Here is a 46,204-nt window from a genome sequence, read left to right on the forward strand (position 1 = left end):
GGCCGGGGCCGGTCGGGCCGGAGACGGGCAGCGCGTTGTGGTCGGTCGCCAGCATCGTCACCCGGTCGAGGAAGACGTCCGCCAGCGCGGTGCGTTCGGCGTCGTCGGGTGGGGTCGGCAGCACGACGAGATCCTCGCGGCGCCCCGGGGCGAGCGGGTGGAGCAGGTGCGGGCTCGTCTGCACGGTCGCGCCGGCGTTGGCGAGGACCCGGTCGACGAACCCCGCGGACGTCGCGTGCCGCACGTGCAGCGGCCCCTCGGCGTGGGTGACCAGCCAGTCGAAGTCCGGCTCGGTGTAGCAGTAGACGACGGCTCGCAAGCCCGCCGACCAGACGAGGTCCAGGTGGCGCTCGAAGTGCGGGTCGGCGGTGTAGAGCTTGCACACCGGCGGGAGCAGGTCGCGCACCTCGGGCAGATGCTTGTCGAACCAGGCCGCGAAGTCGTCGGTGTCGTCGATGTTGACCGACAGCAGCGGCGTGATCGCCGGCAGCACCGTCTGTCGGAGCTCGGCGACGATGCCGGGCAGGTCCAGGTGGCGCAGTGCCTGCCACTGCAGCGCGACGTTCTGGTGCGAGACGCCGCCGTGCCGGGCGACGTAGACGTCCACCTCGCGCAGCCCGACCTCCAGCAGCGGCAGGTGGGCGTCGGCGTCGTACACGGCGGGCAGCAGCCAGAAGCCGGAACCGTCCACGACCCGGTCGTTCGGGCCGGCCGGCGCCTGGGGATCCAGCGCACGCCCACCGCCGAGGCTGACCGATCGACGCTCCCCCGAGATCGGATCGAGCACGTCGGCGAACGTGGTGCGTACGGGCACGGGTGTGGGTGCGGATGGCGACATGGGCGACCTCCGGTGACGGGTGTGGGGCCTGGGGCCTGGGGCCTGGCACGACGGAGCCGAGTCCAGCAAATGCTGTTTGATATATCATACGTGAATTGCCCGATCCGGCTAACCGGCCCGCCCGTGTGCGCCGCCGGCCGATCACCGGCCGCACCGCCGCGGCTGGCGCTCTGCCGGGGCTTCCGCACCGTTGCGGCCGCCGCACCCACCGGGACCACCTCTGCCGCGACCACCACTGCCCGGGCTCCGGACTCCGGGCTACCCGAAGCTGCTCCCCCGACCATCGAGAGGCTGACGCACATGACACAGGTGACGGAAGGCCCGGCCGGCGCCGGCGCCGGCGACCTCGAGGCGACACTCGCCGACGCGCTGACCCGGCTCGACCGGCTGGAATCCCAGGACGCGATCCGCAAGGTCAAGGCCGACTACATGCAGTGGTGCGACGACAAGCGTGGCCGCGACCTCGCCGACCTCTGGTGGCCCGACGGCATCTGGGAAGGTGTCGGCCCGCTCGCCGAGGGCCGCTGGGTCGGCCACGAGGCCATCGCGGCGATGTTCGAGGCCAGCCCGAAACGCCTGAGCTTCACCGTGCACTACCTGACGAACGAGTCGATCACCGTCGACGGCGACCGCGCGGTCGGCCGCTGGAAGATCCTCGAGCCCGCCACCTTCGGCCCGGACGTCGCCTTCTGGCAGGGCGGCCGGTACGAGAACGACTTCGAGCGGCGCGACGGCGTGTGGAAGATGACCCACCTACGTCTGTGGCTGGACTTCCGCTCGCCCTACGAGACCAGCTGGGCGGCCGGCCCACTGATCCTGCCGAGTTGACGACCATGGCAACCACGGCGGCCGTCCGGATCGATCACATCGGGATCACGGTGCCCGACCTCGACGCGGCGAGCTCCCTGTTCATCCGCCTGCTCGGGGCCCGGCCCCTCTACCGGCGCATCTACCCCACCGACCCCGACGCGGCGGTGGAGGCGCGCACCCTCCTGCCCCGCCAGCTGGGCACCCATCCCGATGCCGGCTACCGGGTGGAACTGCTGCGGGTGGCCGGCACCGACCTCGAGCTGTTCGAGTGGCACGCGCCCGACCTGACGGGCGCGGTGCCCCGCGTCTGCGACCCGGGCGGTCACCACCTGGCGTTCGAGGTCGAGGACGTCGCCGCCACCGCCACCGCGTTCGCGGCTGAACCGGGAGTCAAAGTGCTCGGCGAACCGCAGACCCTGGGCGCGAACCACCCGCTCGCCGGCCGGGTATGGATCTACGTCGTGCTCCCCTGGGGCACCTTCCTCGAACTCGTGTCGCCGCACGGCGCTCCGCGGGCGTGATGGGAAAACGCGGCCGGACGGTTTTGCGAGTTCGGCTGCCGAGTGTAATTTCGACCCGTGGCCGGCCCGCGTGCTGTGTAGATCGCGTTGACTTCCGGGCGGGCCGACCCGTGACTGATCATTCACAGGTCGACGTGCTGTACGGCCGCCGCACCATCCAGGTGGATGCGGGCATAGCCACCCTGCTCGCCGCGTTGTGGGCTGCCGGGATCCACACGATGTACTCGTGTCAGGGCGGCCAGCTATCTGGTGGCGACGACGACCTGGCGTACATCGCGTTTCCGAACGACTGGGATTTCGAGTTGTTCACCGAGCTCGTCTTCGCCACCACGCGTGCAGCGTGGGAATGGGCGCCACGGACGGAGCCGGGGCCGTCTGCGGTGTACTTCCCGCCGTCCGACATCCCGCTGATCATCGCGATGTGCACCTGGCGGATTCGGTCGGCTCCTCCCACGACGTCATAGGGGCCGAGCCCGAGGCGATGATCGTCGCGCCGCGAAGCGACATCTGCGGACGGCGGACCACCCACAGCATGGCACCGATCGTAACGCGGGCGCGCCTGAGCCCTGTGGTCGGCAGCCTTGCGGTGGCACGGAACGGTGGAGGGCGGCCCTGCCGCGGGAACCGCTGCCAACCCCGCAGGGCGCGTGCGGGAACCGATCACGCCCTGCGGGGTTGGCCTGTCCGACAGCTGCCGGCACCTACCGGCGATCCGGTCAGGCGGCCCAGACGGTCTTGAGGTTGCAGAACTCGCGGATGCCGACGGCGCTGAGCTCCCGGCCGTAGCCGGAGCGGCGCACGCCACCGAAGGGCAGTTCGGGGTGGGAGGTGACCATGCCGTTGATGAAGACGGCGCCGGCGTCAAGGTCGGTGATGAACCGCTCCTGCTCGGCCGGGTCGGTCGTCCAGGCGTTGGAGCCGAGTCCGAAGGTCGTGGCGTTGGCGATCTCGACCGCGGTGTCGACGTCGGGCACCCGGTAGATGGTCGCCAGCGGCCCGAACGCCTCCTCGAGGTGCAGGCGCATGTCCGGGGTGATGTCGCCGACGACGGTCGGCGGGAAGAACCAGCCCGGCCCGGCCGGGGCCGTCCCCCCGCACAGCACGCTGGCGCCGTGCTTCACCGCGTCGGCGAGAAGCTCCTCGATGTCCTGGCGGCCGCCTTCGGTGGCGAGCGGCCCGACGTCGGTGCCGGGGTCCATCGGGTCGCCGACCTTCAGCGCCCGCATCCCGTCGACGAACAGCTGCGCGAACTGGTCGTAGACGTCCTCGTGCACGATGAAGCGCTTCGCCGCGATGCAGGACTGGCCGTTGTTCTGGCAGCGTGCGGTGACGGCGACGGACGCGGCGCGTTCGACGTCCGCTGACGGCATGACGACGAAGGCATCGCTGCCGCCGAGCTCCAGGACCGTCTTCTTGATCTCGTGCCCGCAGATCGACGCGACGGACTGGCCGGCGGGCTCACTGCCGGTGACGGTGGCGGCGGCGACCCGCGGGTCGCGCAGCACGCCTTCGACCTGACCGGCGCCGATCAGCAGGGTCTGGAACGCACCGGCGGGGAAGCCGGCCCGCAGGAACAGGTCCTCAAGGTAGAGCGCGCACTGTGGGACGTTCGACGCGTGCTTGAGCAGGCCGACGTTGCCGGCCATCAGCGCGGGCGCGGCGAAGCGGACGACCTGCCAGAGCGGGAAGTTCCACGGCATGACCGCCAGGACGACGCCAAGCGGCTGGTAACGACCGAACGCCCGCTTCGCGCCGACGACGCCGGGGTCGCTCAGCGGCTCGTCGGCGAGGAAGCCCTCGGCGTGCTCGGCGTAGAAGCGCATCCCCTTCGCGCACTTCGCCGCCTCGGCCTCGGCGGAGCGCAGGGTCTTGCCCATCTCGGTGGTCATCGTGACGGCGATGTCGTGCAGCTCGGCGTCGAGCAGGTCGGCGGCGCGGCGCAGCCACTCGGCCCGCTGCGCGAACGTCGTCCGGCGGTAGGTGGCGAAGGTGGCGCTGGCACGGGACAGACGCTCCTCGATCTGGGCAGCGTCGAGCGGCTCGAATGCGCGCACCACCGCACCGGTCGCCGGATTGACCGACCGAATCGCCATGTCACTCCTTCTGTTTCTGTGCTTCTGCTCTGCTTGTGGGTCCGCGGGTCACCACCACCGGTGATGTACACCGCACGTGCCGCCAGCGCTTTTCAGATGCCGATGACACTTTCACGCGTTGTGTGCTCAAGACACCCGGGGCCGCCCGCTGAAACATCGCCGCGAAAGCCGATGCGTGGCCTGGTTCTCCCAAAGCCCTGCCACGTGTCGAACACTAGCAGAGACGACGATTACCGGTATGGTTTCCGGGCCCCGGCGGGCTGGCCTCAAGGAGTACCCCGCGAGTGTCCGGAGAGCCGGTCGGAATGCCCATTCGGTGGGTGCGTCCCAGCTGCCGCCGAGCTGGTGAATCTCGCCGGCCGCAGCGTCGGGCCTGCCGCCGGCGGGCTGCGTGCCGGGGCGCCGTCCCGCTCCTGGCCCGCCGGTGGAGCCGGTGGAATGGACCGGGTGACAGCGCTGCCGACCGCCAGACGGCAGCCGCGGGCGTGCACGAGGCCGGCCACCGCCGCGTCGTTCTGCATGCTCACCGCCTTCACCAGCCCGTACGCCGCCGATCGGCGGCCGGACATCAACCGCTCTCCATCTGCCCGAGCCTGACTCGGAATAACCGGATAACCACTAAGGGTGTCCAGATCGTCAGCTGGCTGGCGGTGTTACGCCAGCATGCGGGCGGTGACGTCCCAGAGCTGCTTCGCTGCCCCCGGGTCCAGCGCGTAGGCGGCGACTCCCCCCGGGCTGCCCGGGGTGTGCGCGAGCGCCTCGTTGCAGTCCTCGAAGTAACGGCCGCCGACCCCGTCGAGCAGTGGCGAGGCCGCCACCAGCACCGACGTCGCGGCACCCTGCTCCACGGACTTCCACTGCTGCTCCGGCGCCCCGCTGCGGGCACGCAGCCGCTCCATCTCGGCGGTGTCGACATGACGTTGCAGGTTGGTCGAGATCGCGCCGGGCATCAGCGCGTTCACGGCGATCCCGTCCTCGGCCCAGCGCCGGGTCGCCTCCACCGCGAAGAGCACGTTCGCCGTCTTCGACTGGCCGTACGCCACCCATGGCTGGTAAGGGCGGCGTTCGAAGTGGATGTCGTCGAAGTCCACCGCCGCCCGCAGGTGCGCCGCCGAGCTGACCACCGCCACCCGCGCTCCCCCGGCCGCCGCGAGCGCGGGGCGCAGGCCGCTGGCGAGCGCGAAGTGGCCGACATGATTGGTGGCGAACTGCAGCTCCCAGCCCTGCGGGGTGTTCATCTGCGGGGTCGCCATGATCCCGGCGTTGTTGACCAGGATGTGCAACGGACCCACCCAGGCCGCGGCGAAGGCGGCGACGGAACCAAGATCAGCGAGGTCCAGTGCAGCAACGTGCACCGCGTTGTTGCCCGTGCTGGCGGCGATGTCGGCGGCGGCACGGCGACCCGCCCCGAGATCGCGCACCGCCAGGGTGACCTCGCTGCCCGCACCCGCGAGCGCACGGGCGGTCTCGATGCCAAGCCCGGACGAGGCGCCGGTCACCACGGACCGGCGACCACCGAGATCGACACCTGCCAACACCTGCGCTGCCGTCGATTCCGCGGTGAACGGAGTCGTGATCCGTTCCGTCACAGCCATCCCGTCACACTCCTGCATCCCGCCACACTCCTGTCTCCTGGGCGCCCGGCCACACCAGGTCCGTCCACCCAGACTGGTCTGCTGGGGAGCAAGGCGCCACAGTTCGCGCTCCCACACCGGGCTGCCAGCGCACCGAGGAGAAGAGGAAGTCGGAAGGCCCGACCGGCCCCGTCGTCCGTCTCCCCGACGCCGACATTGGACCCTTTCTAGGGACATTGTTCGCGCGGTTGAGTGAAACCGTCGGGACACACACCTGCTCGACCTTGCCGGCTGGCGTGGCCATAACCAGAAACAGCGCCAGCGCCCGCGGCCGGGTCAATTCTGCGAAAGCGAGTCTCTGGTGAGCATCTACGACGCGATCGGTGGCGCGACGGCTGTCGAGGCCGCAGTCGACCAGTTCTACGTTCGCGTGACGGCAGACCCCGTTCTCTCGCCCTACTTCGCCGGCCGTGACATTCCCAGCCTCAAGGCCCACCAGCGTGCGTTCATCGCCGCCGCGATCGGCGGCCCGGAGGTGTACAAGGGCCGGGCCATTCCCGCCGTCCACACCCCGCTCAAGATCAGCGACGCGCACTTCGACGCGGTGGTCGACCACCTGGTCGCGGCGCTGGCCGGGCTTGGTGTCCCGGCCGAGACCACCGGCAAGATCGGCGCGGCGCTCGCCCCGCTGCGCAAGGAGATCGTCAGCGTCTGATCCGCCCACGGGCCCGGCCACACCCAGCCGGAGCAGGACCCGGGGCGGCCGGCACCCGGCCCACCGTCGGCCCGGCCGCCCCGGCCGGCAGGGGATCAGGGCTCGCTCAGCACGAGCTTGCGCGCCTCACGGCGCAGGACCTTGCCGTAGGCGCTCTTGGGCAGCGCCTCCAGATAGATGATCTTCTTGGGCTTCTTGAAGCCGGCGATGTGGGTCGTGCTGTAGGTGATGAGCTCGCTTTCCGGCGGGGGCGGGGTGGTCACGGGCACCACCGCGGCCACGACGTTCTCGCCCCACGTCTCGTCCGGCACCCCGAAGACCACGACCTCGGCCACGCCCGGGTGCTGGACGAGCGCCTCCTCGACCTCCCGCGGGTAGATGTTCGCGCCGCCGGAGATGATGACGTCGGTGCTGCGGTCCAGCAGGAAGAGGTTGCCGTGCTCGTCGAAGCGGCCGATGTCCCCGGTGTGCAGCCAGCCGCCCCGCAGCGCACGCTCCGTCGCGGCCGGGTTGTTCCAGTAGCCCCGCATCACGACGTCGCCGCGCACGCAGACCTCGCCCTCGGCACCGGCGGGCACCGGCCGGTCGTCACCGTCGAGGATGCGGACCTCGATCCCGGGATGGGCCACCCCCGCCGAGTCGAGCGGCGTCCCCGGCGATGTCGCATGGTTCAGGTAGGTCACCGTCATCGGCGACTCGCCCTGCCCGTAGATCTGGACGAACACCGGGCCGAACCGGTCGATCATCGCCCGGGAGTGCTCGACGTGGATCGGCGCCCCGCCGTAGACGGCGCAGCGCAGCGAGCTGGTGTCCGTCGGCGCTACGCCGAGCATGCGGACGATCATCGTCGGCACGAGGAACGCGAGCACCGAGACACGCTCACGGGCGACCAGGTCGAGCACCTCGGACGGATCGAAGCCGCCACCGGCGTGGATGATGTTGTCGGCACCGCGGGCGATCGAGCCCAGCGCGTACAGGCCGCTGCCGTGCGAGAGCGGCGCCACGTGCAGCACGACGTCGTCCTGGGTGTAGGCGCACACGTCGGCGAGCAGGGTCCACGTCATGGTGAGCAGGTTGCGGTGGCTGAGCTGGGCGCCCTTGGGCCGGCCGGTCGTCCCCGAGGTGTAGAAGAGCCAGGCCAGGTCGTCCGCGTCGACCTCGGCGGGCTCGAGATCCGCGGCTCCCTCGGCGAGGAGCTGTGCGAAGGCGTCCTTCTCCCCACCGGTCGGATCCACCGGCGCAGCCGGGTCCACTGGTGCTGCCGGGTCCACCACGACGGTGTGCACACCGGTCAGATCCAGTCCTGCGACCAGCCGCGCCGCGGATGTGGAGTGCACCAGCGCCCGGGCGCCGCTGTCACCGAGGATCACGGCGACCTCCGGCCCGGCCAGCTTGGCGTTCATCGGGACGGCGACCAGCCCGGCATACCAGGCGCCGAACAGCGCCACCAGGTACTGCTGGCAGTTGGGCATGAACAGTGCCACCCGGTCACCCGGGACCAGACCGCGACGCAGCAGCGCGGAGCCGAACAGCGCCGCGGCGTCGCGCAGCTGCCGATAGGACGTCCGGCCGTCGGCGTAGCGCATCGCGCACCGGTCCGGAAACCGCTGGGCCGACGTCGTCAACAGGCTCGCGACATTGACCATGGTCAACCTCCGTCTGACTGAGCGGACTGGGTGGGCTGAGCTGGCTGAGTGGGCTGAGCTGGCTGAGCGGGCAGATCGACGTTCGGTGCGGCGGCATGCGGTGCGGCGGCATGCGGTGCGGCGGCATGCGGTGAAGCGGTGCCGGGAGCGGTGGCCGGGGCGGCGCCCGGTTCGAGGTTGTCGAGGACTTCGCGGGTGTGGGCGCCCAGGCGCGGCGCCGGGCCCGCGACCCGGCCCGGAGTCCGGGAGAACCAGGCCGGCGAGCCGGGAAAGCGCACCGGGCCGAGGTCGCCGTCGACCGTCTCGAAGAATCCGACCGCGTCGAGGTGCGGATTGTCGTAAAGCTCGTCGAGGGAGCGCACTGGCGCGGCCGGGACGTCCAGTGACCGCAGCAGGTCGAGCCAGTACTGGGTGGTGTGCTCGCGGAAGGTCTCGCCCAGCAGCGCGTAGACGTTGTCGATCTGGCGGGCCCGCTGTTCCAGCGTGGCCAGATGCTCACCGGCCCAGGGCGGTTTCACCGCGTTGACGAAGGCGGCCCACTGCTTGTCGTTGTAGACCAGCACGGAGATGTAGCCGTCGCTGGTCCGGTGCGGCCGGCGGTTCGGTGCCACCGCCCTCGGGTACACCGCCGGGCCGAGCGCAGGACTGAACATCGCGCCGTTCGCGTGCTCGACGAGCATGAACGAGGCCATCGTCTCGAACATCGCGACCTCGACCTCCTGCCCCACGCCGGTGCGGGCCCGGTGGAACAGCGCCATCATCGTGGCCCACAGCGCGGTCAGCCCGGCCACCTTGTCGGCCATGATGGTGCCGACGTAGCTGGCCTCCCCGGTCAGCTGCTCCTGCGCGAACGGAATTCCGCACTCCGCCTGGATCGTGTCGTCATAGGCGGTCAGGTTCGCGTCCGGCCCGCGGCGGCCGTAACCGTAGCAGTTGGTGTACACGATCGACGGATTGATCGCGGCGACGCTCTCGTAGCCGAAGCCGAGTTTCGCGACCGCCTTCGCCCGCATCGAGTGGATGAAGACATCCGCGCCGCGGACGAGCTCGCGCAGCGCGTCACCGCCTTCGGGGCTGCGCAGATCCAGCACGACGCTGCGCTTGCCGCGGTTCACGTTGACGAAGACGCCGGCCATGCCGGGTTCCGGGCCGACGGAGATGAACCGGGTGTTGTCACCCGCCGGCGGCTCGATCTTGATGACGTCCGCACCCATGTCGGCCATGATCTGCGTGCAGTACGGACCCATCACCATGGCGGTGAGGTCGATGACGCGGATTCCGGCCAACGGCCCTGTCCGTCCCGAACCCGAGTGCCGCGGGCCACCGTCGGCGCCCTCCGAGCAGCTACGAGCCTTCACGTATCGACCACCCCTATCGTTCCTGCGGCCCGCGCCACCATCGTTCCGCCGCGCCATCCATCTGCCCCAACCGCCCCAACCATCCCGCATGGCACGCCCAACGGCCGGCCCGAACGGGCGGCCCGGGGCGTGCGACGGCCCGGCCGGCACGCGGCACCGTCGCCTGGCGGGGTGCGCGGCGGATCGTCACAACGGGTGGTCACGGCGGGTAGTCACGGTGGGTGGTCGCGGCGGTCGGTCACGGCCATGATCCCAGCGTCCGCCGCACCCGGGGCACTTGTTTCCCGAAGACGGCGCCCGTCGAGACTAGAGGATGAATCCTTGCAAGGATAGTGCTATCAAGAGTTCGTGAGCACCACTGGTGGCGAGCCCCGCCCGATCGCCCGCGTCCTCGACGACGCCCTCGCGAACCGCCCGGACACCGTCGCGGTCGAGGCCGTCTCCGGTTCCTGGACCTACGCCGAGCTCGACGACCAGGCCCGCCGCGCGGCCGGCGCGCTGTGGTCTCTCGGTGTGCGTCCTGGAGACCGGGTCGCGGCCTGTCTGCCCAACGACCTCGACATCGTCGCGGCGTTCCACGGCGCCCAGCGCATCGGCGCCGTCTGGGCCGGCATCGGCGAGGCCCTCACCGTCGCCGAACAGCGGGACCTGCGCGACATCTGCGACCCGAAGGTCGTCCTCGCCGGCCCACGGTGCCTGCTGACGTCGCCCGTTGATCGCCCCGAGGGCGGCGGCGACGGTCCCCACGACGACGCCGACAGTCACCGGGGCGGCGGCAGCGACCTCGTGGGCCTCGACCGGTGGCGCGCGCTGCTGGCCGAGGCCACCGACGAGACGGCCCCGCCACCCGGTCTCGGCCTCGACATCGACGCCCCCGCCGGCATCGCCTTCACCAGCGGGACGTCGGGACGTCCCAAGGCCGTCGTGCACAGCCAGCGCAACCTGCTGCTGCCCGGCGCCGTCCTCGTCGCCACCCGCGGCTGGGGCCCCGAGCTGCGCAAGGGTGACAGCTTCCCGCTGACGATCCTCAACCTCATGGTGCTGTCGACCCTGCTCACCGCGCAGGCCGGCGGCTGCGCGGTCATCATGAACCGCCGCGACGTCGCCGGCGTCATCGAATGGATCTCCAGCCGCCGCGTCACCGTCTGGAACGGCGCACCGGCCCAGCTCTACGACCTCGCCGGCCGGCCGGACGCCGACCTGAGCTCCCTGCGCGAGGTGTGGAGCGGCGGCAGCGACACCCCCGACTCACTGCGCACCGCGTTCGCCGAGACGCACGGACTGGTCCCCCGGGTCACCTACGGGCTGACCGAGGCGCCGACGGTCGTCTCGATCGACCCGGCCGACGGCGAGTGGCGTCCGGGCACCAGCGGACGGGTACTGCCGAGCTACGGCGTCGCCGCCTACGACGACGACGGCAACCGGCTGCCCCCCGGCGAGCTCGGGGAGCTGAAGCTCGCCGGCGCGACGTCCGGGCCGTGGGCCGGCGTGTGGCGGCCGCTGCTCGGCTACTGGGAATCCGGCCGGATCCGCCCACCGGAGCCTGGCCCGGTCGCGACCGGTGACGTCGGGACGGTCGACGCCGACGGCTGGCTGTCCGTGCTGGACCGCAAGAAGCTGGTCATCATCCGCGGCGGGGCGAACATCTACCCGCTGGAGATCGAGCGGGTCATCGCCACCCACCCGGACGTCGCCCGGGTCGCGGTGTGCCCCGTCCCCGACGACCGTCTCGGCCAGCGGGTCGCCGCGGTCGTCGAAAGCGCCGGACCCACCCTCGACATGGACGCGCTCGCCGAGCTGTGCCGCCGCGAGCTCTCGCCGTACAAGGTGCCCGAGTTCTGGACGCAGGTCGACGCGCTGCCGGTCAACGCCATGGGCAAGGTCCAGCGCACCGGCCTCACCGACCTCGTCGACACCGGCCGATGACCGCGCGGATGACCGCGCAGATGGACTCAACGAGGCACGCGGCCTGCCGCTGGGCGGCCCGATGCTGGTGAGCCAGGACGACGCCTGGGAGTTCGTGGCCGGGGCGCACACCGGGATCCTGACCACGCTGCGTTCCGACGGCGCACCGGTCTCGCTGCCGATGTGGTTCGTCGTCGTGGACCGCGCCGTGTACCTTTCGACGCCGCACCGGGCGGCCAAGCTGGCCCGGATCCGCCGGGAGCCGCGGGCGGCGTTCCTGGTCGAGTCCGGCCGGGCCTGGGTCGACCTGCGTGCCGTCCATCTCAGCGGACGGATCCGGGTGGTGGATGACGAAGAGACACGCACCCGGGTCCGCGGCATGCTCGACAGCAAGTACGCCGCCTACCGGGTGCCGCCCGAGCGGTTACCCGCCGCGGCCCGCGCCGCCTACGCCGACCGGGTCGTCCTGCGCCTGGACCCGCAGGGACGACTGTTGCGCTGGGACAACTCCCGGATCCGGCTGGCCCCGCCCGCTGGCCCCGACACCCAGCCCACCGGCACCATCGACCTGGCAGACACCGACCTGGCAGACACCGCCAACGAAGGGACGTCCTCATGACGCCGGCCGCCGAGACCGCGAACGCCGCGCACGAGGGGCCGGCCGTGGCTGCCACGGCTGCCACGGCTGCCACGGTCGCGGGTGCCACGGCCCGGATGTTCGGCCTCGACGGCCGGGTCGCCATCGTGACCGGCGCCTCCTCCGGTCTCGGTGTCGCCGTCGCGCGGGCGCTGGCCGCGTTCGGTGCCCGGGTCGCGGTCGTCGCCCGGCGGCTCGACAAGCTGACCGAGCTCGCGAAGGAGATCGACGGGCTGCCGGTCGCCTGCGACCTCTCCGACCTCACCGCCGTCCGCACCGTCGTGCCGGCAGTCGTCGAGGGCCTCGGAGCACCGGAGATCCTCGTCAACGGCGCCGGCAGCATGTTCACCTACGAGCGGGCCGAATCCGAGCCGGTCGAGGCGTCCCGCCGCACGATCGACCTCAACCTGCTCGCCCCGTTCCTGCTCGCCCAGGACGTCTTCCCACACATGGTCGCCGCCGGCCGCGGCACCATCATCAACATCTCGTCGATCAGCGGGAAGGTCGGCATCCCCGGCATCCCGCAGGCGTCCTACGCGGCCAGCAAGGCCGGTCTGTCCGGGCTGACGTCCGAGCTCGCGGTGCAGTGGGCGCGGCACTCGATCCGGGTCAACACGGTCGCCCCCGGCTTCTTCCGCAGCGAGATCACCGGCCCGCTCTACTCCAGCGAGAAGTCGATCGAGTACCTGCGCCGCAACACCCCGCTGCCGAAGGAGGGAACCGCCGAGGACATCGTCGGCGCCGTCCTGTGGCTCGCCGGCGACGCCGGCAGCTACGTCACCGGCCAGACCATCGTCGTGGACGGCGGCTGGACCGCCCGCTGAGGCCAGGGCCGGTCGCCATCCGGACCATCGAGCCACACATCGGCCGGGTGCATCGCAAGCTCGGCGTGTCCCGCCGTGACCTCATCCGGCACCCACCGCCCGCTCCGTCGAGCGAGCCGGAGGCCTGAAGCGTCAGGCGGCTCCTTTCGCCTGCGGATGTTCCGGATGAACCTCGACAATGCGCACGACGGCGTCAGGCCGCGTCGCGCGGCACAGGCGTACGTCCGTCCCGCTGGCATGCACGCGCACGCGCAGGCGTCTGGATTCAGGAGTCAGGAGGGATCTGGAGCCCAGCTGGAAAATGGTTTCATCCAGGCGAGGTGAGATCCGATCACCGTGAGGGATGCCGCGAATTCGGCGGCCAGCCCGGTGAGCATCGCCTCGAGAGCAGGAGTTCCCACTTCTTCGACGCTCGGATTCGGTATCCAGTCCGTCCTCGACAGACAGTGGATCTCCACAAGGTCTCCCCCGGGGATGAACTCCAGGGTTCGCTCGAGCCCCTGGGAGTACAGGTCGATCTCCGTGCGCCTCCGGAGCCTGACACCTGCCAGGAGCTCAGGCAGCTGCTCCATGAAGACCGAGAGGTCGTAGGCGACGTCCACCAGCCACTCGGGACAGCCGAAACCGTGGATGCGAAAACGACAGTCAGTCTCGCCGAGCAGGTGGCAGGCAGTCATGACCAGGCTGTCATAGTCATCGTCGACCTCCGGGGAAATCGACGCCGCGCCGGCCGCGAGCGGAGAGGTCGGCCTTTCCAGGGAACAACCGAATGCCATCGACGAGACCTCCTGTGCGGGGTGGACACGCTAGCCGGGTCGACGCCGACAAGGAAATTCCCGTGCAGGCCCGGGCCGCATGGTTTACGGGCCCGCACGAGAGGTGAGAATCAGCGCCTCACGAGAGCGAAGACTCCCCAGCCGAGATACTCACGTGTGCATCGCGCGTAGCGGGCGGGCTCCGTGGTGAGCTCTTCCCTGACCTCGGGCACCAGTTCGTCGTCCGGGTTCCGGTCGAGCCAGCGGCGCAGGTTCAGCCACTGGGCCGCGGCGTACCGGTCCCAGCTGTCCTGATCGGCCAGTGTCATCTCCACAAGGTCGTACCCGAGTTCCCGGAAATGCACGATCAGGTCCGGCAGGCGCAGGAAGTCGGCGATGCCGGTGGCGTGGCAGGCCTTGGCGGTCTCCTCGTCGGGAGGGGTCCGCCGCCAGTACGGCTCGCCGATCAGCATCAGGCCTCCGGGGCGGAGGCTGCGGCTGAGCAGCTCGGCCGTCCCGGCGACGCCGTTCCCGATCCACGTGGCGCCGACACAGGCGGCCAGGTCGACCGGCTCGTCCGCGACATGGCCGCGCGCATCCCCGTGGACGAACTCGACCCGGTCGGCGACGCCGAGCTCGGCGGCGCGGGCCCGGGCCTGCTCGGTGAAGGTTGTGCTGATGTCCACGCCGGTGCCCGTGATCCCGTGGTCACGCGCCCAGGTGCACAGCAGCTCGCCGGAGCCACTGGCCAGATCGAGCACCCGTGTCCCGGGAGCGAGGTGCAGCGATTCGCCCAGGGCCGCGAGCTTGGCCGCGGTCAGCGGATTGTGGATCCGGTGGCTGCTTTCACGGATGGTGAAGATACGAGGAAGGTCCATGACCGAATTCCCTTCTGTCATGCCTTGGGATGTGAGACGCGGTTGGTGACGCCCCGCATGGGCGCGACGCGGTCCTGGCAGCGGGCGTTCGGCGTCCTTCGGCTCGACGACGGTGGCGGAGAGGACGGCCGCAGGGGCCAGCCGGACAGGTAGCCAGCGAGCCGGACAGCCAACCGGTTTCCGGCGACCGCCGGAGGGATGACAGCCAGCAGGACGGTCCCGGTCGCAGCCACGACGGCGCGCAGGCCGCGATCGGCCCGCACGAGGTGGCTGGAAGACGGTCCGTCGGCCTGCGGCCGGGCGAAAGAACTCTCACGTTCCGCGTTCCAAGTCGTAGCCGGCTGAAAACGTGACCCGTGCAGGAGAACGGAGAGCGCCAGGTCGGCGCGCAGAAGGTTGATGAAGCACTGTGGAGACCCTTGAAAGGGGCCCAGCCGGACAGCATGCCTGCCGGGACTACTCCCAGCTGCGAGAATGACAGGCGAAGGTCAGGGCAGGGCCCGGGAAGCGAGGATGATCCGGGCACAGCGCAATGCGGTGGTCTCCACGACAGTCATCAACTCACCTCCGTCGATCTCCGCGTTCACACATTCCGTCGCCGCGGCACAACGTTACCACCGGCGGGTGGACGGCCACGCTGTCGACGCTGCCCGACCACCAGGCCGGAGACTGGTTCCGGCGCATTTCCTGCAGACGCGACCCTCTCGACGCGACCCTCCGTGGGGCAGCTGCTGCCGGCATTCCTGAACGCCGCACAGGCCAGCCCGACGCCGGCGCCTCCTCATCGCTGGCCGCGAGGGATTCGACGAGACCGCCCTACCCATGGCTGCGGTGCGACCGCACAGCCCGCGGCCAGTTGGGTCGACTCGGGTCGCCGCCTGCGGCGCGGAGGCTGTTGGCGTCCTCCGCGGTACTCCCTGTGGTCTCCACGCGCAGCGCCCGTTCCGGCAGGCTTCGACCATCGATAATCGAACATGTGTTCGCGATCCGCCGGGCACACGGGTTCGGTTCGGGCGAGGTGAGCACGCCATGCCAGCACCCACACGTGCGAGCGAAGCATCTGGCGCATCCCGGGTGCGGGACGCGGTCGCGGCCTTCGACGACCAGGTTCGCGACCTGCTGTCCCGGATCGGTGTTCAGGCCGCGGCGCTGGCCGCGGCCCACGCCGCAATGCTGCGGCTGCTCGCCGAGTACGCCGGGCTGCGACCGTCGGCCGAGGCCGACCCGCTGTTCTCGTTCGACATGTTCGCCCCGGCGGAGCTCGCCGGCGTGCTGCGGGTATCCGCCGCCACCGCTGGTGGGCAGATGGGTTTCGCCTTCTCCGCGGTGCGGCGGCTCCCCCGAGCGATGCAGGCCCTGGAGGACGGCATCCTCGACCTGCAACGTCTGCGGTCGTTGGAGACCGCCGTCAGCCCCCTCACCGACGAGCAGGCCAGCCAGGTCGAGGAGCAGGTCCTGGCCGGCGGGCCGCGACGCAACCGGGGCGCGTTCGGTGCCGCCTGCCGTCGCGCCGTGCTCAACGTCGACCCCGGCGGCGCCGCCGAGCGTGCCGCGGAACGCCGCAAGGGCCATCACGTCCGGCTCCACCCCGGCGACGACGCCACCAGCACCCTGTCCGCGCTACTGCCCGCGGAGGACGCCGCGGCCTGCGACAACCAGCTCAACCAGATCGCCGATGAGATCATCCGTACCCGCGATGCGGACGACCAGCGCACCCGCGACCAGATCCGCGCAGACACCCTCGTCGACCGCATCACCGGCCGCACACCGCTGCGCTCGCTGCCCTGCGACGTCCAGGTCATCGTTCCGATCACAGCCCTGCTCGGGCTGGGCGAGGAGCCCGGTGAGATCCCGGGCTTCGGTCCCATACCTGCCGACATCGCCCGGGACCTGGCGATGCGCCCGACCTCCACCTGGCGGCGCATGCTCGTTGATCCGCAGGGGGCGCTGATCGAGGTCGCCGACCGGCGCCACCCCAGCCCCGCCCAGGTCCGGCATGTACGTGCCCGCAACCGCATCTGCGTCCACCCCGGCTGCACCCGCCGCGCCACCCGCACCGACACCGACCACACCACGCCCTACGCCGCCGGCGGGCCCACGATCGTCGACAACCTCGGGCCGCTCTGCCTCAAGCACCACCGCCTGCGCCATCACCCCGACCGTCCCTGGATCGTCCGCCAGCCACGCCCCGGCACGTTCACCTGGACGAGCCCACTCGGCACCAGGTTCACCGTCCACCCGCACGACTACATCTCAGGCGAGGAACACCTCCCGGCCGGCTGAGACCCCCCTCCGCAGGCCGCGCGACAGCCCGGACCTTGACATCAGAAACTAGACCCGCGAGTCTAGTAAAAACGTTCCGGAAGGGAGAGGGCCCAGGGTGAGTGCGGCAGTCGAGCGTCTGACAGGGCTGGTCCAGTCGGAGGAGCGCTTCGCGATCCCGTACGCGGATCTCCGCGAGACGCAGGTCGAGGCGATGAACGAGCTGTTCCAGGAACGCCGGGAGCGGATCCGGTTACTCGCGTTCCGCGCGAGGGAGGCGGGCATCAGCGAGATCCGCTCCCGGGCGGACGCGGTCGGGCTGCTGTTCCCGCACACCGCGTACAAGAGCTACCCGGAGAGCTTCCTGAGCGAGCGGAGGTGGGATCGGCTGGGCAGGTGGCTCGGCACCGTGTCAGCACACCCGCTCACGCCGATCGACACCTCGGACGTCGTCGACATGGACGACTGGATCGCCCGTTACGAGGCGGTGGGGCACTACATCTCATGTTCGAGCGGAACGACCGGCAAGTCCGCGATGATGATCGCCTCTGAGCAGGACATGGCGTGGTCGCGCCTGGACACGGTCGGCGTCTTCGCGTGGGGATCCGGAGTGCGACCCGAGCGTGACCGCAGGATGATCGGCATCGCGCCCACCGCCGCCGTCGCCAAGAACCTCAACGCGCGCGACGCCCAGCAGGCCGCGTTCGGTGACCCGCGCCTCGAACCGTTCACGCTGCCCATGCCACCGATCACGATCGGCCAGATGACGAAGATGGTCGTCCTGCGCAAGGCGATCGCGGACGGCACCGCCCGACCGGACGAGATCGCCGACTTCGAGGCGACCTCGCGGGAGCGCGAGCAGACACTCCAGACCGCCTACGTCAAGGCCGCCGAGCACGTCGTCGCATCCCGCGCAGACAAGCTGTACCTCGCCGGCATGTGGAACGCGCTGTACCTCGTAGCCGGAATGGTGCGCGAGATGGGCTACAGCGGCTCGGACTTCAACCCGGACAACTGCATCTACGTCGGCGGCGGTCTCAAGCGGGCCAAGCTCCCACCGGACTACCAGGAGTACGTCTACGAGACCTTCAACATCCCCGCCGGCCGCAGGTTCCAGATGTACGGCATGCAGGAGCTGAACTCGGGCATGCCGCGCTGCGCCGCCGGTGGCCGCTACCACGTGCCGCCGTGGGTCGTGCCGTTCGTGCTCGACTCCGATGGCGACGTTCTGCTTCCGCACGAATCGGGCGAGGTGCAGGGCCGCGCGGCGTTCTTCGACCTGTCGCTCGACGGCCGGTGGGGCGGCGTGGTGACCGGTGACCGGATCTCGCTGGACCTCGACCCGTGTGCCTGCGGCAACGCGAGCCCCAGCGTGCGGGACGACATCACCCGCTACGCCGACCTCGAAGGCGACGACAAGATCGGCTGCGCCGGCACCGTCGACGCCTACGTCCGGGGGCTGTCATGACGACCACCGAAACCGGCCCGGCAACCGCAACAAAGGCCACCGAGGTCATCCGGGTCGATCACTTCGTGCGGGGGCGGGTGGTCCCCGGTGGCGCGGTGCACTACCGGTCCCGTGACCTCGGCGTCGAGTTCGCGACGCCCGAGATCGTGCTCGACGACCTGGTGACGCCGCGCCGGGAGCTGCCACCGCTGCTCGACGTGCCGATCGAGGAGATCATCGACTTCCTCGTCGCCTGCGGTGAGCGGCTGGTACTGGAGGAGAACGCCCACCTGCAGCGGGCCGCGGATCTCATCGCCGCCACCAACCCGCTGCCGCGCCGGGTGATCGAGAACCTGTTCCGCTCCGCACGCCTGCGGCTGACGAAGCGGGCGCTGTGGTCCAGCATCGAGACCAACTTCGCCAACCCGGCGGCGCTCGACGGCTGGGTCGAGCGGACCGACCACCACGGCCAGCACGGCGCGCTACGTGCCTTCCCACCCCGGATGATCCACATGCTGGCCGGCAACTCGCCGACCGGCTGCATCTCCTCGATCGCGCAGGGCGCGCTCGTCAAGGCGGTCAACGTCTTCAAGATGCCCTCGAGCGACCCGTTCACCTGCGTCGCGATGCTGCGGACGATGGCCGAGGTCGACCCCGACCATCCGGTCGTGCGGTCGATGTCCGCGGTGTACTGGCGTGGCGGCGACGAGCGGATCGAGCGGACGCTCTACCGGCCGCAGTTCTTCGACCGGATCGTCGCCTGGGGCGGCGGCGACGCCATCAACAACGTGATCAAGTATCTGGGGCCGGGGCTGCAGCTGGTCTCGTTCGACCCGAAGACGTCGATCTCGATCCTCGGGCCGGAGACCTTCACCTCCGACGCCGTCATCGACGCGGTCGCCGAGGCGGCCGCGGTCGATGTGTCGGTCTTCAACCAGGAGGCCTGCCTGGCCAGCCGCTTCATCTTCGTCGCGGGTGAGCGCTCCGGCATCGAGACGTTCTGCGCACGACTGCAGTCGCGCCTCGGGGTGGACCGCGAGACCGCGTCAGAGACGGCGCATCCGCTGCCTGGCGACCTGCGCGACGAGATCCAGATGCTTCAGGTGCTCGACGACGAGGTCAAGGTGTGGGGGCGCCCCGACGGCCGCGGCCTGGTGGTGCTGACCTCCGACCCGGTGGAGTTCCACCCGAGCAACAAGACGGTCAACGTCGTGCACCTGGACTCGATCGACCAGGCCGTCCGGTTCGTGAACGTCGCGACCCAGACCATCGGTATGTATCCGCCGGAGCTCAAACGGGCGATGCGCGACCGGCTCGCCAGCGCGGGAGCCCAGCGGGTGGTGCGCATCGGCGGCGCCGCGAAGCACGTGGAGGGCGGCCCGCACGACGCGATGTTCCCCCTCCAGCGCTTCGTGCACTGGATGTCGGACGAGGACGCCTGAGAGGCAGGAAACCAGACAGACCAGCAGACATACCAGCAGGGCGGACACCTAACCGGATGCCTGACATATCGGTTTGCCTCTAGGCTTGCTTGCGCGAAGGTCGGCGGTCCAGCTGGTCGGTGGTCCACCAGCGCCGGCCATGAAGGTGAGCGATCCTCGTGGGTTCCAGCCAGGCCGCCCCGGTCCAGCCTGTCTCCGACGCCTCCGTCCGGGCGATTGTGCTGGCGCTCGCCGGTGCCGGCGTCGTCGTCACGATCATGGGCACGGTCATCGTGCCTCTTATCCCGACGCTGCCGGCGCTGTTGCACACCTCGTCAGCGGCGGACGCCTCCTGGGCGATCACCGCGACGCTGCTGGCCGGGGCGGTCGCCATGCCGGTGGCGGGGCGGCTCGGTGACCTGCACGGAAAGCGGCGGGTGCTCATCGCCTGCACCTGGGTGATGGTCGTCGGCTCCTCGATCTGCGCACTCACCAGCGCGCTGGTACCGGTGACCGCCGGGCGGGCGTTGCAGGGCGTGGGGATGGCGGCGGTCCCGCTCGGCATCAGCATCATGCGTGACGTTCTGCCGCCAGCCCGGCTGCCGGGCGCGATCGCCCTCATGAGCTCGTCCTTCGGGGTCGGCGGCGCGCTCGGCCTGCCGATCTCCTCGCTGATCGCGCAGGCCGCCGACTGGCATGTGCTGTTCTGGCTGTGCGCCGGCTCCGGGGCGGTGTTCGCCGTGCTGGTACGGGTCGCGGTTCCCGAGTCGCCGGTGCGGGCGGTCGGGCGGTTCGACATCGTCGGCGCGCTCGGCCTCACCGCGGGGCTGCTCGCCATGCTGTTGGCCATCACCAAGGGCAGCAGCTGGGGCTGGGGCAGCGTGACGACGCTGTCCCTGCTCGGCACGGCCGTCGTCGTGCTCGTCCTGTGGGGCGCCTTCGAGATCCGAGTAGCCGCGCCGCTGGTCGATCTGCGGGCAAGTGCCCAGCGGCCGGTCCTGCTGACCAACCTGTGCGCGCTGATCGTCGGCTTCGCGATGTACATCATCACCCTGGTCGCGCCCCAGGTGCTGCAGCTGCCCGGGGGGACCGGCTATGGCCTCGGACAGTCGATGCTGGCCGCCGGCCTGTGGATGGCGCCTGGAGGGCTGGCGATGATGGCCATCGCACCGCTGACCGCGCGGCTCACCGCCGCGCGCGGACCGAAGGTGACCCTGCTCCTCGGCACGGGGGTGATGGCCGCCGCACATGTCGGCGGCCTCGGGCTGCTCGGCTCCCCCGTCGGAGTGACGGTGTTCAGTCTGGTGAACAGCTGCGGCGTCTCGTTCGCCTACGCGGCCATGCCGGCGCTGATCATGGGTGCTGTACCCCCCTCGCAAAGCGCGTCCGCCAACGCGCTGAACAGCCTGTCACGCGCGATCGGGATGTCGACGGCGAGTGCCGTCGTCGCGGTCGTTCTCGCCCACCTGACAGTCCCCCTCGGCACCGCCACCGCACCGTCGCTGACCGGGATCAGGGTGTGCCTGGCCCTGGGGGCCGTGATCGCCGTTGTCGCCGGTCTGGTCGCTCTCACACTCCCCACGGGCGCCGGCCAGCGCTCCCTCCGGACTGGTTCCGCGGGGCCATCGGGACCTGCGGCATCCACCGGGTCTGGCGGGTCCGTTGGACGGCCCACGGCCACCGACGACCCCAGCCCCACCTCCGTGACCGCCTAGCTGGCGTTGAGAGGCGGGGCTGGGGCGCAGGCCTGGGTCAGGTGTTGCGGCCGCCGTTCACACCGAAGACCTGGCCGGTGATGTAGCCGGCCTCCTCACGAACGAGGAACGCACACGCCGCCGCGACGTCCTCCGGCTGGCCGATCCGGCCGACCGGGGTCTTCGCGGTCTGCTGCTCGACGTTCATCACGCCGTTCTTCTCCGCGTCGCGCAGCATCGGGGTGTCGATGAAGCCCGGCGGGATCGTGTTGACGGTGATGCCCCGCGGGCCGAACTCGAGCGCGAGGACCTTCGTCAGGCCCACCACCCCCGACTTCGCCGAGACGTAGGCGCCCAGCCTCGGGGAGCCGCTGTGGACGCTGGACGAAGAGATGTTCACGATGCGCCCCCAGCCCTCCTCCAGCATGGCGGGGAGCACCGCCTGGCAGCAGTGGAAGACGCTGTCCAGGTTGATGGAGATCGACCGGCTCCAGGTCTCGAAGCTGAGGTCGAGGAAGGGGCTGGCCGGTGTCATACCGGCGTTGTTCACCAGGATCGTCGGCCGGCCGAGTTCGTCACGCGTCCGCTCGACCCCGGTGTCGATGGCGGCCCGGTCCGTGACGTCGACGGGGTAGCCGCGGGCCCGGCCACCGGCGGCCTCGATCGAGGCCGCCGCGGCCGCGGCGGCCTCGCCGTCGATGTCGAAGATCGCGATGCTCGCCCCGTCCCGGGCGAGCCGGCGGGCGATCGCCAGCCCGATCCCCGAGGCGCCGCCCGTGACGATGGCCGTGCGCGCGCGCGCCGTGTCCACGTTCGCCGTGTCCACGTTCACTGTGTCCACGTTCACTGGATCGGCTCGTCGCCGGCGAGGGTCGTCCGGTACATCCGGCGGGGCACGTCCGGATCGAACGGGCGAACGCGGTGGACCAGACCGCGGTTGTCCCAGATCACCATGTCGCCCTGCTTCCAGGTGTGCTGGAGCACCCGGTCCGGTGTGGTGGCGCGCCGCTCCAGCTCGTCAAGCAGCGCCCGGCCCTGCGCCTCGTCCATGCCGGCGATATGGGACGTCGTCGACCCGAACACCAGGGAGCGGCGCCCGGACTCGTGCCGCCACACCAGCGGGTGCTCCTTCGCCGGGCGTTTCGCCCAGTCGGCCCGCTGCTCCGGGGTCGGATTCGGGTAGGCCGGCCGCAGGATCGCCTCCAGCGTGTGAATGACACGCAGCCGGCCGAACTCCTCCTTCTCCTGGGCGGAAAGGCTGTCGTAGGCGGCGTAGGTGCTGGCGAACTCCGTCTCACCGCCGCTGTCGGTGACCACGCCGCCGCTCATCACCGAAGCCTTCGGCGGATTGCCCGGATCGAGCGCCCCGTCGATGTGCCAGGCGGTGTTCCCGCGGAAATAGTCCGACCGCGGGTTCGCCGGATCCCAGTTGATCTCCATGATCTCCGGGAAGTCCAGCGGCGGCGTCTTCGGAAAAGACAGCAGCTCGCCGAGCCGCCGGCAGAACGCGACCTGGGTGGCATAGTCGAGATTCAGCTCGCGGAAGAGCAGAACGCCATGCTCCTCCAACGCCTCCAGGCATGCCTGGGGCAGGTCCTCGTCGTGCAGCAGGCGATCCGCGTCGGCGTCCAGGACCTCCGCCCCGACGTACTCCCCCAGCTTCTCGGTGACCAGAGCAGCCATCGTCACGGCTCCTTTCTCAGAACACTCCCGAATCCAGAGAACTCCCGCGCTTCTAAAGAACTCCCACGCTTTCCAGGCGGTCCGCGGCCAGCTTGCGCAGGTCGGCGGTCTTCACCTTCGCGGTGCCCGTGAGGGTGATGTCGGCCTCGTCGAAGAAAAGGACCTGGCGCGGGACCTTGTAACTCGCCAGCCGCTCCCGCAGGAACCCGCGGATCTCCTCCGCGCTGACATCCGCGCCGTCGTGGAGAACGACGCAGGCGACCACCATCTCGCCGAGGGTCTCGTGCGGCACGCCGACGGTGAGGCCGACCTTCACCCCGGGACAGGATTTCAGTGCCTCGTCGACCTCACGGGGCGAGACGTTGGCACCGCCGGTCTTGATGATGTCGTTCAGCCGGCCCTTCCAGAAAAGCAGGCCGTCATCGTCGAGATAGCCGCCGTCGCCGGTCCGGAAGTAGCCTTCGGCGTCGAGGGTCTCGTCCAGCGGGATGCCGAGGTAGCCGAGCATGAGCGTCGGGCCCTTGACGCAGATCTCGCCCTGCTCGCCGCGCGGCAGCACCTGGCCCGTCAGCGGGTCGACGATCTTGACGGTCACCCCGGGCAGGGCCGGGCCGCTGCTGTCCCGGTGCGTCTCGGGCGGGGTGTTCGCCGGGAAGCAGGTGGTGAGCGTGAAGGTCTCGGTGTTGCCGTAGGCGTGGCCCGGCTCGTGCCAGTTCGCCGACACGGTGGGGTGGCGGGCGAGCGCGGTGGCGGCGTCGACGAACCGCATGGCGCTGAGGTCGACGTCCTTCCAGTTGGGCGCCGATTCCAGCTGCGCCCACTGGTGCGGCCAGGCGAACGGGAAGTTGACCCGCTCCGCCTGCATGAGCTCCAGCGACTCCTCGGGGACCATCGTCGCCTGCAGGACGACCGACCCACCGGTGGAGAAGGTGGAGCCCAGGACCATGCCGAAGTTGCCCGACCAGAAGAAGCCGTTGGCGGCCCAGCTGCGGAGGTCGTCCGACGGCTCGAACCGGTACATGCGCCGGAACCGCCACAGCTGGATGGCGATGCCCCGGTGCGAGTTCAGGATGCCCTTCGGCTTGCTGGTGGTGCCGGAGGAGAAGAACAGCGCCGCCAGATCGCTGGGTGCCACCGACGCCGCGGTCGCCTCCACCAGCTCCCGCGGCTCGTCACGCCCGTGGGCCAGGAAGTCCGCCCAGGACTCGATCGCGCCACCCGCGCCATCCACCGCACCCGGTGCACCCGTCCCGCCGGCTGCGCCCGGCCCACCGATCACGGCGAGGCGGCGCAGGAACGGGAAGCGGGCGGACTGGAGCTCGCCGGGGAGGGCCTTGCCGATCTCCGGCTCGAGCTCCGTCAGCACGGCCGCGAAGTCCTTCTTCACCACCATCTGCTCGAACAGCAGCACCGACGTCCCGGAGACCTGCAGCAGGTGCTCGAGCTCGGCCGCCGTCGAGAAGGTGCTGAGCACGACGGCGACCCCGCCGGCGAGGGTGACCCCGAAGACCGCCGAGATCCATTCCGGGCGGTTCGTCATGAGGACGCCGACCCGGGAGTCCTTGCCGGCGCCGACGGCGCGCAGGGCGCTGGCGACCTCGACCGCGCGGTCCCACAGCTGGGTGTAGGTCCAGCGCTCGACACCGTCGGCCGTGCGCCACACCAGGGCCTCGCGGTCACCGTAGGTCGCGGTGACCTCCCGGAGGAAGCCGGGCAGGGTCAGCGACCCCAGGCCCGGCTCCTCGGCCAGCGGCGGACCCGAAACGACGGACGGTAACCAGGTGGAGTCGTTCGCGTTCACCGTGGTCATTCGGCTCAGTCCCCGGTGACTTCGCGCTCGGCGGCGTACGGGAGCTCGACCTCCGCAGTGCAGTCCACGAGCAGGACGCCCTCCTGGTTGGTCAGGCGCAGCCGCACCTGGACCAGCGGGACACCCCAGACGGAGCCCTCCTCCTTGCCGACGACCTCGGCGTCGAAGTAGGTGACGTCCCCTTCGAACGCCGGCCCGCGGAAGCTCGCCCTGGTGTGGCGGACCATGCCCTCGTGGCCGGCCCAGTAGGCGAGGTAGTCGGTGCACCAGGCGCCCATCGTGGCGCCGTAGCCGTAGGCGCGGGCCATGCCGACGTCGCTGGCGCGGTCGGCGTCGATGTGGCCGCGCGACGGGCCGACGTAGAGGCCGTCCCGCAGCCGCGGGTCGATCTTGGCGCCTTCCTCGTCGAAGCCGAAGCCCTCGGTCCAGCCCGGGTCCTGGTAGACCCAGGGGTCCTCGATGCCGGGCGGCGCGACCCAGCCGAAGGTGCCCCAGATGTTGAACAGGAACGCCCGGTACTCGGTGGTGAAGCTGGCGATGCTGTGCGGGCCGATGACGCGGCGCGGCAGCACATCGCCGATCTTCACCTCCTCGAACGCCGGGGACACACCGTCCCGGTTCGACAGCAGCCAGGAGTGACGCAGCTTGTCGATCTCGGCGAGCTCGGTCTGCGTCCAGCGCTTGATCTCGCCGAGCTGGCTCTCGTACATGCCACGCTTCTCCGCCTCGGCGGCGAGGTAGCGGATGGCGGTCGAGCGCTCGCGGGCGACCAGGTCACCGACCTGGTTGTGGTGCACGGTGTCGCCGCGGGAGAACATCGTCGGCCCGGCGAACTTGGTCTCGGCGACCTTGTAGTCGTGGAACCGGCGCTTCTGGTAGAGCTTGTCGCCGACCCGCACCCGGGTGCCGTAGAACCACCACTCCTCGCCGCCGAAGATCAGGTGGCTGCCGGGGATGTAGCCCACGCAGGCCGGGGCCGCGCCGTGGCCGTAGTCGAGCCCGACGGCGATCGACTGCGGCGCGATGATCCCACCGAACTTGGTCTTCTTCGCGAACTGCTCATCCCAGTGCACCGGGTTGGGGTAGTCCATCGCCATCACCCAGCGGCGGATGTCGCTCGCCTGGCACGGCTCCCACAGCTGCCCGCCGCCGATGGGCTTGCCCACCCGGTGCTCGACGTCGGTGAGGTCCAGTTCGAGGGCCTCGGGGTTCTCCAATGCCTCGCTCATGCTCTGCGTGCTCCCCTGCTACCGGTTGACGTCGACGACGATGCGGCCGCGGACCTTGCCGTCGAGCAGCTGGTCGGCGGCGGCGATGACGTCACCCAGCGCGATCTCCTCGGCGATCAGCTCCAGCGCCTTCGGGTCCAGGTCCGCCGCGAGCCGCGACCAGGCGGCCAGGCGCGGAGTGGACGGCGCCATCACACTGTCGATCCCGAGCAACGACACCCCGCGCAGGATGAACGGCGCGACCGAGGCGGGGAAGTCCATGCCCTGGGCGTTGCCGCAGGCGGCGATGGCACCGCCGTAGCGGGTCTGCGCGGTGGCGTTGGCCAGGGTCTGGCTGCCGACGGTGTCGACGACGCCGGCCCAGCGCTCCCTCTGCATCGGCTTGCCCTTCTCGGACAGCTCCGCGCGGTCCAGCACCGTGACCGCACCGAGCTCGGCGAGGTAGTCGGCCTCCGAGGCCTTCCCCGTCGCCGCCGCGACCTTGAACCCCGCCTTGGTGAGCAGGGCCACCGCGACGCTGCCGACGCCGCCGGTCGCGCCGGTCACCAGCACCTCGCCCTGCTCGGGACGGACGCCGAACCTCAGCAGGGCGTCCACGCAGAGACTCGCGGTGTAGCCGGCGGTGCCGATCGCCATCGACTGGCGGGGGGTGAACGCGGACGGCAGCGGCACCAGCCAGTCGCCCTTGAGGCGGGCGCGCTGGGCGAGGCCGCCCCAGTGCGTCTCGCCGACGCCCCAGCCGTTGTGCACGACCCGGTCGCCGGGCTTCCAGGCCGGATGCGAGCTGTCGGTGACGACGCCGACCAGGTCGATGCCGGGCACCATCGGGAACTTCCGCACCACGGGCAGCTTGCCGGTGATGGCCAGGCCGTCCTTGTAGTTCAGCGTCGAGTACTCGACCTCGACGGTGACGTCGCCTTCCGGAAGCGCCGCCTCGTCCAGGCTGGTGACGCTGACGGACTGACCGGACTCACCCTTTTCGATGAGGATCGCAGAGAACATCGGAGAACCCAAGCCCTTTCTCACAGGTTAGCCTTCTCCGCCGCACCGCCCACGGACCACGGTCAGCGATGCCGCGGTTCCGGGTCGACGACGGAAAAGGCTGAGCGTTTGCGTGACCCCCGCGACGGGGGCACGTTTCAGTGCCGCACCACACCATCGGCGCCGTGCCGCGGGTCTTCCCACGGCACGGCGCGCGTTGTCCGGCCCTGCCCGTCCCTCACGCTCACAAGAGACGAAGCGAAAGGAGCGGCAGGGCGCCTACTGATAGCCGACGATTGCCTTGGTCTCGAGGTATTCGTCGAAGGCGAGCGGGCCCCATTCACGGCCGTTTCCGCTCTTCTTCACGCCGCCGAAGGGGGCACCGAAGTCGAATCCGTCGTTGATCACGACCCAGCCGACCTGAAGCCTGCGGGCCACGGCACGGGCCTGGTCGAGGTCCGCCCCGGCGACGGCGCCGCCGAGGCCGTACTCGGAGTCGTTGGCKATCTCGACCGCGTTGTCGACGTCCGTGTATCCGAGGATCGTCAGCACCGGCCCGAAGATCTCCTCGCGGGCGATGGTCATGTCGTTGTCGACGTTGGCGAAGACGGTGGGCCGGACGTAGAAGCCCTTCGCCAGGCCGTCCGGGCGCCCGGTGCCGCCGGCGACGAGCGTCGCGCCCTCGTCGATGCCCTTCTGGATCAGTGCCTGGATCTTGTCGAACTGGGCGCCCGAGACCACCGGGCCGATGGCGACGTCGGTGGTGGGGTCACCGACCGTGGTCGCCTCGGCAGCCGCGCGCGCGATCGCGACGGCCTCGTCCATCCGGGACGCCGGCACCAGCATCCGCGTCGCCGCGCTGCAGGTCTGACCGGAGTTGAGCATCACGCCGGCCACGCCCTTGCCGACGTTCTCGGCGAAGGCGTCGTCGTCCAGGACGATGTTGGGGCCCTTGCCGCCGAGCTCCTGGGTGACCCGCTTGACCGTGGGGGCGGCGTTGCGGGCGATCTCGATCCCGGCGCGGGTGGAGCCGGTGAAGGAGATCATGGCGACGTCCGGGTGGACCGACAGCGGAACTCCCACACCGAGGCCGTCGCCCTGCACGAGGTTGAACACCCCGGCCGGGACGCCCGCGGCGTCGAGGATCTCGGCGAGGATCTGCGCGGTGAACGGCGAGTTCTCCGACGGCTTGAGCACGGTGGTGCAACCCGTGGCCAGCGCCGGGATGAGCTTCACCAGGATCTGGTTCACCGGCCAGTTCCACGGCGTGATCAGGCCACAGACCCCGATCGGCACCCGTGCGATCAACGAGGGGCCGCGGACCTCCTCGAACTCGAACGTCTTCAGGGCCTCGATCGCGGTGGTGAGGTGGCCGGCACCGAGACCCATCTGGAAGCCGCCGGCGAGCGCGGCCGGTGCTCCGATCTCCTCCGTCAGCGCCGCGGCGAGATCCGGGATGCGCTTCTGGTAGATGTCGAGAATGTTTTCCAGCAGGGCGATCCGCTCTTCGCTGGTGGTCGCCGACCAGCCCGGGAACGCGGCCTTCGCGGCGGCGACGGCACGGTCGACGTCCGCGGCGGAACCCGCGGCCACCTTTCCGGCGACCTCTTCGGTGGCGGGATTCACCACGTCGAAGGTTCCGGACTGGGCCGGGTCAACCCATTCCCCGCCGATGTAGAACTTCAGTGCTTCACGCATAACCGGACGAACCCCTCTCCTGAGCCTGAAGTATGCGAACGGCCATCATAGGGATGATGTGTGACGCCCGTCACTGGGTGCCTTCCGCATACCAGGTGCGGAACTCGTCGTAGCTCGGCATTTCCTCCGAGTTCGCCTTCGGATCGACGGCGACGTGGATGACGGCCGTCTTTCCGCTGGCGTAAGCGCGCTTGATGGCGGGCGCGATGTCCTCGTCGCGCTCGACGTACTCGCCGTAGCACCCGAAGCCCTCGGCGACCTTGTCCAGGCGGGTGTTCGTGCTCCAGTGGGTGCCTGTCTCCAGCGAGCCCTGGCCGAAGGTCCGCTTGTAGACGCCGACCTCCAGGCCCCAGGCGTAGTCGACGGCGACGACGCAGACCAGCGGCAGGTTGAGCCGGGCGGCGGTCTCCAGCTCGGCGATGTGGAACTGGAAGGAGGAGTCGCCGGTGATCAGCATCATCGGCCGCTTGCCGCCGGCCGCGACGCCGGCGCCGACGGCGTAGGGCAGGCCGGTGCCCAGGTGGCCGAAGTTCTGGTTCCACATCACGTCGTTCGGCTTGGCCTGCGAGTAGGTCCAGCCGAAGATCGTGGTCGCGCCGCCGTCACGGACCATGATGCCGTCCGACGGGAACGCCTTGGTCGCCTCGACGATCAGGCGGGCCGGGTGCACCGGGGACAGGCCCGACGGCGCGGTCTGGGCCAGCTCCGCGAGCCGGTCGGCGTCCTGCTTGATCCACTCCGCGAGTTCCGGCGTGGCGGTGCGCGGGGTGTCCTTCAGCGCCTCGACCAGCTGCGGGACGATCGCGCGCAGGTCACCGACCAGTGGGACGTCGATCGGGCGGTTGACGCCGATGGCCTCGGGGTCCTGCTCGATGAGGATCCAGGTGCGGTTCGCCTCGTTCGCGAGCCAGTGCCGGCCCCGCCCGTAGTGGACGGGCTCGCCGAGCTCGGTGCCGATCGCCACCACCAGGTCGGACTTCACCACCGCGTCGACCGCCGACGGCGAGAAGCCGTAGGGGAAGGTGCGGTCCTCCAGGCCCCTGATGTACGAGGTGCCGCCGGAGGTCTGGATGGCGGGGGCGGCCATCAGATCCGCCAGCGCCTTCACCGACTCTCCGGCCCGCGCCGTGTGCACACCGTGGCCGACCAGCAGGATCGGCTGGCTGGCGGCGCGGATGGCCGCGGCGGCGGCGTCGATCCGGTCCTGGCCGGCGGTCTGGTTGACCAGGCGGTAGGCCGAAGGAGGCAGCGGCGCGGGAACATCGAGCTCCTCCAGGATGACGTGGGAGGGGTATTCGATGTAGACCGGGCCCGGAGTGCCTGACAGGGCCTTGCGCAGGCCCTCCCGGATCACCTCGTCGGTCTGGTCGGCGTACTCGATGCTGGCGTTGTACTTCACCGACGGATCGAACAGCTCGGCCTGCTTCACGAACTGGATGCGGCCGCGGCGGACCCGCTGCTCGGTGATCCGGGCCCGCTGCCCACCGAGGAAGATGACCGGCGAGTTCTCGACCTTGGCGCACATCATCGCGCCGGCGAGGTTCGCCACACCCGGGCCGAGGGTCCCGATACACACCGAGGCCTTGCCGGTCATCCGCGAGACCGCCTCCGCCATGAAACCGGCGGACTCCTCGTGATGCGGCGCGACCACGTTCCAGCCGCGCTCCTCGGCGAGGTGGAACATGTGCACGAAGTTCGGGTCGGGAATGCCGAAGATGGTGTTGATACCCTCGGCCTCGAAAAGGTCGAGAATGCGCTCGTAGACTTTCACACCCATTGGTAGTCAGGGGGCCGGGCCGGTCGTCGACGACCGGCCCGGGATCCCCTTCCCCCTTTCAGTAAGTCCGTCTTGCAGTCAGTCCGTGGGCGCGGTTGCGGTCGCCATCGCGAAGCTCCGCACGATGTGGTCGACGTGGGCGGACGGGACGACCGGGAGGACCCAGGGGTCGCTGCTGTCCCGGATCTCCTCGATCCGCTCGGCGACCTGGTCGATCGTCCAGGACGGCTGGTACACCCCGGGGGTCTCCGCGACGAACGCGCGGGCGATCCGTCCCGCGATCGCCACCAGCAGCTCGGCGGTGATCGAGCAGGACTCGTGCGCGAGCCACCCCACCACCGGGGCGACGAGCTCCGGGCCCATGGGCGGGTAGGCCGAGGTGTCGATGCCCTCGGCCATCCGCGTCAGCGCGCCGGGGACGATGGCGTTGCAGGTGATGCCGTGCTCGGCGCCCTCTAGCGCGGCGACGTTCGTCAGCCCAATGATGCCGGCCTTGGCGGTCCCGTAGTTGGCCACCGCCTTGTTGCCGTACAGCCCCCCGATGGACGAGGTCAGCACGATCCGGCCGTAGCCGGCCTCGGCCATCACCGGGAAGGCGGCCCGGACCACGTGGAAGGCACCACGCAGATGGACGTCGAGCACCGCGTCGAAGTCCTCGTACGTCATCTCCGTCAGCGGCGCGTAGCGCACGTTGCCGGCGTTGTGGATCAGGATGTCGATCCGGCCGTAGTGCTCGAGCGCCGTCTGGATGATCGCCTGGCCGCCCTCGGCGGTCGCGACCGAGTCCAGCGAGGCGACCGCCTCGCCGCCGGCGGCGATGATCTCCTTGACGACCTCGTCGGCGGGCCCGTTGTCGGCCCCGTCGCCGCGCATGGTTCCGCCCAGGTCGTTGACGACGACCTTGGCCCCCCTGGACCCGAGCAGCAGCGCATAGGCCCGGCCCAGGCCCCGGCCGGCGCCGGTGATCACCGCGACCCGACCGTCAAAGCGCAGTTCCGACATCAGTGCTCCTTCCTGACGCGCATGGCGAGTGCTGGCCCGGTCACTTGTCGAGGACGAGGCCTTCGAGCTCACCGGTGTCGCGCCAGGCCTTGAACAGGTCCTCCAGCACGTAGAAGCCGGGCCAGTAGGGGTCGCCCAGATGCGAGCGGCGCTTCTTCTCGCCCTCGCTGTTGTAGTAGCCGGGCGTGCATTCCCGCTCGAAGTTGCTGTTGTCGATCGCGCCGGCCCGGATGGTCGAGACCCAGGCGTCCTGCGCCTCGAGGGTCGGTTCCACCGAGGTGGCGCCGCGCTCGAGCGCGGTGGAGATGACGTACGCGATGTGGTCGGCCTGCTGCACGAACATCTGCGTCGTGCTGGCGGTGACGCCGCCCTGGACGAACCCGGTGAAGAACTGGTTCGGGAACCCGTGGGTCATGATGCCGTGCAGCGTGCGGTAGCCCTCGCCCCAGTTGTCGTAGAGCGAGAGGCCGTCCCGGCCGGCGTACGGCGCGATGCCGAACCGGCGGTCGAGGTCGGTGGTGATCTCGAAGCCGCTGGCGAAGACGATGAGGTCGACCTCGTACTCGACGCCGTGCGCGACGAAGCCCTTCTCGGTGATCCGCTCGACGCCCTTCGTGTCGGCGACGTCGATCAGGGTGACGTTCGGGCGGTTGAACGTCGGCAGGTACTGGTCGTTGAAGCAGGGCCGCTTGCACAGGAAGCGGTAGTACGGCTTGAGGATCTCGGCCGTCGCCGGGTCCTCGACGATCTCGTCGATGCGCGCGCGCAGCCGCTCCATGACCTGGTAGTCGACGGTCTCCCGCAGCTCCACGAACTTCGCGGGATCGGCGAGCGCCGCCCAGCCGCTGGTGGCGTCCAGATGCGCGGCCAGGTTGCGGCTGATCTCGGTCCAGCCGTCGCAGACGAGGTCCGGCTGGCCCGGCCCGAAGGCCTCGAACGCGGCGGTGTGGAAGTTGCGCTGGCGCTCGGCCTGCCAGCCGGGCTGCAGCGACGCGGCCCACTCCGGGTCGGTCGGCACGTCACCGCGCTCGTCGATGGACGACGCCGTGCGCTGCAGGACGTACAGGTGCTCCGCCGCCTTCGCGATGTGCGGGATGACCTGCACACCGCTGGCGCCGGTGCCGACGACCGCGACCTTCTTGCCGGCGAGCCTGTCCAGCCCGCCGCTGAGGGTGCCACCGGAGTACTCGTAGTCCCAGCGGGCGGTGTGGATGGTGTGCCCGGTGAACGTCTCCAGCCCGGGGATGCCCGGCAGCTTCGGCTTGTTGAACGGCCCCTGGCACATGACGACGAAACGCGCCAGGATCTCGTCGTCCCGGTTGGTGCCGATCCGCCAGCGCCGGATCTCCGAGTCCCATTCCAGGGAGCGGACCAGGGTGTGGAAGATGGCCTTGTCGTAGAGGCCGAAATGCTTTCCGATGCGCTGGCAGTGCTCGTAGGCCTCGTCACCGAAGGCGTACTTCTGCTTCGGCATGTAGCCGGTCTCTTCGAGCAGCGGCAGGTAGCAGTAGCTGTCGGTATCACACTGGATGCCCGGGTAGCGGTTCCAGTACCAGGCCCCGCCGAAGTCACCGGCGTGCTCGATGATCCGGACGTCCTCGACGCCGGCCTGCCTGATCCGGGCCGCGGCGATGAGGCCGGCGAAGCCACCGCCGAGGACGGCGACCTCGATCTCCTCGGTGATCGGCAGCCGCGGCACGACCGGCATGTACGGGTCCGCGGTGTGGAACTCCTCTAAACCGCCCTCGGCGACCAGGTACTGGTGCTGGCCATCGGTCCGCAGCCGCCTGTCCCGCTCGTGAAGGTATTTCGTTCTGAGGGCTTCCTGGTCGATCTCGGGCGTCTCGGTGGGAGCGCACTGGGACATGCGAGGTCCTCGGTTCGTGATATCGGTGACGCGGTGAGGTGGCTTTGACGGCGCGGTTCTGGACGAGGTTCTAGGTGAGCGGGCGCGGTTCGCCGGTGCCCATGTAGCGGGCCAGGTTGTGGTGCAGGTTCACCACGGTGCGCTCGCGGTACGGGTTCGGCTTCGGCCCGGTGAAACCGGCGGTCTTCATGCCCCGCTGGATCGCGGCCATGTTGGAGAAGTCCTGTGGAAGGACGGTGCGCCAGCCCGGGTCGTCCGGCGGGGTGAACTCCCACTCGGTCGCCGGTTCCTCGCCCTCGGGGAACAGCTCGTAGACGGCCGCCTCGAAGATGCACTTGTCCGGGTCGTAGCCGTAGGGCCGGGCGCTGTAGCAGAGCATGTTGTTCAGCGCGTGGCCGATCTGGAAGTTCGGGAAGATCTGCCAGGCCGTCCCGCTGGCGCCCACCGCGGCCGGTTCGACGGTCGGCCACACCACGCCGCGGGCGGCGTCCTCGGCCCGGGCGGTGGCCAGCCAGTGCTGGAGCACCTCGGCCGGCGGGGTGCCCTCCGGCAGGTCGTCGGCCAGCCGGTTCGCGACGTCGACGAGGGTCTTCGTCGTGTTGGTGTTGGCGTTCTCCCAGGTGAAGTTCTGCAGCTCGGCGGTGGACAGCCGCGCGTCGGCACCGCTGCCCACCCGCAGCTTCGCCTGGTTCTCGTCCATGTTCTTGGGCGCGTCGTACCCGATGTTGCTGTGGATGCCCTGGGCCCGGGACCAGCCGAGGAAGGCACCGAAGCTCATGAACTCCGGGTGCGTGTACGGCACGTGGTAGGTCTCCATGAAGGCCTCGAGGGCGACCTTCCAGTTGCAGTCGAAGACGAGCCACCTGCGCCACCGGAACCGCATGTTCTGCAGCTGGAACGGGTCGAGCAGGGTGGCCGCGGGCTCCAGGTACTCCCGCAGCGGGCCGGCCTCGGGATCCAGGTTGATCCACAGCCAGCCGCCCCAGGTGTCGACCTTCACCTCGGGCAGCCGGGTGTTCGCCTCGGTCAGGCCGCACTTCCAGTCGTCGCGCTCGGCGATGAACGTGTTCTCGCCGTCCAGGTTGTACCGCCATCCGTGGAACCCGCAGACCCACTGCCGCTTGCGGCCGCGGGCGTCGTGGGCACCCGGCGCGACGTCCACCAGCGGCCGGCCCCGGTGCGAGCAGACGTTGTGGTAAGCGCGGATCCGGTCCGGCGCCGTACGCACGATGATGATCGAGTCGTCGAGGATCTCGTAGGTGAGGAAGTCGCCGACCTTGGGGATCTCCTCGACCCGGCCGGCCTGCTGCCACACCTTGCGCCACAGTCTGTCGCGCTCGGCGCGGGCGTACTCCGGTGAGAGGTACGCCTCCACACCGATGGTGAGCGGCTCCGAGAACCGCTCGGCCGCCGGCGCCGGGGGCACCGCTGCGCCCGGTTCCTGGATGTTCTCGACGGTTTCCGTCATGACATTTCTCCAACCCGCGTGAGGAGATAGTCGGTTTACCAAAGGGGTGATCGTCGGTTGCCGGTACTACGGGCGCGTGATGGCGGCGCGGAAGTTCTCGTCCTTGAGGAAGAGGGACGTGTTGTCGGCCCCGAGATGGGTCCACTTCAGGTTGAGGCCGCCGTCCACCAGAATCGTCTGGCCGGTGATGTAGCTCGAAAGCTCGGAGAGCAGGAACAGGATCGCCGAGGCCTGCTCCTCGGGCCGCGCGCGCCGGCCCATCGCGATGGCCCGGAGGTCACGCTCCGGGTCCTCGTCGACGTAGGTGCCCGAGGCCGGGGTCGCGGTCACGCCGGGGGCGATCGCGTTGACCCGGATGTTCTCGGCGGCCAGTTCCACGGCCAGGGTGCGGGTCGCGGCGACCAGTGCCGCCTTCGCGGTGCCGTAGGCGATGTGCAGCGGCGCGGAGTTCATCCCGCTGATCGAGGAGAGCGACACGATCGAGCCGGGGCGGCCCGCCGAGCGCAGCCGGGCGGCGACCGCCTGGCTCATGAAGAACATCGTCTCCAGGTTCCAGGCGAACAGATCCCGCCAGTCCGCGCGGGTAACCCGGGTCGCGGGCATCCAGGTCGCGGGCCCCGCGCCGCCGGCGATGTTGACCAGGCCGTACAGGTCACCGCTGGCCTGCTCGGCCGCCGCGAGGGCGGTGGCGATGCCCTCGTCGGTGGCGGCGTCGGCGGCGACGGGGATGACCGCGAGGCCCTCGTCCGCGAGCGGGGCGACATGGGTGTCGAGGTTTTCCTGGGAGCGGCTGACCGCGACCACGGTCGCCCCGGCGGTGGCGATCAGCCGGGCCACCGAGGTGCCGATGCCGCCGCCGCCCGCGCCGGAGACGATGACGACGCGGCCGTCCAGGCCGAAGAAGTCCTTGTCCGTCATGGCGCCGGTCAGCCCGCGTGGGTGAGGGCCAGCACGCTGCCCTCGGCGTCGGCGGAGACGTACAGCGTGCCGTCGGGCCCGGCGTCGATGCCCGCGAACGGGCCCTGCGGGCCGGAGAACGGCTGCATACCGCGCAGCGGCTTGGGGATCACGCCGGCCGGGGCGCCGAGCGGCAGGTTGCCGGCGATCGTCTGCCGGTCGTTGCCACTGAGGTCGGTGCTGATGAGCTCCTTGCTGCCCGCGTCGACGATGTAGAGCCGGCCACCGCGCACCAGGATGCCCTGCGGGTCGGACAGGTTGTCGACCACCGGTTCGACCTTGGAACCGCTGATCGCGACGACCCGGCCCGCGCCCGACTCCGAGACGAGCAGCGTGCCGTCGGGGGCGAAGGCCACGCCGAGCGGCTTGGACAGGCCGGAGGCCGCGACCTCCTTCTGGCCGCCGGAGCGGACGAGCAGCACCTCGCCGGTGCCGAAGTCGGCGGTGGCGATGACCCCGGTCGCGGCGACGGCGACGCCGTAGACCTGGTCGAGGCCCTCGGCGAGGATCTCCGACTCCTGGCTGGCCGGGCGCCAGCGCACCACCGTGCCGCTGGCGGTGCCGACGATGAACTCGCCCCCGCCGACCGCCTGGACGCTGCGCGCGAAGCCCGGGTAGTTCGGCGTGAACAGCATGCCGAGCGTCTGCAGTCCGCCGCCGCGGGGCAGCAGGTAGAAGAAGGTGCCGTCGGCGACGTAGAGGTTGCCCTCGGCGTCGACGGTCAGGTCCAGCGGCCAGGTCAGCCCGCCGGGCAGCGTCGTGCGGGTCTCGCCACCGCCGAGGATCTCCGTGATCTCACCGGTGAATCTCGAGACGAACAGCCGGTCCCCGACGAAGGTGCAGTTGTCCAGGCCCGGCTCCAGCTGGGCCAGCACGGTGCGGTCGCCGTTGCGCGGGTTGATCCGCAGCACCTGGCCGCTGTGGACCTGGGTGGAGACGATGAAGCCCTCGGCGTCGAACTTGACCGAGTCGGGGACGCCGAGGTCGCCGGCGACCCGCTCCGGCTCGCCGCCGTCGGGGTGGATCCGCCAGATGTCGTTGGTGCCCATCACCGGGTAGTACAGGAGGCCGTCCGGGCCGACCTCCATCGCGTTGGGCATCGCCAGGTCCTCGGCCAGGATCCGGGGCGCGCCGCCGGCCAGGTCGAGCTCCATGAGACGTCCGCCGATGCGGCACTCGTTGATGAACAGCCGGCCCTGATGGACCGTGATGCCGTTCGCACTGGGCAGGTCGTCGCGCAGTACCCGGCTCCGGCCGTCGGCGCCGCGGACGCTGACCCGCCCGTCCATGACCTCGGTGGCGTAGAGGTTGCCGTCCGGGCCGAAGGCGAGGTCGTCCGGGGCGATGATGTCGCCGCCCTTGGCGCTGATGGTCTCCAGCGCTCCGGTCTCGACGTCGAGGGCACTGATCTGGCTACCGGTCACCTGCGCCACGTAGACCCGGCCGTCGGGGCCGGTGCGCAGTCCGTTGGCGCCGAACAGCCGGCTCGGCGGAGTGAGCCGTTCGAAGCTCCACCCGTCGGCGAGGCTGATGGACGTGGAACTGGTGTAGCGCGCGCCTGATAACGACATTTGTGACGTACTCCCGGAAACCTCGTTGTCTGGGTGAGCACTTGCTTCGGGTTGCTGGTCTCGTCGCCTGCTGGTCTCGTCGCGTCGCCGGCGGGTCAGGCCGGGGTGAACTCCAGCTGCAGATGGGTCAGGCCGCGCAGGATGAACGTCGGTAGGTAGCGGTAGTTGCGCGCGTCGGCCGGGCCGTGCACGCGCTCGGAGATCTTGATGTCGCTGGTGCGGTCGAGCAGCCGCTCGATGCCGGCCCGTGCCTCGGCCCGGGCCAGCGGCGCGCCGGGGCAGGAGTGGATGCCACGCCCGAAGGCGATGTGCTGACGGGCGTTCGACCGGGAGACGTCGAAGGTGTCGGGGTCGGCGAACCGCTGCGGATCGCGGTTCGCGGCGCCGTTGACCACCATGACCGTGGTTCCCGCCGGGAGGTCGACGCCGCCGACGGTGACCGGGACGCGGGAGAGCCGGAAGTCGCCCTTGACCGGGCTCTCCAGCCGCAGCGTCTCCTCGATGAAGTTCGGGATGCGGTCACGCTCGCGGCGCAGCAGCGCCTGCAGTTCGGGCCGCTCGGCCATCACCTTCAGCGCGGTGCTGACCAGCCGGACGGTCGTCTCCTGCCCGGCGGAGAAGAGATTGGCGGCGACCCGCACGACGTCGATCACCTCGGGGACCGTGCCGTCCGGGAACGTCGCGGTCGCCAGCCCCGTCAGGACGTCGTCGCGCGGGTCGCGGCGGCGGTCCTCGATGTAGGTGCTGAAGCGGTCGTAGAGGAACTGCAGCGGCGAGTGCGTCATGTGGTCGTCGCCGGTGGCGCCGACGCCACCGGTCTGCGGCCGGCGCTGCAGCCGGTCCATGAACTCCTCCTGGTCCTCCTCCGGCACGCCGAGCAGGTCCGCGATGACCAGCAGCGCGAACGGGCCGGCGAAACCGGTGATGAACTCGCCCTCGCCGGGCGGGAGGTAGGTGTCGAGCAGACGGTCCGCGAGCCGCCAGATGAACTCCTCGTTCTCCTTCAGCCGCTTCGGCGTGATCAGCCGCATGAGCAGCGCACGGTGGTCGGTGTGCACCGGCGGGTCGAAGGTCGGCAGCTGGTCGCTCATCGGGAGCTCGGCGCGGTGCCGCTCGATCAGCTCGGAGATGTCGTCGCCCACCAGCGGAACGGGGAAGCCCGGGAACGGGCCGGTCACCGAGATGCAGGACGAGAAGTGCTCGGAGTCGTGGAAGACCGAGACCGCCTCGTCGTAGCCGGTGACCATGACGACGCCGTGATGCGGCTCCTTGCGGACCGGGCACTCGTTACGCAGCGCGTGAAAGTACGGGTACGGGTCCTCGACGAGCTCGTCGCCCCGGAAGAAGTCGATGGCCTCGATGTCTTTCACCGTCTGCACCGCATCCCTTCGACACCGCCTGGCGGTGTGTCCTGCTGGCCGTGTCCTGCTGGTCGTGTCCTGCTGGTCGTGAAGGTGGGTCCTGCTGGTCGGGGAAGTGGGCGACCCCGGCGGTCGTTTTCTGGTCTGCTGTTGTCGGCGCACCGATGCCGGTGTGCTGGTCAGACTCGGGGCGGGCGCCCGGTGACAGGTGCCCGGCACCCCGGATCATCGCCCGGCGACCACCACGCCTCACCACGGTCCGCCCTGGGGCGTAGGGGATGTCGCATCGTGATCGGCCAGCCGTACGAACTAGGCCGTCACGATACGGACCGGCGGTCCACATCGGCAAGAGGTCGGCGGGAAGATCGTCCTCGTCAACCATGGAGAAGGGGGTGCAGGGTGACCGGACCGGAGCGAGCCGATGCTGCCCGTAACCGGGCCGCGATCCTGGCGGCGGCCGCGGAGCTGTTCGACCGCGACGGCGTCGAGGAGGTGTCGATGAACGACATCGCCCGCCACGCCGGGGTCGGCAAGGGAACGATCTTCCGGCGGTTCGGCGACCGCACGGCCCTGATCGAGGCGGTGCTGCTGCCCCGCGCCGCCGCGATGCGCCGGCTCGTCCACCACGGCCCGCCACCGGTGGGGCCCGGCGGTGAGCCGCTGGAGGCGCTGCACGCCCTGCTCGACACGCTGTTCGACTTCGTGTGGGCCAACCGCACCCTGATCCGCGCCCTCGAGCACCGGGTGCCGCACTCGTACTACGCGCATTCGTCGAGCCGGTACTGGCTGGACGAGCTTGCGCGGCGGCTCACGATCACGCACCCGCACGACGACACCGAGTACCTGACCCACATCCTGTCCACCGCGTTGCGGGCCGACGTCGTGGACTACCTGGTGTCCGTGCGCGGTATGGCCCTCGACCAGGTCCGCGCCGGGCTGCATCGGCTCGCCTTCCCCAGCGTTGCGCCGCCTTCCCTTGCCGATGTGGACCGCCGGTCCGTATCGTGACGAGCTGACCAGACGACCGGCAGGCGCAGGCAGAGGCACGGGCGCAGGCAGAGGCGCAGAGCCAGCGCCAGAGGCAGAGCCGGAGAGCCGGAGAGCCACGTGACGCAAGGTGACGAGTCATGCTGCTGGAGTTGAGTCCTGACCAGGAGGTGCTCAGGGAGGCGACAGCGCGCTTCCTGSCCGATCGGGTCCCGGCCGACGTCGTGCGCGCGCTGCGCACCAACGCCGCGGGGTTCGAACCCGACTACTGGCGCGAAGGCGCCGAGCTGGGGTGGACGTCCCTGCTCGTCGGTGAGGAGCAGGGCGGCGGCTCCGCCAGCGGCGCCGGGCTCGTCGACCTGACCCTGGTCGCGCACGAGTTCGGGCTGCGCTCCGCACCCGGGCCGCTGACCTCGACGAACGTGGTTGCCGCGACGCTGGCGGAGGCCGGCGGAGCGAACCACCCGGCGCAGGCCTCGGCGCTGGGCGAGCTGCTGGCCGGAACCGCCGTGGCCTCCTGGTGTCTGGGCGGCCCGCCGCCGCTGGACCGGCTCGGCAGCACCGGGGTCAGCTACCGGGTGGAGGGCGACAGCCTCGTCCTGCGCGGCGTCGCCCGCCCGGTCGAGGCCGCAGGCCAGGCCGGCCACCTGCTGGTGACCGCCCACGGGGAGCGGGGCCTGACCCAGGTGCTGGTCTCCCCCGGCGGCACCGGCGACACCGGCGGTACTGCCGGTGCCGCCGCTGCCGGCGACCCGGGCGTCGCGGGGCTCGCCATCGACCCGCTACGCACGGTCGAGCTGAACCGGCGCTTCGCCACCGTGCGTTTCGACGACGTGCACGTCGGCCTCGACCAGGTGGTCGGCGCGGTGGGTGAGGCCGCCGACCAGGTCGAACGCCAGCTCCAGCGCGCCATCGTCATCAGCGGCGCCGAGGCTGTCGGCGCCATGCAGGCCGCCTTCGAGCTGACGGTCCGGTGGGCCTTCGAGCGCTACTCCTACGGGCGCCCGCTCGCCTCCTACCAGGCGCTGAAGCACCGTTTCGCCGATCTGAAGACCTGGCTGGAAGCCGCCCACGCCATCAGCGACGCGGCCGCCGCCGCGGTGGACGCCCGCTCGCCCGAGGCCGCCGAGCTGGTCAGCGCGGCGAAGTCGTACATCGGCGACAACGGCACCGAGCTGCTGCAGGAATGCGTCCAGCTCCATGGCGGGATCGGCGTCACATACGAGCACGACCTGCATCTCTTCCTGCGCCGCGGCACGGTCAGTCGGGCCATGTACGGAACTCCGGCCGAACACCGCCAGCGAGTCGCCGGCCTCGTCGAGCATCGCAAGGAGCAGGAATGAGCCTTTTCCATCGTCGGATCCGACCTATGCCTACAGCGCTCGACAATAGTGAGATGGAAAAGGCTCAATGACTTCCTCCCCCGATCAGGAAGGCGTCGAGGAGTTCCGGGCGCGGGCCCGGGCCTGGATTCGCGCGAACCTGGCGCCGCTCGTCACGAGCGAGAGGACCGGGGTGATGCGGGCACGCCTGACCGACGCCGAGGAGCTCGCCGAGGTGGCCCGCGAGCGGGAGATCCAGCGGATGCTGTTCGACGCCGGGCTCGCCGGGATCTGTTTCCCCCGGGTGTACGGCGGGCAGGGCCTCACCCCGGCCCATCAGCGTGCGTTCAACGAGGAGATCACGGGCTACGAGTACCCGGCCCGCATTCAGGCCCCGACGTTCTCGCCGTGCGCCGCGGTGCTGCTGGAGTTCGGCACCGACGAACAGAAGCTGCGCCACCTTCCCGCGATTCTGCGTGGCGACGAGATCTGGATGCAGTTCCTGTCCGAACCGAGCAGCGGCTCGGATGTCGCCGGGGTCCTGACCAGTGCGGTCAGGGACGGCGATGACTGGATCCTGAACGGCTCCAAGATCTGGACGACCGGGGCCTGGTGGTCGGACTGGGCGCTGTGCCTGGCCCGGACCAACTGGGACGCCCCGAAACACCGTGGCCTGACGGTCTTCATCCTGCCGATCCGCCAGGACGGCGTGGATGTGCAGCGCATCGAGATGCTCAACGGCAACAAGGAGTTCTGTCAGGAGTTCCTCACCGACGTCCGCGTCCCCGACAGCGACCGGGTCGGCGAGGTCGACGACGGCTGGACGGTCGGCACCCGCTGGATGTTCCACGAGCGGATGCTGCACAACTCGCCGTTCGTCACCGTGCCCGCCGGCTGGTCCTACGGCGGCGTCGACGCGACCTTCCTGGTCGATGTGGCCCGTGACGCCGGTCGCCTCGACGACCCGCGCACCCGTGAGCTGATCGGCGAGGGCCGGGTGATCGACCTCGTCCGCGAGGCGCTGCAGAGCCGGATCGGCCGCGGTATCGCCGCGCGGCGGATGCCCGACCAGTCCGCGGCGATCGGGCGGCTGTTCGCCGGGCTCTCGTCGACCCGGGTGACCTCGATGGCGTTCGAGATCGCCGGATCGGCCGGCGCCGCCTGGGCGTCGGACGACGGCTCCGTCGCCGAGTGCGGCAACGACTTCCTGCTGCGCCAGACGACCTGCATCGGCGGCGGAACCACCGAGATCGCCCGCAACGTCATCAGCGAGCGGGTACTCGGAATGCCGCGGGAGGTGGCGATGGACCGCGACCGGGCCTTCCGCGACGTCCCGCGCGGCGGATCAGGCCGTTAGTCCCCCACAGCTCCCCTCACGGATTCACCCAGGAGGTGCGATGTCCATCCACGACATCTCGGTCTTCGACGCCGACAACCATTTATACGAGACCCGGGACGCGTTCACGAAGTTCCTGCCCGAACGCTACAAGGGCGCCATCGACTACGTCGACGTGCACGGCCGGACGAAGATCGTCGTGCGTGGCCAGATCAGCGACTACATTCCGAACCCGACCTTCGACGTCGTCGCCCGGCCCGGCGCGCAGGAGGACTACTACCGGCACGGAAACCCCGAGGGGAAGTCCGCGCGGGAGATCTTCGGCAAGCCGGTGCGGTCCATCGACGCCTGGCGGGAACCCGCCGCCCGCCTGGCGCTCATGGACGAGCAGGGGCTGGCGCGCACGCTCATGTTCCCGACCCTGGCGAGCCTGCTCGAGGAGCGGATGCGCGATGACGTGGACCTCGTCCACGCCGTCGTGCACTCCCTCAACGAATGGCTGTACGAGACCTGGCAGTTCAACTACGCCGACCGGATCTTCACCACGCCGGTCATCACGCTGCCGATCGTGGACAAGGCCATCGAGGAACTCGAGTGGGTCCTCGAGCGCGGCGCCAAGGTCGTTCTCATCCGGCCCGCGCCCGTTCCCGGGCTGCGCGGGCCACGGTCGTTCGGGCTCCCCGAGTTCGACCCGTTCTGGGCACGGGTGCAGGAGGCCGACATCCTCGTCGCCCTGCACTCCTCCGACAGCGGCTACGCCCGCTACAGCAGCGACTGGATGGGCCGCAACCGCGAGATGCTGCCGTTCCAGCCCAACACCTTCCAGATGCTACAGGCCTGGCGGCCGGTGGAGGACGCCGTCTCGGCGCTCGTCTGCCACGGCGCGCTCTCCCGGTTCCCCCGGCTGAAGGTCGCCATCGTCGAGAACGGCATGAGCTGGGTCGCGCCGCTGCTCACGGCCATGAAGAACCTGTACAAGAAGATGCCGCAGGACTTCCTGGAGAACCCGGTCGACGTCGTGCGGCGCAACATCTACATCAGCCCGTTCTGGGAGGAGGACCTCGGCACCCTGGCCGAGCTCCTCGGCGAGGACCACGTGCTGTTCGGCTCGGACTATCCGCACCCGGAGGGCCTGGCCAGTCCGCTCAGCTATGTGGACGAGCTCGCGCATCTGCCGGAGCCACTGGTCCGCAAGATGATGGGCGAGAACCTCGCCCGGCTCATGAACCTCCCCGCGAGCAGGTAGCAGCTCACCGCTCAGCGCGGCACGCGGCGCCCCGCAGGCGCAGCCCCGCAGGCGCAGCCCCGCAGGAACAGCGCGGGCCGCGCTGCGCGGGTGGCCCGCACCGGTCCAGCCGGTACGGGCCACCCGCTTCCGGGCGATCAGCCGGCGAAGAACGTCACGCTGTGGTCACCGGTGGACCGGCCGACGTAGTGGTTACCGAGGAACGGCATGCCCAGCACCCCCTGCGACCAGTCGACCGACTCCCCGAAGTCCCGGAGCCAGTCGTAGAGCATCGTGCGATGCTCGATGCGCCACTCCCGCCCACGTCGGGAGAACCTGTCCAGATACCGCCCGCCGATCACGATGTCATGTTCCTGCTCACCCAGGTCGATGCGGTGGTAGGCGGTCACATGGGTTTCCACCGATGCCTGCGCGCCCTGGATGTCGATCAGGCTCTGACCGAGCGTGTGTAAGGTCACCGAGATCGCCTCGGCACCCGGCACCACCCAGTCCAGGTACTCGTTCAGCGCCCCGACGAAGACACCGTGGTCGTCGGTCGCCTCCGGCCAGTAGGCGCTGCTGATCAGGTCGGCGTCGCGCCGGTCCTCGCCGCGGGCGAGGCGGACCACACAGTCCCGGATCCGCGCCTGGTCGACGACGTACCTCAAATCGTCGGTGTCTATCGCACTGTCGGTGTCGGCATTGATACTCATGTCCTGAAGGTCCTCGTTCTTTCTCGGCTCAGGGGATCTGCGGGGCGCGCAGGTTCGTGAGCGGCCGCCGGTAGGAGGGATCGCCCTTTCCACGGCCAGGCGTTCCGTTGAGGTGGATATCCGGGATGTCGGTGAACGGGATGTCGAGCGTGGGAACCAGCCCCGACCACTCCACCGCGTTCGTACGCAGCGAGATGCGCCACTCTCCGGCACGCTTGTCCAGGCGGTCCAGATAGCGACCGCCGGCGATCCAGTTGGTCTCGTCGCGGTTACGGCCGACGAACATATAGTAGGTCTCGGTGTGCGCCGTCTCCCCGTCGATGTCATACGTGACGTTCAACAGGTTGTGATGGGTCGCCACCTGGCCCTGGTCGTGCAGCGCCGAAGCCCAGTCGTACAGCTCTCCGGGCCCACCGACAAACGGCCCCGCCGCGATGACGGCATCGTCGTGGAAGGCGGACAGGAAAAGCTCCCGATCGAAGCGGTCCATACCGCGACTGAACCGGATGAGGCAGTCCAGGATGTCCTGCCGGTCAAGCACCTCAAGAAGCCTCGCGAGCTTCTCCGGGCCTGTTTCCGTCGTCATCGTTCCTCCTTGGGATGGCTTTCACTGCACCGGTGACCAGATCGGCGAGCCACGCTGCGCGCGCACCGAGGGGATCACCCGGCCGTCGATGTCGGTGATGCCGTAATCAGCCGCTACCTCGGCTGTGATGAAGGTGCCGCCCGACCGTTCCAACAGGTCCGGGTCCGCCGACAGGGCGGCGATGACGCGGCCGGGGAACTCCGGTGAGCAGCCGATCGCAGGGTCCGTGACCTGCTGGGACGTCATCGACGGGTCCCGCGCCAGGTTCCGCCGGGCCCGCTCGGTGAAGGTGAGCCCCTGCCACAGCGACAACGAGGTCACACCGTGCGGCCGCAGTTCGATCGCCATGTCCCGCGCCATCCGGTCGACCGCGGACTTGCAGGTTCCGAAGACGACGCCGTAGGTGTAGGTCACCCCGACAAATCCTGAGATCGCGACGATGAGCCCCTGCCCTCGCGGGGTCATCAGCCGGGCCGCGTGCCACGCCGCGACGAAGTTCGACCTGACCCCGACATCCACCATCTCCCAGTTCGAAAGCGGCTTCTCCCAGAACGGGCGCGGCTCCGTCAGGTCCTCGGGCAGCGAGAAGGCGTTGTTCACCAGCAGGTCCAGACGGCCCTGTTCACGTTCGACCCGTTCGAACAGCGCGGCAACCTGTTCGTCGTCGGCGTGGTCGACCTGCACGGCGATTCCCCGGCCACCGCGGCGGTCCACCTCGGCCGCGGTTTCACCCACCGTTCCCGGCAGTGGATGCGACCCCGGCTGCACCGATCGTCCCGTGACGTAGACCGTGGCACCTTCGTCGCCGAGCGCGAGCGCTATTCCCTTCCCGATTCCTCTGCTGGCGCCGGTGACGACGGCGACCTTTCCCGCAAGGGAGCCCATGAGTACTCCAGTCTGGATTTTCATGACCCGGTTGTTCGCGCCCCGCCGCGGCGCACCCGGGATTGCCGCCAAGGCGGTTCTCGGCGTGCGCGGATGTCCGGCGTGCCGCCACCACCGGCCATCAGGCTGATGGTCGGGCGGTTCCATCCCACGGATGGCGGCGCTCTGGGCGACGCACGTCAGGATACAAGGCACAATCCTTGCAAGGATAGATCTGTTTCACGTCAACAAGGCGTGATAGAACTCGGGACGATTCAGGTCCGATGCAGAATCAGCATCGCGCGTCCGCGAGAGGCGAGATCCCACGCGGGGCGCGGGGCGCGGGGCGCGGGGCGCGGGGCGCGGGGCGCGGGGCGCGGGGCGCGGGG

The 46,204-nt window shown here is 70.2% G+C and carries 38 protein-coding genes (1 of these 38 only partly in view); 15 read left to right on the forward strand and 23 right to left on the reverse strand.

What is annotated here, in order from left to right; genetic code table 11:
• Window positions 1-838: the 5' portion of a hypothetical protein gene (locus tag CcI49_RS04015; RefSeq protein WP_131831000.1), read on the reverse strand. The gene continues 272 nt to the left of window position 1, outside the view; the window shows 838 of its 1,110 coding nt (coding positions 1-838); it begins with the start codon at window positions 836-838; its stop codon lies off the left edge, out of view.
• Window positions 839-1,138: 300 nt separating this feature from the next.
• On the opposite strand from CcI49_RS04015, the gene CcI49_RS04020 reads away from it, so the two are divergent.
• The 3 genes from CcI49_RS04020 to CcI49_RS04030 all read left to right on the forward strand — a co-directional run bounded on the left by CcI49_RS04020 (window position 1,139) and on the right by CcI49_RS04030 (window position 2,633).
• Complete coding sequence (locus CcI49_RS04020; protein ID WP_152991435.1) at window positions 1,139-1,666, forward strand: nuclear transport factor 2 family protein; 528 nt, start codon at window positions 1,139-1,141, stop codon at window positions 1,664-1,666.
• 5 nt (window positions 1,667-1,671) lie between these two features.
• The gene (locus CcI49_RS04025; protein WP_076824365.1) at window positions 1,672-2,169 is read left to right on the forward strand and encodes a VOC family protein; all 498 of its coding nucleotides are present in this window, start codon (window positions 1,672-1,674) and stop codon (window positions 2,167-2,169) included.
• Window positions 2,170-2,279: 110 nt separating this feature from the next.
• A complete protein-coding gene (locus CcI49_RS04030; RefSeq protein ID WP_131831002.1) occupies window positions 2,280-2,633 on the forward strand; it encodes a hypothetical protein in 354 nt (117 codons plus the stop codon).
• A 252-nt stretch (window positions 2,634-2,885) separates the two neighbouring features.
• On the opposite strand, the gene CcI49_RS04035 is transcribed toward CcI49_RS04030, so the two are convergent.
• Together CcI49_RS04035 and CcI49_RS04045 are read right to left on the reverse strand one after the other, a co-directional pair.
• Complete coding sequence (locus CcI49_RS04035) at window positions 2,886-4,262, reverse strand: NADP-dependent succinic semialdehyde dehydrogenase (protein ID WP_054567418.1); 1,377 nt, start codon at window positions 4,260-4,262, stop codon at window positions 2,886-2,888.
• Between the two features lie 653 nt (window positions 4,263-4,915).
• Window positions 4,916-5,857 (reverse strand): SDR family NAD(P)-dependent oxidoreductase, encoded by a 942-nt coding sequence (locus CcI49_RS04045; protein WP_076824369.1) that lies wholly within the window; start codon window positions 5,855-5,857, stop codon window positions 4,916-4,918.
• A 340-nt stretch (window positions 5,858-6,197) separates the two neighbouring features.
• On the opposite strand from CcI49_RS04045, the gene CcI49_RS04050 reads away from it, so the two are divergent.
• Window positions 6,198-6,551 (forward strand): group 1 truncated hemoglobin, encoded by a 354-nt coding sequence (locus CcI49_RS04050; RefSeq protein WP_054567419.1) that lies wholly within the window; start codon window positions 6,198-6,200, stop codon window positions 6,549-6,551.
• A 95-nt stretch (window positions 6,552-6,646) separates the two neighbouring features.
• Here CcI49_RS04050 and CcI49_RS04055 read toward each other — a convergent pair whose 3' ends face one another.
• Complete coding sequence (locus CcI49_RS04055; RefSeq protein ID WP_076824371.1) at window positions 6,647-8,197, reverse strand: AMP-binding protein; 1,551 nt, start codon at window positions 8,195-8,197, stop codon at window positions 6,647-6,649.
• A 2-nt stretch (window positions 8,198-8,199) separates the two neighbouring features.
• Window positions 8,200-9,483 carry a CoA transferase gene (locus tag CcI49_RS04060; protein WP_241839883.1) on the reverse strand — a complete coding sequence of 428 codons (1,284 nt, stop codon included), beginning with the start codon at window positions 9,481-9,483 and terminating at the stop codon, window positions 8,200-8,202.
• A gap of 420 nt (window positions 9,484-9,903) precedes the next feature.
• Between CcI49_RS04060 and CcI49_RS04065 the strand changes: the two genes are divergently transcribed.
• The 3 genes from CcI49_RS04065 to CcI49_RS04075 all read left to right on the forward strand — a co-directional run bounded on the left by CcI49_RS04065 (window position 9,904) and on the right by CcI49_RS04075 (window position 12,921).
• Window positions 9,904-11,481, forward strand: a complete 1,578-nt coding sequence (locus tag CcI49_RS04065) for a class I adenylate-forming enzyme family protein (RefSeq protein ID WP_076824375.1) — start codon at window positions 9,904-9,906, stop codon at window positions 11,479-11,481.
• Between the two features lie 61 nt (window positions 11,482-11,542).
• Complete coding sequence (locus CcI49_RS04070; protein ID WP_076824377.1) at window positions 11,543-12,079, forward strand: pyridoxamine 5'-phosphate oxidase family protein; 537 nt, start codon at window positions 11,543-11,545, stop codon at window positions 12,077-12,079.
• A gap of 95 nt (window positions 12,080-12,174) precedes the next feature.
• Window positions 12,175-12,921, forward strand: a complete 747-nt coding sequence (locus CcI49_RS04075; RefSeq protein ID WP_035949314.1) for an SDR family oxidoreductase — start codon at window positions 12,175-12,177, stop codon at window positions 12,919-12,921.
• A gap of 272 nt (window positions 12,922-13,193) precedes the next feature.
• On the opposite strand, the gene CcI49_RS04080 is transcribed toward CcI49_RS04075, so the two are convergent.
• Together CcI49_RS04080 and CcI49_RS04085 are read right to left on the reverse strand one after the other, a co-directional pair.
• Complete coding sequence (locus CcI49_RS04080) at window positions 13,194-13,523, reverse strand: hypothetical protein (protein WP_158230709.1); 330 nt, start codon at window positions 13,521-13,523, stop codon at window positions 13,194-13,196.
• 284 nt (window positions 13,524-13,807) lie between these two features.
• On the reverse strand, window positions 13,808-14,554 hold the full coding sequence (locus CcI49_RS04085; RefSeq protein WP_076824381.1) for a class I SAM-dependent methyltransferase: 747 nt from the start codon (window positions 14,552-14,554) through the stop codon (window positions 13,808-13,810).
• A gap of 1,029 nt (window positions 14,555-15,583) precedes the next feature.
• On the opposite strand from CcI49_RS04085, the gene CcI49_RS04095 reads away from it, so the two are divergent.
• The 4 genes from CcI49_RS04095 to CcI49_RS04110 all read left to right on the forward strand — a co-directional run bounded on the left by CcI49_RS04095 (window position 15,584) and on the right by CcI49_RS04110 (window position 21,399).
• Window positions 15,584-16,837 (forward strand): HNH endonuclease signature motif containing protein, encoded by a 1,254-nt coding sequence (locus CcI49_RS04095; protein WP_076824385.1) that lies wholly within the window; start codon window positions 15,584-15,586, stop codon window positions 16,835-16,837.
• A gap of 97 nt (window positions 16,838-16,934) precedes the next feature.
• Window positions 16,935-18,284, forward strand: coding sequence for a hypothetical protein (locus CcI49_RS04100; RefSeq protein WP_076824387.1), 1,350 nt, complete (start codon window positions 16,935-16,937; stop codon window positions 18,282-18,284).
• Window positions 18,281-19,705, forward strand: a complete 1,425-nt coding sequence (locus CcI49_RS04105) for an acyl-CoA reductase (RefSeq protein WP_076824389.1) — start codon at window positions 18,281-18,283, stop codon at window positions 19,703-19,705. Before CcI49_RS04100 ends, CcI49_RS04105 begins: the two co-directional genes overlap by 4 nt.
• Before the next feature lie 158 nt (window positions 19,706-19,863).
• Complete coding sequence (locus CcI49_RS04110) at window positions 19,864-21,399, forward strand: MFS transporter (RefSeq protein WP_076824391.1); 1,536 nt, start codon at window positions 19,864-19,866, stop codon at window positions 21,397-21,399.
• A gap of 37 nt (window positions 21,400-21,436) precedes the next feature.
• Here CcI49_RS04110 and CcI49_RS04115 read toward each other — a convergent pair whose 3' ends face one another.
• From CcI49_RS04115 to CcI49_RS04175, 13 genes are all read right to left on the reverse strand, one after another.
• Window positions 21,437-22,225 carry an SDR family NAD(P)-dependent oxidoreductase gene (locus CcI49_RS04115; protein WP_241839885.1) on the reverse strand — a complete coding sequence of 263 codons (789 nt, stop codon included), beginning with the start codon at window positions 22,223-22,225 and terminating at the stop codon, window positions 21,437-21,439.
• Window positions 22,222-23,061, reverse strand: coding sequence for a TauD/TfdA family dioxygenase (locus tag CcI49_RS04120; protein WP_076824393.1), 840 nt, complete (start codon window positions 23,059-23,061; stop codon window positions 22,222-22,224). The genes CcI49_RS04115 and CcI49_RS04120 overlap by 4 nt, the downstream gene beginning before the upstream one ends.
• 52 nt (window positions 23,062-23,113) lie before the next feature.
• Window positions 23,114-24,871 (reverse strand): class I adenylate-forming enzyme family protein, encoded by a 1,758-nt coding sequence (locus CcI49_RS04125; protein ID WP_076824395.1) that lies wholly within the window; start codon window positions 24,869-24,871, stop codon window positions 23,114-23,116.
• 5 nt (window positions 24,872-24,876) lie between these two features.
• Window positions 24,877-26,100, reverse strand: coding sequence for a MaoC family dehydratase N-terminal domain-containing protein (locus tag CcI49_RS04130; RefSeq protein WP_076824396.1), 1,224 nt, complete (start codon window positions 26,098-26,100; stop codon window positions 24,877-24,879).
• A gap of 18 nt (window positions 26,101-26,118) precedes the next feature.
• Complete coding sequence (locus CcI49_RS04135) at window positions 26,119-27,102, reverse strand: MDR family oxidoreductase (RefSeq protein WP_054567433.1); 984 nt, start codon at window positions 27,100-27,102, stop codon at window positions 26,119-26,121.
• Window positions 27,103-27,360: 258 nt separating this feature from the next.
• On the reverse strand, window positions 27,361-28,779 hold the full coding sequence (locus CcI49_RS04140; protein ID WP_076824398.1) for an aldehyde dehydrogenase family protein: 1,419 nt from the start codon (window positions 28,777-28,779) through the stop codon (window positions 27,361-27,363).
• A 70-nt stretch (window positions 28,780-28,849) separates the two neighbouring features.
• Window positions 28,850-30,556, reverse strand: coding sequence for a thiamine pyrophosphate-binding protein (locus tag CcI49_RS04145; RefSeq protein WP_076824400.1), 1,707 nt, complete (start codon window positions 30,554-30,556; stop codon window positions 28,850-28,852).
• Window positions 30,557-30,634: 78 nt separating this feature from the next.
• Complete coding sequence (locus tag CcI49_RS04150) at window positions 30,635-31,558, reverse strand: SDR family NAD(P)-dependent oxidoreductase (RefSeq protein WP_054567436.1); 924 nt, start codon at window positions 31,556-31,558, stop codon at window positions 30,635-30,637.
• Window positions 31,559-31,598: 40 nt separating this feature from the next.
• Complete coding sequence (locus tag CcI49_RS04155) at window positions 31,599-33,425, reverse strand: NAD(P)/FAD-dependent oxidoreductase (protein WP_076824402.1); 1,827 nt, start codon at window positions 33,423-33,425, stop codon at window positions 31,599-31,601.
• 70 nt (window positions 33,426-33,495) lie between these two features.
• Window positions 33,496-34,893 carry an aromatic ring-hydroxylating dioxygenase subunit alpha gene (locus CcI49_RS04160; RefSeq protein WP_054567438.1) on the reverse strand — a complete coding sequence of 466 codons (1,398 nt, stop codon included), beginning with the start codon at window positions 34,891-34,893 and terminating at the stop codon, window positions 33,496-33,498.
• Between the two features lie 66 nt (window positions 34,894-34,959).
• The gene (locus CcI49_RS04165; RefSeq protein ID WP_054567439.1) at window positions 34,960-35,811 is read right to left on the reverse strand and encodes an SDR family oxidoreductase; all 852 of its coding nucleotides are present in this window, start codon (window positions 35,809-35,811) and stop codon (window positions 34,960-34,962) included.
• 8 nt (window positions 35,812-35,819) lie between these two features.
• The gene (locus tag CcI49_RS04170; protein WP_076824404.1) at window positions 35,820-37,421 is read right to left on the reverse strand and encodes an SMP-30/gluconolactonase/LRE family protein; all 1,602 of its coding nucleotides are present in this window, start codon (window positions 37,419-37,421) and stop codon (window positions 35,820-35,822) included.
• Between the two features lie 95 nt (window positions 37,422-37,516).
• Window positions 37,517-38,791 carry a cytochrome P450 gene (locus tag CcI49_RS04175; protein WP_076824455.1) on the reverse strand — a complete coding sequence of 425 codons (1,275 nt, stop codon included), beginning with the start codon at window positions 38,789-38,791 and terminating at the stop codon, window positions 37,517-37,519.
• A 390-nt stretch (window positions 38,792-39,181) separates the two neighbouring features.
• Between CcI49_RS04175 and CcI49_RS04180 the strand changes: the two genes are divergently transcribed.
• The 4 genes from CcI49_RS04180 (at window position 39,182) to CcI49_RS04195 (ending at window position 43,673) form a co-directional block, all read left to right on the forward strand.
• Window positions 39,182-39,790 carry a TetR/AcrR family transcriptional regulator gene (locus CcI49_RS04180; protein ID WP_054567441.1) on the forward strand — a complete coding sequence of 203 codons (609 nt, stop codon included), beginning with the start codon at window positions 39,182-39,184 and terminating at the stop codon, window positions 39,788-39,790.
• 119 nt (window positions 39,791-39,909) lie between these two features.
• Window positions 39,910-41,112 (forward strand): acyl-CoA dehydrogenase family protein, encoded by a 1,203-nt coding sequence (locus CcI49_RS04185; protein WP_076824406.1) that lies wholly within the window; start codon window positions 39,910-39,912, stop codon window positions 41,110-41,112.
• A 67-nt stretch (window positions 41,113-41,179) separates the two neighbouring features.
• Window positions 41,180-42,448: an acyl-CoA dehydrogenase family protein gene (locus tag CcI49_RS04190; protein ID WP_054567443.1), complete on the forward strand. Its 1,269-nt coding sequence runs from the start codon at window positions 41,180-41,182 to the stop codon at window positions 42,446-42,448.
• 40 nt (window positions 42,449-42,488) lie between these two features.
• Window positions 42,489-43,673, forward strand: coding sequence for an amidohydrolase family protein (locus CcI49_RS04195; RefSeq protein WP_054567444.1), 1,185 nt, complete (start codon window positions 42,489-42,491; stop codon window positions 43,671-43,673).
• A gap of 137 nt (window positions 43,674-43,810) precedes the next feature.
• Here the strand turns inward: CcI49_RS04195 and CcI49_RS04200 are convergent, their stop codons facing one another.
• Genes CcI49_RS04200 through CcI49_RS04210 form a run of 3 tightly spaced genes read right to left on the reverse strand, consistent with a single transcriptional unit; the run spans window position 43,811 to window position 45,836 of the window.
• Complete coding sequence (locus CcI49_RS04200; RefSeq protein ID WP_054567445.1) at window positions 43,811-44,365, reverse strand: nuclear transport factor 2 family protein; 555 nt, start codon at window positions 44,363-44,365, stop codon at window positions 43,811-43,813.
• 28 nt (window positions 44,366-44,393) lie between these two features.
• The gene (locus tag CcI49_RS04205; protein WP_076824408.1) at window positions 44,394-44,951 is read right to left on the reverse strand and encodes a nuclear transport factor 2 family protein; all 558 of its coding nucleotides are present in this window, start codon (window positions 44,949-44,951) and stop codon (window positions 44,394-44,396) included.
• Window positions 44,952-44,972: 21 nt separating this feature from the next.
• Window positions 44,973-45,836, reverse strand: a complete 864-nt coding sequence (locus tag CcI49_RS04210) for an SDR family NAD(P)-dependent oxidoreductase (RefSeq protein WP_076824409.1) — start codon at window positions 45,834-45,836, stop codon at window positions 44,973-44,975.
• Window positions 45,837-46,204 lie beyond the last annotated feature (368 nt).

This window comes from Frankia sp. CcI49, from assembly GCF_001983215.1.
GTDB lineage: Bacteria > Actinomycetota > Actinomycetes > Frankiales > Frankiaceae > Parafrankia > Parafrankia irregularis.

Bases quoted from the DNA above. Each gene is read 5' to 3' on its own strand.
- CcI49_RS04020 (WP_152991435.1), top strand. From the start codon at position 1,139: ATGACACAGGTGACGGAAGGCCCGGCCGGCGCCGGCGCCGGCGACCTC.
- CcI49_RS04025 (WP_076824365.1), top strand. From the start codon at position 1,672: ATGGCAACCACGGCGGCCGTCCGGATCGATCACATCGGGATCACGGTG.
- CcI49_RS04035 (WP_054567418.1), bottom strand. From the start codon at position 4,262: ATGGCGATTCGGTCGGTCAATCCGGCGACCGGTGCGGTGGTGCGCGCA.
- CcI49_RS04045 (WP_076824369.1), bottom strand. From the start codon at position 5,857: ATGGCTGTGACGGAACGGATCACGACTCCGTTCACCGCGGAATCGACG.
- CcI49_RS04055 (WP_076824371.1), bottom strand. From the start codon at position 8,197: ATGGTCAATGTCGCGAGCCTGTTGACGACGTCGGCCCAGCGGTTTCCG.
- CcI49_RS04070 (WP_076824377.1), top strand. From the start codon at position 11,543: ATGCTGGTGAGCCAGGACGACGCCTGGGAGTTCGTGGCCGGGGCGCAC.
- CcI49_RS04075 (WP_035949314.1), top strand. From the start codon at position 12,175: ATGTTCGGCCTCGACGGCCGGGTCGCCATCGTGACCGGCGCCTCCTCC.
- CcI49_RS04085 (WP_076824381.1), bottom strand. From the start codon at position 14,554: ATGGACCTTCCTCGTATCTTCACCATCCGTGAAAGCAGCCACCGGATC.
- CcI49_RS04095 (WP_076824385.1), top strand. From the start codon at position 15,584: ATGCCAGCACCCACACGTGCGAGCGAAGCATCTGGCGCATCCCGGGTG.
- CcI49_RS04105 (WP_076824389.1), top strand. From the start codon at position 18,281: ATGACGACCACCGAAACCGGCCCGGCAACCGCAACAAAGGCCACCGAG.
- CcI49_RS04120 (WP_076824393.1), bottom strand. From the start codon at position 23,061: ATGGCTGCTCTGGTCACCGAGAAGCTGGGGGAGTACGTCGGGGCGGAG.
- CcI49_RS04125 (WP_076824395.1), bottom strand. From the start codon at position 24,871: ATGACCACGGTGAACGCGAACGACTCCACCTGGTTACCGTCCGTCGTT.
- CcI49_RS04130 (WP_076824396.1), bottom strand. From the start codon at position 26,100: ATGAGCGAGGCATTGGAGAACCCCGAGGCCCTCGAACTGGACCTCACC.
- CcI49_RS04135 (WP_054567433.1), bottom strand. From the start codon at position 27,102: ATGTTCTCTGCGATCCTCATCGAAAAGGGTGAGTCCGGTCAGTCCGTC.
- CcI49_RS04145 (WP_076824400.1), bottom strand. From the start codon at position 30,556: ATGGGTGTGAAAGTCTACGAGCGCATTCTCGACCTTTTCGAGGCCGAG.
- CcI49_RS04150 (WP_054567436.1), bottom strand. From the start codon at position 31,558: ATGTCGGAACTGCGCTTTGACGGTCGGGTCGCGGTGATCACCGGCGCC.
- CcI49_RS04155 (WP_076824402.1), bottom strand. From the start codon at position 33,425: ATGTCCCAGTGCGCTCCCACCGAGACGCCCGAGATCGACCAGGAAGCC.
- CcI49_RS04160 (WP_054567438.1), bottom strand. From the start codon at position 34,893: ATGACGGAAACCGTCGAGAACATCCAGGAACCGGGCGCAGCGGTGCCC.
- CcI49_RS04165 (WP_054567439.1), bottom strand. From the start codon at position 35,811: ATGACGGACAAGGACTTCTTCGGCCTGGACGGCCGCGTCGTCATCGTC.
- CcI49_RS04170 (WP_076824404.1), bottom strand. From the start codon at position 37,421: ATGTCGTTATCAGGCGCGCGCTACACCAGTTCCACGTCCATCAGCCTC.
- CcI49_RS04190 (WP_054567443.1), top strand. From the start codon at position 41,180: ATGACTTCCTCCCCCGATCAGGAAGGCGTCGAGGAGTTCCGGGCGCGG.
- CcI49_RS04195 (WP_054567444.1), top strand. From the start codon at position 42,489: ATGTCCATCCACGACATCTCGGTCTTCGACGCCGACAACCATTTATAC.
- CcI49_RS04200 (WP_054567445.1), bottom strand. From the start codon at position 44,365: ATGAGTATCAATGCCGACACCGACAGTGCGATAGACACCGACGATTTG.
- CcI49_RS04205 (WP_076824408.1), bottom strand. From the start codon at position 44,951: ATGACGACGGAAACAGGCCCGGAGAAGCTCGCGAGGCTTCTTGAGGTG.
- CcI49_RS04210 (WP_076824409.1), bottom strand. From the start codon at position 45,836: ATGGGCTCCCTTGCGGGAAAGGTCGCCGTCGTCACCGGCGCCAGCAGA.